Origin of the sequence: Kribbella sp. NPDC000426 (assembly GCF_040300265.1) — a bacterium.
GTDB lineage: Bacteria > Actinomycetota > Actinomycetes > Propionibacteriales > Kribbellaceae > Kribbella.
In genome coordinates this window covers 341573-398978 of sequence record NZ_JBEPDK010000009.1, presented here as the reverse complement: position 1 = coordinate 398978, position 57406 = coordinate 341573, and the positions used below count along the sequence as shown (strand labels likewise).

The 57406-nt window shown below is 69.0% G+C and carries 49 protein-coding genes (2 of these 49 cut by a window edge); 27 read left to right on the top strand and 22 right to left on the bottom strand.

Features of this window, described 5'->3' with window-relative positions; genetic code table 11:
* Together ABT313_RS38880 and ABT313_RS38875 are read right to left on the bottom strand one after the other, a co-directional pair.
* On the bottom strand, window positions 1-1469 hold the 5' portion of the coding sequence (locus ABT313_RS38880; protein WP_350864805.1) for a sulfatase family protein. Its footprint begins 97 nt before the window's first position; the window shows 1469 of its 1566 coding nt (coding positions 1-1469); it begins with the start codon at window positions 1467-1469; its stop codon lies beyond the left edge, outside the window.
* A 40-nt stretch (window positions 1470-1509) separates the two neighbouring features.
* Entirely contained in the window at window positions 1510-2097 is a 588-nt protein-coding gene (locus tag ABT313_RS38875; RefSeq protein WP_350864802.1) for a PadR family transcriptional regulator, read from the bottom strand.
* 140 nt (window positions 2098-2237) lie between these two features.
* Between ABT313_RS38875 and ABT313_RS38870 the strand changes: the two genes are divergently transcribed.
* The 5 genes from ABT313_RS38870 to ABT313_RS38850 all read left to right on the top strand — a co-directional run bounded on the left by ABT313_RS38870 (window position 2238) and on the right by ABT313_RS38850 (window position 7828).
* Complete coding sequence (locus tag ABT313_RS38870) at window positions 2238-3236, top strand: acetylxylan esterase (protein WP_350864799.1); 999 nt, start codon at window positions 2238-2240, stop codon at window positions 3234-3236.
* A gap of 96 nt (window positions 3237-3332) precedes the next feature.
* Window positions 3333-3746 (top strand): glyoxalase superfamily protein, encoded by a 414-nt coding sequence (locus tag ABT313_RS38865; protein ID WP_350864796.1) that lies wholly within the window; start codon window positions 3333-3335, stop codon window positions 3744-3746.
* Window positions 3743-4708, top strand: a complete 966-nt coding sequence (locus ABT313_RS38860) for an RNA polymerase subunit sigma-70 (protein WP_350864794.1) — start codon at window positions 3743-3745, stop codon at window positions 4706-4708. Before ABT313_RS38865 ends, ABT313_RS38860 begins: the two co-directional genes overlap by 4 nt.
* Before the next feature lie 10 nt (window positions 4709-4718).
* Complete coding sequence (locus ABT313_RS38855; RefSeq protein WP_350864791.1) at window positions 4719-5462, top strand: beta-phosphoglucomutase family hydrolase; 744 nt, start codon at window positions 4719-4721, stop codon at window positions 5460-5462.
* Window positions 5459-7828 (top strand): glycoside hydrolase family 65 protein, encoded by a 2370-nt coding sequence (locus ABT313_RS38850; protein WP_350864789.1) that lies wholly within the window; start codon window positions 5459-5461, stop codon window positions 7826-7828. Before ABT313_RS38855 ends, ABT313_RS38850 begins: the two co-directional genes overlap by 4 nt.
* 17 nt (window positions 7829-7845) lie before the next feature.
* Here ABT313_RS38850 and ABT313_RS38845 read toward each other — a convergent pair whose 3' ends face one another.
* Both ABT313_RS38845 and ABT313_RS38840 read right to left on the bottom strand, forming a co-directional pair.
* On the bottom strand, window positions 7846-8115 hold the full coding sequence (locus ABT313_RS38845; protein WP_350864786.1) for a GlsB/YeaQ/YmgE family stress response membrane protein: 270 nt from the start codon (window positions 8113-8115) through the stop codon (window positions 7846-7848).
* A gap of 106 nt (window positions 8116-8221) precedes the next feature.
* Window positions 8222-9040: a hypothetical protein gene (locus tag ABT313_RS38840; protein WP_350864783.1), complete on the bottom strand. Its 819-nt coding sequence runs from the start codon at window positions 9038-9040 to the stop codon at window positions 8222-8224.
* 114 nt (window positions 9041-9154) lie between these two features.
* On the opposite strand from ABT313_RS38840, the gene ABT313_RS38835 reads away from it, so the two are divergent.
* Window positions 9155-10261, top strand: coding sequence for a DNA glycosylase AlkZ-like family protein (locus ABT313_RS38835; protein WP_350864780.1), 1107 nt, complete (start codon window positions 9155-9157; stop codon window positions 10259-10261).
* A gap of 31 nt (window positions 10262-10292) precedes the next feature.
* Window positions 10293-11675, top strand: a complete 1383-nt coding sequence (locus ABT313_RS38830; protein ID WP_350864778.1) for a ricin-type beta-trefoil lectin domain protein — start codon at window positions 10293-10295, stop codon at window positions 11673-11675.
* Here the strand turns inward: ABT313_RS38830 and ABT313_RS38825 are convergent.
* Complete coding sequence (locus ABT313_RS38825; RefSeq protein WP_350864775.1) at window positions 11574-12503, bottom strand: DMT family transporter; 930 nt, start codon at window positions 12501-12503, stop codon at window positions 11574-11576. The genes ABT313_RS38830 and ABT313_RS38825 overlap by 102 nt on opposite strands.
* Before the next feature lie 81 nt (window positions 12504-12584).
* Between ABT313_RS38825 and ABT313_RS38820 the strand changes: the two genes are divergently transcribed.
* Both ABT313_RS38820 and ABT313_RS38815 read left to right on the top strand, forming a co-directional pair.
* On the top strand, window positions 12585-13481 hold the full coding sequence (locus ABT313_RS38820; protein ID WP_350864772.1) for a LysR family transcriptional regulator: 897 nt from the start codon (window positions 12585-12587) through the stop codon (window positions 13479-13481).
* A 56-nt stretch (window positions 13482-13537) separates the two neighbouring features.
* Complete coding sequence (locus tag ABT313_RS38815) at window positions 13538-14116, top strand: superoxide dismutase family protein (protein WP_350864769.1); 579 nt, start codon at window positions 13538-13540, stop codon at window positions 14114-14116.
* 85 nt (window positions 14117-14201) lie between these two features.
* Here ABT313_RS38815 and ABT313_RS38810 read toward each other — a convergent pair whose 3' ends face one another.
* Genes ABT313_RS38810 through ABT313_RS38800 form a run of 3 tightly spaced genes read right to left on the bottom strand, consistent with a single transcriptional unit; the run spans window position 14202 to window position 16562 of the window.
* Window positions 14202-14390, bottom strand: coding sequence for a DUF1918 domain-containing protein (locus ABT313_RS38810; protein ID WP_350864766.1), 189 nt, complete (start codon window positions 14388-14390; stop codon window positions 14202-14204).
* A gap of 53 nt (window positions 14391-14443) precedes the next feature.
* Window positions 14444-15862, bottom strand: coding sequence for a sensor histidine kinase (locus tag ABT313_RS38805; protein WP_350864763.1), 1419 nt, complete (start codon window positions 15860-15862; stop codon window positions 14444-14446).
* A 22-nt stretch (window positions 15863-15884) separates the two neighbouring features.
* Entirely contained in the window at window positions 15885-16562 is a 678-nt protein-coding gene (locus ABT313_RS38800; RefSeq protein ID WP_350864760.1) for a response regulator transcription factor, read from the bottom strand.
* Window positions 16563-16603: 41 nt separating this feature from the next.
* Here ABT313_RS38800 and yicI point away from each other — a divergent pair, with 41 nt between their 5' ends.
* The gene (yicI, locus tag ABT313_RS38795) at window positions 16604-18937 is read left to right on the top strand and encodes an alpha-xylosidase (RefSeq protein ID WP_350864756.1); all 2334 of its coding nucleotides are present in this window, start codon (window positions 16604-16606) and stop codon (window positions 18935-18937) included.
* On the opposite strand, the gene ABT313_RS38790 is transcribed toward yicI, so the two are convergent.
* Together ABT313_RS38790 and ABT313_RS38785 are read right to left on the bottom strand one after the other, a co-directional pair.
* Window positions 18886-21675, bottom strand: a complete 2790-nt coding sequence (locus tag ABT313_RS38790) for a glycoside hydrolase family 3 C-terminal domain-containing protein (protein WP_350864753.1) — start codon at window positions 21673-21675, stop codon at window positions 18886-18888. The genes yicI and ABT313_RS38790 overlap by 52 nt on opposite strands.
* Before the next feature lie 166 nt (window positions 21676-21841).
* Window positions 21842-23029 (bottom strand): ROK family protein, encoded by a 1188-nt coding sequence (locus ABT313_RS38785; protein WP_350864750.1) that lies wholly within the window; start codon window positions 23027-23029, stop codon window positions 21842-21844.
* A gap of 106 nt (window positions 23030-23135) precedes the next feature.
* On the opposite strand from ABT313_RS38785, the gene ABT313_RS38780 reads away from it, so the two are divergent.
* From ABT313_RS38780 to ABT313_RS38765, 4 genes are all read left to right on the top strand, one after another.
* Window positions 23136-24800 carry a type 2 periplasmic-binding domain-containing protein gene (locus tag ABT313_RS38780; RefSeq protein WP_350864748.1) on the top strand — a complete coding sequence of 555 codons (1665 nt, stop codon included), beginning with the start codon at window positions 23136-23138 and terminating at the stop codon, window positions 24798-24800.
* A gap of 163 nt (window positions 24801-24963) precedes the next feature.
* Entirely contained in the window at window positions 24964-25767 is an 804-nt protein-coding gene (locus ABT313_RS38775; protein ID WP_350864746.1) for an ABC transporter permease, read from the top strand.
* Window positions 25764-26669, top strand: coding sequence for a carbohydrate ABC transporter permease (locus tag ABT313_RS38770; protein WP_350864743.1), 906 nt, complete (start codon window positions 25764-25766; stop codon window positions 26667-26669). Before ABT313_RS38775 ends, ABT313_RS38770 begins: the two co-directional genes overlap by 4 nt.
* Window positions 26670-26673: 4 nt before the next feature.
* A complete protein-coding gene (locus ABT313_RS38765) occupies window positions 26674-28563 on the top strand; it encodes a beta-galactosidase (RefSeq protein WP_350864740.1) in 1890 nt (629 codons plus the stop codon).
* Here the strand turns inward: ABT313_RS38765 and ABT313_RS38760 are convergent.
* From ABT313_RS38760 to ABT313_RS38750, 3 genes are read right to left on the bottom strand one after another with little or no spacing between them, the layout of a single operon-like run.
* Window positions 28499-29533 carry a LacI family DNA-binding transcriptional regulator gene (locus tag ABT313_RS38760; protein WP_350864738.1) on the bottom strand — a complete coding sequence of 345 codons (1035 nt, stop codon included), beginning with the start codon at window positions 29531-29533 and terminating at the stop codon, window positions 28499-28501. The genes ABT313_RS38765 and ABT313_RS38760 overlap by 65 nt on opposite strands.
* A gap of 56 nt (window positions 29534-29589) precedes the next feature.
* Window positions 29590-31578 carry a glycoside hydrolase family 36 protein gene (locus ABT313_RS38755; protein ID WP_350864735.1) on the bottom strand — a complete coding sequence of 663 codons (1989 nt, stop codon included), beginning with the start codon at window positions 31576-31578 and terminating at the stop codon, window positions 29590-29592.
* Window positions 31575-32468, bottom strand: coding sequence for a DMT family transporter (locus tag ABT313_RS38750; protein ID WP_350864733.1), 894 nt, complete (start codon window positions 32466-32468; stop codon window positions 31575-31577). Before ABT313_RS38750 ends, ABT313_RS38755 begins: the two co-directional genes overlap by 4 nt.
* A 39-nt stretch (window positions 32469-32507) precedes the next feature.
* Here ABT313_RS38750 and ABT313_RS38745 point away from each other — a divergent pair, with 39 nt between their 5' ends.
* From ABT313_RS38745 to ABT313_RS38735, 3 genes are all read left to right on the top strand, one after another.
* Window positions 32508-33002 (top strand): MarR family winged helix-turn-helix transcriptional regulator, encoded by a 495-nt coding sequence (locus ABT313_RS38745; RefSeq protein ID WP_350864730.1) that lies wholly within the window; start codon window positions 32508-32510, stop codon window positions 33000-33002.
* A 217-nt stretch (window positions 33003-33219) separates the two neighbouring features.
* On the top strand, window positions 33220-35130 hold the full coding sequence (locus ABT313_RS38740; RefSeq protein WP_350864727.1) for a glycosyltransferase family 4 protein: 1911 nt from the start codon (window positions 33220-33222) through the stop codon (window positions 35128-35130).
* Window positions 35131-35225: 95 nt separating this feature from the next.
* The gene (locus ABT313_RS38735; RefSeq protein ID WP_350864973.1) at window positions 35226-36683 is read left to right on the top strand and encodes a glycosyltransferase family 87 protein; all 1458 of its coding nucleotides are present in this window, start codon (window positions 35226-35228) and stop codon (window positions 36681-36683) included.
* Here ABT313_RS38735 and ABT313_RS38730 read toward each other — a convergent pair.
* The 5 genes from ABT313_RS38730 to ABT313_RS38710 are packed head-to-tail and all read right to left on the bottom strand — an operon-like array spanning window position 36680 to window position 41796.
* On the bottom strand, window positions 36680-37609 hold the full coding sequence (locus tag ABT313_RS38730; RefSeq protein ID WP_350864724.1) for a threonine ammonia-lyase: 930 nt from the start codon (window positions 37607-37609) through the stop codon (window positions 36680-36682). The genes ABT313_RS38735 and ABT313_RS38730 overlap by 4 nt on opposite strands.
* Before the next feature lie 36 nt (window positions 37610-37645).
* Window positions 37646-38494: an ATP-grasp domain-containing protein gene (locus ABT313_RS38725; RefSeq protein WP_350864721.1), complete on the bottom strand. Its 849-nt coding sequence runs from the start codon at window positions 38492-38494 to the stop codon at window positions 37646-37648.
* A complete protein-coding gene (locus ABT313_RS38720; RefSeq protein ID WP_350864718.1) occupies window positions 38451-39863 on the bottom strand; it encodes an MptA/MptB family glycosyltransferase in 1413 nt (470 codons plus the stop codon). The genes ABT313_RS38725 and ABT313_RS38720 overlap by 44 nt, the downstream gene beginning before the upstream one ends.
* A complete protein-coding gene (locus tag ABT313_RS38715) occupies window positions 39860-41149 on the bottom strand; it encodes a DUF2064 domain-containing protein (protein ID WP_350864715.1) in 1290 nt (429 codons plus the stop codon). The genes ABT313_RS38720 and ABT313_RS38715 overlap by 4 nt, the downstream gene beginning before the upstream one ends.
* A complete protein-coding gene (locus ABT313_RS38710; RefSeq protein WP_350864712.1) occupies window positions 41146-41796 on the bottom strand; it encodes a glycosyltransferase family 2 protein in 651 nt (216 codons plus the stop codon). Before ABT313_RS38710 ends, ABT313_RS38715 begins: the two co-directional genes overlap by 4 nt.
* A 122-nt stretch (window positions 41797-41918) precedes the next feature.
* Here ABT313_RS38710 and ABT313_RS38705 point away from each other — a divergent pair, with 122 nt between their 5' ends.
* Together ABT313_RS38705 and ABT313_RS38700 are read left to right on the top strand one after the other, a co-directional pair.
* Window positions 41919-42629 (top strand): response regulator transcription factor, encoded by a 711-nt coding sequence (locus tag ABT313_RS38705; protein WP_350864709.1) that lies wholly within the window; start codon window positions 41919-41921, stop codon window positions 42627-42629.
* On the top strand, window positions 42626-43786 hold the full coding sequence (locus ABT313_RS38700; protein WP_350864707.1) for a sensor histidine kinase: 1161 nt from the start codon (window positions 42626-42628) through the stop codon (window positions 43784-43786). Before ABT313_RS38705 ends, ABT313_RS38700 begins: the two co-directional genes overlap by 4 nt.
* Here the strand turns inward: ABT313_RS38700 and ABT313_RS38695 are convergent.
* Both ABT313_RS38695 and ABT313_RS38690 read right to left on the bottom strand, forming a co-directional pair.
* Window positions 43760-44797 (bottom strand): NAD-dependent epimerase/dehydratase family protein, encoded by a 1038-nt coding sequence (locus ABT313_RS38695; RefSeq protein WP_350864704.1) that lies wholly within the window; start codon window positions 44795-44797, stop codon window positions 43760-43762. The two genes, ABT313_RS38700 and ABT313_RS38695, sit on opposite strands and share 27 nt — an antisense overlap.
* Window positions 44794-45570, bottom strand: coding sequence for an S-methyl-5'-thioadenosine phosphorylase (locus ABT313_RS38690; RefSeq protein ID WP_350864701.1), 777 nt, complete (start codon window positions 45568-45570; stop codon window positions 44794-44796). The genes ABT313_RS38695 and ABT313_RS38690 overlap by 4 nt, the downstream gene beginning before the upstream one ends.
* 80 nt (window positions 45571-45650) lie before the next feature.
* On the opposite strand from ABT313_RS38690, the gene ABT313_RS38685 reads away from it, so the two are divergent.
* Together ABT313_RS38685 and ABT313_RS38680 are read left to right on the top strand one after the other, a co-directional pair.
* Window positions 45651-46151 (top strand): hypothetical protein, encoded by a 501-nt coding sequence (locus tag ABT313_RS38685; RefSeq protein ID WP_350864698.1) that lies wholly within the window; start codon window positions 45651-45653, stop codon window positions 46149-46151.
* The gene (locus tag ABT313_RS38680; RefSeq protein ID WP_350864696.1) at window positions 46148-47098 is read left to right on the top strand and encodes an RNA polymerase subunit sigma-70; all 951 of its coding nucleotides are present in this window, start codon (window positions 46148-46150) and stop codon (window positions 47096-47098) included. Before ABT313_RS38685 ends, ABT313_RS38680 begins: the two co-directional genes overlap by 4 nt.
* Here ABT313_RS38680 and ABT313_RS38675 read toward each other — a convergent pair whose 3' ends face one another.
* Both ABT313_RS38675 and ABT313_RS38670 read right to left on the bottom strand, forming a co-directional pair.
* Window positions 47099-47290, bottom strand: a complete 192-nt coding sequence (locus ABT313_RS38675; protein ID WP_350864693.1) for a hypothetical protein — start codon at window positions 47288-47290, stop codon at window positions 47099-47101. It lies immediately after the preceding gene.
* Between the two features lie 82 nt (window positions 47291-47372).
* Window positions 47373-49028: a bifunctional 3'-5' exonuclease/DNA polymerase gene (locus tag ABT313_RS38670; protein WP_350864690.1), complete on the bottom strand. Its 1656-nt coding sequence runs from the start codon at window positions 49026-49028 to the stop codon at window positions 47373-47375.
* Window positions 49029-49152: 124 nt separating this feature from the next.
* Here ABT313_RS38670 and ABT313_RS38665 point away from each other — a divergent pair, with 124 nt between their 5' ends.
* The 6 genes from ABT313_RS38665 to ABT313_RS38640 form a co-directional block, all read left to right on the top strand.
* Window positions 49153-50508, top strand: coding sequence for an aminotransferase-like domain-containing protein (locus ABT313_RS38665; protein WP_350864687.1), 1356 nt, complete (start codon window positions 49153-49155; stop codon window positions 50506-50508).
* Window positions 50509-50580: 72 nt separating this feature from the next.
* Window positions 50581-51480 carry a pyridoxal 5'-phosphate synthase lyase subunit PdxS gene (gene pdxS / locus ABT313_RS38660; protein WP_350864685.1) on the top strand — a complete coding sequence of 300 codons (900 nt, stop codon included), beginning with the start codon at window positions 50581-50583 and terminating at the stop codon, window positions 51478-51480.
* A 266-nt stretch (window positions 51481-51746) separates the two neighbouring features.
* Window positions 51747-54248 carry an ATP-dependent helicase HrpB gene (gene hrpB, locus ABT313_RS38655; RefSeq protein WP_350864682.1) on the top strand — a complete coding sequence of 834 codons (2502 nt, stop codon included), beginning with the start codon at window positions 51747-51749 and terminating at the stop codon, window positions 54246-54248.
* Window positions 54249-54650: 402 nt separating this feature from the next.
* On the top strand, window positions 54651-56063 hold the full coding sequence (ngcE, locus tag ABT313_RS38650) for an N-acetylglucosamine/diacetylchitobiose ABC transporter substrate-binding protein (RefSeq protein WP_350864679.1): 1413 nt from the start codon (window positions 54651-54653) through the stop codon (window positions 56061-56063).
* Window positions 56060-57055, top strand: coding sequence for a carbohydrate ABC transporter permease (locus tag ABT313_RS38645; RefSeq protein WP_350864676.1), 996 nt, complete (start codon window positions 56060-56062; stop codon window positions 57053-57055). Before ngcE ends, ABT313_RS38645 begins: the two co-directional genes overlap by 4 nt.
* Window positions 57052-57406, top strand: the 5' end (the start) of a protein-coding gene (locus tag ABT313_RS38640) for a carbohydrate ABC transporter permease (RefSeq protein WP_350864673.1). 539 nt of this gene lie beyond the right edge of the window; the window shows 355 of its 894 coding nt (coding positions 1-355); its start codon is at window positions 57052-57054; the stop codon falls past the right edge of the window. The genes ABT313_RS38645 and ABT313_RS38640 overlap by 4 nt, the downstream gene beginning before the upstream one ends.

The window sequence follows — 57406 nt, the reverse complement described above, 5'->3', positions numbered from 1 at the left end:
GTGTAGAGCTGCCAACGGCGGCGCTCTGCCGTCGGAGGGTCGGTGGTCCAGCCGATGAGCGAGCCGTCCGTCGGGCACGTGATCGCCACCAGGCCGTCACGAGTCTCGAATTCCGGTTCGGCCGTGTGCGGGCAGTGCCCGTTCGGACGCCACTCGGCAAGCAGGTCCTGCTCGGGTCGTTGCCCGAGGTCGCCGGTCTTCGCCAGCCAGTCGTCGAGCGCGGCGGCGAGGCGCTGCTGTACGTCGGCGTACTCCGGCAGCCCAGCGAGGTTGTGCTCCTCGTGCGGATCGGCCTCGACGTCGTACAGCTCCTCCGGCGCACGTTTGCTGGCGGCAACGATCGAGCGTTGCAGGTCGGTGAGGATCGACGGCGGTTCGCCGAACGCGAGCTGTTGCTGGGCTTCCTGGGCGAACAGCCGCCGCAGTTCCTTCCAGGTCCACAGGTTGTCCGGGTACTCCGTGTGCCCCATCGGCGAGCGATCCGGGTGCAGATGCCGGGTGTAGCGGAATCGCCGGTCGCGGATCGAGCGGGACGTGTCCTCCGCCTCACCCATCCGGTCGCGGGCGCTCACGACGTACTCACTGCGCCGCTCGAACAGCACCTCGCCGTGCATGTGGTCGGGGACCTCGAGACCGCACATCGAGAGCATCGTCGGCGCGAGATCCATCAACGCGACCGGTTCGGCGTACGTCGTCCCCGCGGCGATCTTCCCTGGCCATCGGACGATCAACGGCTCGCGGAACCCGAGCTCCGTGGCCCACCGCTTGCCGCGCGGCATCCCCAGCCCGTGGTCGCTCCAGAACACCACGATCGTGTTGTCCGCGAGACCGTCCTCCTCGAGCTGGTCGAGAATCCCGCCGGCCCAGTGGTCCATCTGGCTGATCAGCTCGAGATACCGCCGCCACGATGTCCGGTACACCTCGGTGTCCGGGTGGTACGGCGGTACCTCGGCCTTCTCGACCCGCTGCGCATCGGGTGTCTTGCGAGCGAACTCGTCGTCGTCCAGGTAGAGCTGCGACTCGTGAGTGATCAGGCTGTGGAAGGCCATGAAGAACGGCTGGTCCGGGTCGTCGCGCAGCCGCCAGTGCGCGTGATCGCCGAGCTCGTCGTACACCGGCTCGGGTACGTCCACCTGGAAGTCGGTGAAGGCTGTGTTGCCGGTCCAGTAGCCCGCGGAGCGGAAGTACTCGGGCAGCAACCGGACCGACGGCGGGGGAGTGGCGCGGGTCCGCATGTGCATGGTGCCGATCGCCGGCGGGAAACAGCCGGTGATGATCGCGCTGCGCGAGGGACCGCAGACCGGGGCCGCGGAGAAGGCACGCTCGAACAGCATCCCCTCGGCGGCAAGGCCGTCCAGTCGCGGCGTGGACGCCTGTTCGGCGCCGGGCCAGATCCCGGCGTAGCACCCGAGGTGCGGATTGATGTCGTGCGTGCTGATCCACACGACGTTCGGTCTGGAAGTGGGCATAGCTGTGCTCCTGAAGGGGCAACTACACGTGGTCCTGCGGTCAGTCGACCGCGCGGATGCGGCGCTGGGAGCTGCGGCTCTGCAGCTCTTCGCGGAGTTCGATGCACCAGGCGACGTGCTGGTCCATCAGCTGCGAACCGAGCTCGTGCGACCGCTCCTCGACGTAGGCCTGGAGGTCGGCGTCGAACGGCAGCTCCGGCTCCTCGGGGACGGTGCGGTCCCGGTCGCGGTAGCGCTTGATCTGCAGCTGCCGGGCGAGGATCTCCCGATCGAGCAGCTCGATCACCTGGTCGGGCTCGAGGAACCCGCAGAACGCGAGCCGCCCGTAGAACCCGGGGTCCCGGGTGTAGATCGTGGTCGGGGAGTACGGCGCCGTGAGCCAGTCCATGAACACGGTGATCCCTTCGTCGGTGACCCGGTAGGTCTTGGCGTCCTGGGCGCCCGGCCGCGGCTCGACCGTGTGCCAGACCCAGCCGCGCTCCTCCATCGACGACAGGCAGCGGTACACCTGGCTCATCTGCGTGTTGGGGCGCAGGAACGTCCCGCGGGCGTCCATGTAGCGCTTCAGGTCGTACCCGGTGCTGGGGCGCATCAGCAGCACGCCGAGAAGGATGTGCTCGAGCTTCATGATCGCCTCCGACCGGTATGACACAAGTGGAATACCCGAGAGGACACCACAAGTGGAATACCCCGTCAATACTTCATGACCTTGTCCGGTATCGGAGATCGTTTACCAAGAAGGCCCGGGTGGGCGTAGGTTTGTCGCTCATGGCCATGTTCGACCTTTCCCTCGACAAGCTCCGCGAGTACCGGCCCGACGTGGCCGCCCCCGCCGACCTGGTCGACTTCTGGCGCCGCTCCATCGAGAAGGCGCGCACCGACGACCTGTCCGCCTCGTTCACGCTGATCGACAACAAGCTCGCGCTGATCGACACCTACGACGTCACCTACGCCGGCTTCGGCGGCACGCCCGTCAAGGGCTGGCTGCACGTACCGGCAGGTGCCACCGGCCCGCTGCCGACCGTTGTGCAGTACCACGGGTACTCCGGCGGCCGGGGCTTCCCGCACGCGACCACGTTGTGGGCGCAGGCCGGCTACGCCCATTTCGTGATGGACACCCGCGGCCAGAGCTACGGCGCCGGCGGTTTCGACGCCACGCCGGACGCCACGCCGTACGCCGGTCTGAACCACACGCCGGGCTTCATGACCGCGGGCATCACCGACCCGGAGACCTACTACTACCGCCGCGTGTTCATCGACGCGGTCCGTGCGCTCGACGCGGTGAAGACGTCTCCGCTGGTCGATCCGGCCAAGGTGATCGTCACCGGCGGCAGCCAGGGCGGTGGCATCTCGATCGCCGCGGCCGGTCTCGCACCGATCGCCGGGATCGAGTTGCTCGGCTGCGCTCCCGACGTACCGTTCCTGTGTCACTTCGAGCGGGCGCTGCAGATCACCGACAAGGACCCGTACGGCGAGATCACGCGGTACCTGAAGGGGTTCCGGCAGGACGTCGACGCGGCACTGCGGACGCTGAGCTACTTCGACGGCGTCAACCTCGGCCGGCTGGCCACGGCGCCTGCGCTGTTCTCCGTCGCGCTGATGGACGCGACCTGTCCGCCGTCGACCGTCTTCGCGGCGTACAACAGCTACGGCAGTGAGCAGAAGGAGATCGAGGTCTACCAGTACAACAACCACGAGGGTGGCCAGACGTACCAGCAGTTGGCCCAGCTCGACTGGTTCGCGCAGATCTTCGAGGCATACGCCTGAGGCTTATCGATTGACCGATGAGTTTTCGGTCCGGGCGTCGTTACACGGTCATTGATGTCGGCCAGACTGGACCGACCGGGACCGTGGGAGGCCGCAATGGACTGGAAACTCGAGCTCGTGATCGTGCCGGTGTCGGACGTGGATCGGGCCAAGAAGTTCTACACCGACCAGCTCGGGTTCGCGGAGGACGTCGACCACCGGGCCGGCGACTCGTTCCGGGTCGTTCAGCTCACCCCGCCCGGGTCGGCGTGCTCGATCACGATCGGGACCGGGGTGACGTCGGCCAAGCCGGGCAGCTACCAGGGCACCCATCTGGTGGTGAAGGACATCGAGGCGGCGCGGGCCGAGCTGGTCGCCCGCGGCGTCGAGGTCAGCGAGCCGTTCCACTTCGGTGACCAGGGCAAACAGGACGGTGTGCATCCCGACCGGTCCGACTACAACTCCTTCCTGTCCTTCGACGACCCGGACGGCAACAACTGGACCGTCCAGGAGGTCGGGCACCTCTCATGACCACGCTGGAAGAGGCGGCGTTCGCGGGCGACGAGGCCGCGTTCGCCGACCTCGCGGGACGCCACCGGCGCGAGCTCCACGTGCATTGCTATCGCATGCTCGCGTCGTACGACGATGCCGAGGACGCCGTGCAGGAGACGCTGCTGCGGGCGTGGCGCAGCCGCGATCAGTACGACGGCCGCACGTACTTCCGTGCGTGGCTGTACCGGATCGCGACCAACGTCTGTCTGGACGTCACCCGACGCCAGACCCGGCGCAGTTCGTCGCCCGGCGACATGGCCTGGCTCCAGCCGTATCCGGACCGGCTGCTCGACGAGATCGCTCCGCCGGCCGACCAGCCCGACGCGGTCGCGGTGGACCGGGAGACGATCGAGCTCACGTTCCTGATCGCTCTCCAGGCACTGCCTGCTCGTCAGCGCGCCGCACTGATCGCCCGGGACGTGCTCGGGTGGTCCGCGTCGGAGACTGCCGGCCTGTTGGAGACCAGCGTGGCCGCGGCCAACAGCGCGCTCCAACGCGCCCGCGTGACGATGCAGCAGCGCCTGCCGGCCCGCCGGTCCGACTGGAGCGCGCCACGCCCGACGGCCGAGGAGCGCGAGGTGCTGGATCGCTTCATCGACGCCCATCAACGGTGTGACGCAGCGGCGGCGATCGCGATCGCGGCCGAGGACCTGCGGATCTCGATGCCGCCCGACCAGTTGACGTTCGACGGCCTGGCCGCGTGCCTGCCGTTGTTCGAGCGGGGCATGGGGCCGAAGCGCGACGGCGAGTGGAAGCTGGTGCCGACCTCGGCGAACCGCCTGCCCGCAGCAGCGTCGTACCTGATGCGTCCAGGGGACACGGTGTGGCGGGCGTTCAAGCTCGACGTGCTGTGGGTCAGCGACCACAAGATCGTCGAGATCACCACCTTCGGCTACTCCCGTTTCCCAGCCTTTGGTCTGCCCGACCGCTTGACCCCCTAATGTGTTCTTCATGCTGGGACTACCTGCGGGGATCCAGGCCTGTCTGTTCGACCTGGATGGTGTGTTGACCGACACCGCTGCCGTCCACGCCGCCGCGTGGAAAGAGATGTTCGACGAGTTCCTCCGCGTCTACTCGGAGCAGCACGGGATCGCGTTCACACCGTTCGACGCCCGGGCGGAGTACGACGCCTATGTGGACGGCAAGCCGCGCGCGAACGGGGTGCGCGACTTCCTGACCGCGCGCGGCATCACGCTGCCCGACGGGAGCAGCGACGATCCGCCGGACGCCCTGACGGTCAACGGCCTCGGCAACCGGAAGAACGAGGCCGTCCAGCGCCGGATTCGGACCGAGGGCGTGCACGTCTTCGACGGCTCGCGGCGGTATCTCGAGGCCGCCGAGCAGGCGGGTCTGCGGCGCGCGGTGGTGTCGTCGAGTGCGAACACCCGCGAGGTGCTGGACGTGACCGGACTCGCGAAGTACGTCGAGCAGATCGTCGACGGTGTGACGATCCGGACCGAGGGCCTGAAGGGCAAACCGGCGCCGGACACGTTCCTTGCCGCGGCCAAGGGGTTCGGCGTCGATCCTTCTGCTGCAGCTGTGTATGAAGATGCTCTCGCTGGCGTGGCGGCCGGCCGGTCGGGCCATTTCGGGCATGTGATCGGAGTGGACCGCGTCGGTCAGGCGGCCGAGCTGAAGGCGCACGGGGCCGACGTGGTGGTTCGTGACCTCGGAGAGTTGCTGGAGGACGCATGATCGACCGTGGCCATCACCCGATCGAGCCGTGGCGGTTGCGGGAGACCAGGCTGGCGCTCGACAAGCTCGCCCAGTCGGAGTCGCTGTTCGCCCAGTCGAACGGCCATATCGGCCTGCGCGGCAACCTCGACGAAGGCGAGCCGTACGCGATCCCCGGCACGTACCTGAACTCGTTCTACGAACAGCGCCCCCTGCCGTACGCCGAAGCCGGTTACGGCTACCCGGAGTCCGGGCAGACGCTCGTCGACGTGACCAACGGCAAGCTGATCCGGCTGATGGTCGACGACTCGCCGTTCGACATCCGCTACGGGTACCTGACCAAGCACGAACGCTCGCTGGACTTCCGCACCGGCATCCTCGAGCGCGACGTCGACTGGACCTCGCCGGGCGGCAAGCGGATCAAGGTCCGCAGCCGCCGTCTGGTGTCGCTGACCCAGCGCGCGGTCGCCGCCATCGAGTACGTCGTCGAGCCGGTCGACCAGCCGGCCCGGTTCGTGATCCAGTCCGAGCTGGTCGCCAACGAGGCCCAGCCGAAGCTGTCCGACGACCCACGTGTCGCCGCAGTGCTCGACAACCCGCTCAAGCCGGTCAGCCACGACGGCGGCGAGCACGGCGTCGTGCTGATCCACCGGACCACGCGTAGCCAGCAGTTGATGGCGGCTGCGATGTCGCACGAGGTGGACACCACCGTTCGGTACGCGATGGACCAGGACGTGCGTGAGGACTGGGCGCGGACCACAGTGATCGCGCATCTGCAGCCCGGCGAGAGTCTGCGCGTCGTGAAGTACCTGGCGTACGGCTGGTCCAGTCTGCGTTCGGAGACAGCGATCCGGGATCAGGTCGCGGCAGCCATCGCGAGCGCGCAGTTCTCCGGCTGGGACGGTCTGACCAAGCAGCAGGTCGATTTCCTCGACGACTTCTGGGACGGCGCCGACGTCGAGGTGCAAGGGCATCCGGAGCTGCAGCAGGCAGTGCGGTTCGCGCTCTTCCATGTCCTGCAGGCCGGTGCGCGCGCCGAGCGTCGCGCGATCCCGTCCAAGGGGCTGACCGGTGCGGGGTACGACGGGCACACGTTCTGGGACACCGAAGGCTTCGTGCTGCCGGTGCTGACCTACACGATGCCCGACGCGGCCGCCGACGCGCTGCGCTGGCGACATTCGATCCTCGAGCTCGCCAAGGAGCGGGCCGAGGTGCTGGGCTTCAAGGGCGCGGCGTTCCCGTGGCGAACGATCCGCGGCCAGGAGTGTTCCGGCTACTGGCCGGCCGGTACGGCGGCGTTCCACCTCAACGCCGACATCGCCGAAGCGGTCATGCGGTACCACACCGCGACCGCCGATGACGGCTTCCTCGAAGAGGTCGGGCTGGAGCTGCTCGCGGAGACGGCCCGGCTGTGGATGTCGCTCGGGCACCACGACCGCGACGGCAAGTGGCATCTCCCCGGCGTGACCGGCCCCGACGAGTACAGCGCCGTTGCCGACGACAACGTTTTCACCAACCTGATGGCGGCGCGCAACCTGCGGTTCGCGGCGGAGGTGTCGGTCAAGCTGCCGGCCAAGGCCCGCGAGCTGGGCATCGATGCCGAGGAGGAGGCCGCGTGGCGTGACGCGGCCGCTGCTGTGTACGTGCCGTACGACAAGGATCTCGGCGTACACCCGCAGTCCGAGGGCTTCACCGGGTACGCCGTGTGGGACTTCGACGCCTACAAGGACAGGTATCCGCTGCTGCTGCACGCGCCGTACTTCCAGCTGTATCGCACGCAGGTGGTGAAGCAGGCCGACCTGATCCTGGCGACGTTCTGGTGCGGTGACGCGTTCACCCCCGAGGAGAAGGCGCGGAACTTCGACTATTACGAGCGGCTGACGGTGCGGGACTCGTCGTTGTCCGCGTGCGTGCAGGCCGTGATGGCGGCCGAGGTCGGGCATCTCGACCTCGCGTACGACTATGCGTACGAGGCCGCGCTGATCGACATGCGCAACCTCCACCACAACACCGGCGACGGGTTGCACATGGCGTCGCTCGGCGGCGCCTGGAGTGCGCTGGTCTGCGGCTTCGGCGGGTTGCGGGACTGCGACGGCAGCCTGTCGTTCGATCCGGCGCTGCCGATCGGACTGGGCGGGCTGAGTTTCTCGATCCGCTGGCGCGGGGTCCGGCTGAAGGTCGAGATCGATCCGGTGGCGGTGAAGTACACCGTGCACAACGGCCCGGACGCCGAGGTCACCTTCCGGCATGCCGGTGAGGAGATCACGGTCCGGGCCGATCAGCCGGTCGTCCGGACGCTGGAGAAGCGGCGCCCGCTGCTGCCCCGGCCGCCGCAACCGCCGGGCCGCGAGCCGCGGCCGGCGATGGCGATCAACGAAGGCGCCTAGCTACTGCCGGCTGGTTGTCAGCGGCTGATGGACGAGTTCTTGTGCCGGGCCGACAGCGACTCGGCTGTGCCGACCAGCAGCACCGACGAGATCACCGCGATGATGAAGCCGAACACGTTCAGCTCGAAGATGCTGCCGGTGCCGAGGATCGCGGCGATCGTGCCGCCGATCACCGAGCCGGCCAGGCCGAGCAGCAACGTGGCGAGCAGGCCGAGCTTCTGCTTGCCGGGTGTGAAGAGCCGGGCCAACGCTCCGATGACGAGTCCGGCGATGATGAAGCCGATCATGGCTGAAGACCTCCGAGGGTCGAACGGTAGGACTCCAGTCTCCGGCCGAGGCGGGGTCTGAGGGCAGTGGAGTTCCCCCTGAGCCGACCCGGATCCGACCCTGGCTTCAGCTCCGTGCCGTGGTGGGGATCAGGTCGCTGTTGGGCTTCAGCCTGGGGGTCGCCTGGAGCTCGCTGAGTACCGCGGTCGCGAGCTCGTCGGCGGCGTCCCGGTTGCTGTGCAGCAGGGCCTGGTAGCTGTTGCGGCAGGGGGACCCGGGCGCGAGGATATCGACGTACTGCTCGATGTCCGACAGCGCCGGCTTGCCCTTGACGACGTCGGCGGTGCTCCTCGCGCACCTGATCAGCGTCGGCTGCGTCCTGGCGATGCTGTTCTCGGCGAGCAGTTGATCCGCGAGCGCCTTCGTCAGGAAGTACTGCGCGGTGGTCCCCTTGTCCTGCAGGTACCGCGCCGTGGCGAACTCCTTGAGGCTGTCGCTGAGCACGCAGACACCCCACTGCGGCGGCACTACGATGACCTGGTTCTTGGGCATGAACACGGGAATGTCCAGGACTCCGGCGAGGCCGCCGCTGTTGTTGACGGCGATCAGTGCGGCTCGCGATGGCAGGTCGGTCGGATTCCCGGAGGGTGCGGCGATCAGCCGGCTGGTGAAGCCCGCGTCCGGCATGATGATGACCGTCAGCCCGCCGATGTTCTTGAGCAGCAACGAGGTGCGGGTCGGATCGGTGGTGGCGGACAGCGCGACGCCGTCTGCCTGGGCCTCGGCCGGGAGCTGCTCGGTGGAATGCGCGCAATCGGCGGCCGGCTTGACCGGACTCGTGGTCCGGGGAAGGACGATCGAGGGGGTTTCGGTCACCGGGCCGGCCCCGCTCGAACCCTCGGCGCTCGTACAGCCGGCGACTGCCAGCAGAAGCGCACCGGACATGAGTGTCCAACTACGTAGCGCCACGATCTGTCCCCCTGACCCCGAGCACCAGGTCCCCACCTCGCTCGGCCTTCCTCCCAGAATACTGTCCGACCAGTCGCTTAGTCTCTCTTTGTGACCGTTCTTCATCAGTTGTCGAAACGAGACGCCCGCCGGCTGGCGGTGCGGGCGCAGCTGTTGACGAGCGAGCGACCGGACGATCTCTTCGACGTCGTCCGCGGGCTGAACGTGATCCAGCTCGACCAGACGGCGTACGTCGCGCCCAACGCGGACCTGGTCGCGTGGAGCCGGCTCGGTTCGTCGTACGACGCTGCCGAGCTCGCGGATGCGCTGGCGACGCAGGAGCTGCTCGAGCTGCGCGGCTTCGTGCGGTTGCCGGAGACGCTGGCGCTGTTCCGGGCTCAGATGGAGGCCTGGCCGTCCGACGGCGAGCCGCTGGATTGGCAGCAGTACCGCGGTGACTGGGTGAAGGCCAACGAGGGCTGCCGGCTCGACATCCTCGAGCGGTTGCGCCAGGACGGCCCGCTGATGATGCGCGAGCTGCCCGACACCTGCGTGCGGCCGTGGAAGTCGAGCGGCTGGACCAACAATCGCAATGTCTCGCAGATGCTCGAGTTCATGATGCAGCGCGGTGAGGTGGCGATCGCGGGCCGTGACGGACGGGACCGGCTGTGGGACCTGGCGTCCCGGATCTACCCCGACGACCCGATCGTCCCGCTGGACAAGGCCGCCCGGCTCCGCGAAGAGCAGCGGCTGCGGTCGATGGGGATCCTGCGGGCCAAGGGTCCTGCCTGCCCGGGCGAGCCGCTCGATGCCGGCGAGGCGGGGGAGCGGGCCGTGGTCGACGGCGTCCGCGGCCAGTGGCGGATCGATCCGGAGCTGCTCGGTCAGCCGTTCACCGGGCGGACGGCGATCCTCTCGCCGCTCGACCGGCTGGTGTACGACCGGAAGCGGCTCGGCGAGATCTTCGACTTCGACTACCAGCTGGAGATGTACAAACCGGTCGCGAAACGCAGATGGGGGTACTTCGCGCTGCCGATCCTGCACAACGACCGCCTGGTCGGGAAGCTCGACGCGATGTCCGACCGCAAGGCCGGGATCTTCCGCGTCGACGCGATCCACGAGGACGAGCCGTTCTCGAAGACGCTGACCGCGGCCGTGCACCGCGAGATCCGCGATCTGGCGAAATGGCTGCGCCTGGAACTCGTACTCACCTCTTGACGAGAGGCGATGTTCACGTAAACATCACCGGGTGAGGTCAACCGCTCGCAGTTTCGCCGCCGCCCTGTTGTCCCTTCTCGTGCTCGTCGCCGGGCTCGCCGCACCGGCGCAGGCCGGTCCGCCGCGGACCGACGATTTCCGCGGCGTGAACTGGGCCGATCCGCGCGACAACTACGCCCATGACGAGGTGGTTCCGTCCGGTCTGAGCACGGCCGACGACTACCGGACGACGTACCGCAAGGCGATCGGGATCGTCGGCGAGTTCCGCAAGGAGCTGAAGGCGAACACGATCCGGCTGCCGATCAACCCGTCGAGCGTGGGCACCGCCTGGTGGAACTCGTACCGCGCGGCGATCGACGCCTCGGTCGCGGGCGGGTTCAAGGTCATCCTCAGCTACTGGGAGGCCGACAACGCCAAGGACGGCCGGGTCGACGACCCCACGGCGTACGCCGCGATGTGGGACACCGTCGTCAAGGCGTACGGGCGGAGCCCACACGTGTACTTCGAGCCGATGAACGAGCCGTTCGGGTACTCGCTGACCGAGTGGGTGTCGCTGACGGCGGCGTGGATTGCCCGGCACCGCGACGTACCGCGGGGGCGGATCGTGATCTCGGGCACCGGCTACAACGACAACGTGACCGGCGTCGGCGCGGCGCCGGAGTTGAAGGGCACGCTGCTGTCGCTGCACTTCTACGGCTTCTGGGCGTCGGACACCACCGAGGCCGCCTGGCTGGCGAACCTGCGGCCGCGGATCGGTTCGTACGGCTGGCGCACGATCATCGACGAGGCCGGCTCGCCGATGACGATCGGCCTGAACTACGGCAACCACGAGGGCAACGTCTACACGGCGTACCTCGGTGCGCTGACGCAGGTCGCCCGCGAGCAGCAGATGGGCATCGTCTACTGGCCGGGTCTGCGCACCGGCGACTCGTACTCGATGACCACGCAGGTCGGCCCGAGCGATCTCCAGGTCAACAGCCAGAGCGGCCGCGACCAGCTGTGGTGGGGCTGGGGTCTGCTGAAGAAGGAGCCGACGAACACGCTGCCGCCGGCCCCGCCGGGTGAGCCCCTGCGTGGTGTCGCGAGCGGCCGGTGCGTCGACGTACCGGGCTTCTCGACCAGCCCGGGTACGGCGCTCGACCTGTGGGACTGCAACAACGGCGGCAACCAGTCCTGGAACCAGACTGCCACCGGCCAGCTGACTGTGTACGCCGACAAGTGCCTGACGGCTGGCGCGTCCGCTGCCACTATCGAGAGCTGTACCGGCGCAGCCGATCAGAGCTGGCAGCTCAACGCGGACCAGACCGTCAGCTCATCTGCCGGCTGTCTCACGGCCAACGGAACCGGCAACGGCGCTGCCGTCATCGTTGCCGCCTGCAACGGATCCGACGACCAGAAGTGGACTCGCTCCTAGCCTGGCGCGGCGTTCGATCGACTGGCCCCAGGTGGTGCCGGCCAGGAGCAGCACTGCGCCGAGCGCGGCGGTGACGGTCAGGTGCTCGGAGCCGAGTCCGATACCGATGGCAACCGCCCAGATCGGCTCGGTGCCGAGAAGCAGGCTGGCCCGGCTCGCTGACGTGCGCTGGACCGCCCACGTCTGCACGAGGAACGCGAAGACGCTGCAGAACAAGGCCAGGTAGGCCATCTGGAGCCAGCCCACGGCCGGGATCGCCGGCAAGTGATGTAGGGCGGGTGCCGCGAACAGTGCGGTGCCGACGAAGGTCTGGACTGTGGTGAGCTGCAACGGCCGCAGGTCGGTGGCCAGGCGGCCGACCAATGCGACGTGTCCGGCTCTGACAACGGCGGCCGCGAGCATCAGGAGGTCACCGACACCGGGGACGTGGAGTCCGTGGCTGGACATCAGGAGGCCGACGGCCCCGACGCAGACCGCCGCCGCCAGGTAGAACCGCGGTGGGAGCCGGCGACGGTCGAGCAGTGGAGTCAGGACGAGCGTGAGGCTGATGATCAGCCCGGCGTTGGCGGCGCTGGTATGCGTGACGCCGTACGTCTCGAGGATCAGTACGGCGGCCTGCGTGAGGCCGAGGAGCCCGCCGATGCGGAGCTCTTTGCGGTTGATGCGTCGTACGAAGAGCAGCAAGGCGACCGCGGAGATCGCGTACCGGACGAAGAGGACGGTCAGCACTGGTGTGGACGCGGTCGCGGTCTTGGCGGCGAGGTAGCTCGAACCCCAGACGATGGCGACCAGCAACAGGAGGAGATCGGTACGGCGGGATGCGGGCACGACTCCAACGGTGACTCGTGGCGACGTTGAAGCCAAGTACCACCTTCTAAAGCGATCTTGTAGCGGTCCTACAGTGTTGGGATGGACGAACGACAGCTGCGAGTGCTCCGGGAAGTCGGCGAGCTGGGAAGCGTGACGGCCGCGGCCGACGCGATGCTGGTGACCCCGTCCGCGATCTCGCAGCAGCTCAGGCTGCTGCAGCGGTCGATCCCGGTCGCGTTGACCGAGCGCGACGGCCGGCGGGTGGTGCTCACGCCGGCCGGGCGTGCGTTGGCAGCGGCGGCGGCCGATGTGGAGTCGGCGTTGGCGCGGGCCCGGCAGGTGGTGGACGACTTCGCCGAGCAGCCGGATGCGGTCGTGTCGGTGTCCGCATTCCACAGCGCGGCTGCGGCGTTCTTCCCATCACTGTTGCGGGCGGGGGACGGTCCACGGGTCAGCTTGCATGACGAGGATGTCGCGCAGGACGAGTTTCCCCCGTTGACCCGGGAGTACGACGTGGTGCTCGCGCATCGGATGGATCATGCCGCCGCTTGGCCGGGCACGGTTGCAGTGACGCCGTTGCTGCACGAGCCGTTGGACGTCGCCGTACCTGTTGGTCATCGGTTGGCGTCGAAGCCCTCGCTGTCGCCGCGGGAGGTGGCGGGCGAGCCGTGGATCACGGTGCACGACGGGTTTCCGTTGATGGCGACGATCGAGGCGATCGGGGCGGCCGCGAACCGGCGGCTGGAGTTGGTCCACCGCGTCAACGAGTTCACCGTGGTCGCGGAGTTGGTTGCCGCGGGCGCCGGTCTGGCGCTGATCCCGCGGTGGACGGCCCGGTCGCATCCGGGGGTGGTGCTCGTGCCGATGCGGGGCGTGCACGTACGGCGGCACATCGATGCCCTGCACCGACCCGAACGCACGGCTCGGCGGGCCGTGCGGACCACCCTCGCGAACCTGCGGGCCGCGGCCGCGACGATCCGGACCGCGAGCGCTTGATAGCCTCTCGACAAGTTCGCTCCCCGCCCGGAGTAATCGTTCCAGGAGAGGGAGATATGACGGGAAGAGTGCGCGGCGTCCTCGCCGTGGTCGGGGTGCTGGGAGTGGTCGGTGTGATCGCCGGGCCGATGGCGGCGGCGCAGAACCGGCCACCCGGCGTACCGCGCGGCGAGATCGCGATCCCGGTCGCGCCGGAGTCGAACGTTGCATCAAGCAACGGACCGCTGCGGCAGCTCCAGCCCGGCGGACCGTTCCGTACTGCCCGCGGGGTCGTCGTGTTGGTGTCCCACGGTGCGCGGACCACCGTCCGCCTTCATGTCACCGGCGTCAAGCCCGCCGGCGGCACCTTCGGTGCCCACCTGCACACAGGCCCTTGCGTTGCAGGCGACGGCGCGGCCGCCGGACCGCATTACAACACCGACGCGATCGCGGGCCGCAAGCCGGTACGCATGGACCGCGAACGTGAGATCTGGCTCGACTTCACCGTCAGCCCGACCGGTGCCGCCACGGCGTCAACCGTCGTCCCCTTCGCCCCGACCCCCGGCAACCGCTCCATCGTCATCCACCAGGAGCCAACCAATTCCCACGGCGCCGCCGGCCCCCGCCTCGCCTGCCTCCCACTCACCTGGAACTAGTCCGAGCCGCCGTTGCTCCTCAGCAGCTGGGCGTTGATCCACTGTCGTTCTTGTTCTTTCTGGTCCTTTCTTTCCTTTCGTTCTGCTAGCTGTTGTGCACGATGTGTGCGTCCGGGCCTGGGAAGAACAGGGACTCGGTGTCGGTGTCGGTCCAGTGGACCAGGTACGGCGGGGCGCCGTCCGGGTCGTGGACTTCGACGATCTTCCCCTCGCGACGGTGTGCCATCAGATGGCTGGTCTCGACCACAACTTGGTCGCCTGCTGCGGCTTTCATCACACCCACCTCCCACCCTCAGCTTCGTCCTGACGGGCGGCGCGCACCACCCCTCATCCGATGTTCGGTAGCGTGACGGTGGCCGTCGTACCTCCGGTGCTCGACGAGGTCAGCGTGATCGTGCCGTCGTGGGCGCGGGTGATCTCGCGGGCGATGGACAGCCCGAGTCCGGATCCGCCGCTGGTCCGGGAGCGGCTGGTGTCGAGGCGGACGAAGCGTTCGAACACCCGTAGCCGGTCCGCCTCGGGGATCCCGTCGCCGTCGTCCTCGACCGTGATGATCGCCGATCCGTCCTTCTCGGCCGTGCTCAGGTGGACGCTGGTGTGCGCGGCGCGGGCGGCGTTGTCGACGAGATTCCGCAGTACCTGACCCAACCGGGCCGGGTCGCCGACCACCCGGACCGGGCGGACGTCGCCGGTCACCTTCAGCTCGGGCATCGAGCTTCGCAACCGCTGGATCTCGGCCGCGACCAGATCGTCGAGGTCCACGTCTGTCTGCTGCATCCGGATCCCGGTGTCGTCGGCCTTGGCGAGCAGCAGCAGGTCCTCGACGAGCTGCCGCATCCGGTCGGTCTCGGTCGCCATCACCGCGCGCAGTTCGTGCCACGCCTGCCCGGTGGTGTCCGCCTCGATCACCTCCAGCGCCGCGGTCAGCGTGGCCAACGGCGACCGCAGTTCGTGACTCGCGTCCGCCACGAACGCCCGCTGCGTCGCCTGACCGGTCTCGAGCCGGTCGAGCATCTCGTTCATCGTCACCGCGAGCCGCGCGATCTCGTCCCGCGTCTCCGGCACCGGGACGCGCTCGGTCAGGTCCCGGGTGCCGATGCCCTGCACGCGGGAGCGGATCCGCTCGACCGGCCGCAGCGCCTGCCCGACCATCAGCCACCCGGCCACGCCGACCACGATCAGCAACGCCGGGAACCCGATCACCAGGTACTTCGCCACCGTGGCGACCGTCTGCCGCTGCGTCTCCACCGACGACGCGACCACGACCGTGTACGTCTGCCCGTCGTACGACGCTCCTTGCGCCACGATCAGGTAGTTGTGGTCGTCGTCGATCAACGGCATCTCGCCGACCTCGGCCCGCATCAGCGCACCGGCCGGCGGACGGAGGTCGGTCAACGGTGTGTTGCCGACCCGGCTCGACGAGGCCGCGATCACGCGACCGGCCGGATCGAGGACCTGGACCAGCTGGGTCGCGCGGGTCGTCTCGACCAGATCGCGCGCGAGGCCCGCCGTACCCTCCGAGCTGACCTGACCGGCCACATCGCCGACCCGGCCCTCAGCGGCGTCGGAGACCTCGGTGATCAGGGCCCGCTGCAGCAGCAGGAGCAACGCGGCGGCGCCGAGCATCATCGCGACGGCGACCACGATCACGGCCGCAGCCGTCGAGCGGCTCCGTACGCTCGCCTGCCGCAGACCACCCGCGGTCCGGTACCACCCGTCGACCCGACGTCGCACGACCGTGCTCACCCCGCCAGTTTCGCAGGTGGCGCTATCCGCCTTCGGGGTTGAGTCGGTATCCCATCCCTCGGATGGTTTCGATGGCGTGCCGGGCGAACGGGGTGTCGATCTTCTTCCGCAGGTACCGCACGTAGACCTCGACCACGTTCGGGTCGCCGTCGAAGGCCGGGTCCCAGACCGAGGCCAGGATCTCGGCCTTGCTGACCGTGTCGCCGCGGTGCTGCATCAGGAACTCGAGCAGGCCGTACTCGCGGGGCGTGAGCGTGATCTCCCGCCCGTCCCGCTCCACCCGCCGCCGGGCCACGTCCAGCGAGAGGTCGCCGGCGGTCAGGACCACGGGCCGCTCCGGTCCGCCGCGCCGGATCAGCGCCCGCAACCGGGCGATCAGGACCAGGAAGCTGAACGGCTTGGTCAGATAGTCGTCCGCGCCGAGGTCGAACGCGTCGGTCTGGTCGTACTCGCCGTCCTTCGCGGTCAGCATCAGCACCGGAGTCCAGATCCCGCGCGCCCGCAGCATCTCGAGCACCCGGTACCCGTTCAGCTTCGGCAGCATGATGTCCAGCACGATCACGTCGTAGCTGTGTTCGGTCGCCGCCCACACCGCGTTCTCGCCGTCGTGCACCATCTCCACGACGAACCCGGAGTCGGTCAGACCGCGGTGGACCGTGTCGGCCAGCCGCAGCTCGTCCTCGACCATCAGCACTCGCATCCACCCAGTGTCACCGAGGCCCGCTGAGAATCCGCTGAGAGGTGGACAAACTTGACGCGATGAAGTCGGCCCGCCTAGCGTTGTCGAAGCGCTTCGACAACCCATTTCGGGAGAGGCTGGCCACGATGAAGTTCAGCGACGGGTACTGGCAGCTCCGCGAGGGACTGACGCGGTTGCGGCCGGCCGAGGTCGAGGGCGTGCAGGCGGGGGAGCGGGAGCTGACCGTGTTCGCGCCGGCCCGGCGGATCGAGCGACGCGGCGACACGCTCAACCAGCCGCTGTTCACGGTGACGTTCTCGTCGCCGGCGCGCGGGGTGATCGGGGTCCGGATCGGGCACCACCTCGGCGGCCGGCCCGCACGGCCGGCGTACCGCTTGAACGTGGACGACGATCATCCGGTGAAGGTGGACGTCGGTGCCGCCGAGGCGCGGTTGACGTCGGGTGAGCTGAGCGTGGTGATCGCGCTCGAGGGGCCGTGGGACGTCCGGTTCGAGCAGGACGGCCGGCCGCTTACCAACTCGGGTGCGCGGAGCGTCGGCCTGATTACCGATGCCGACGGCAAGCACTACGTCCACGAGCAGCTGGCGCTCGGCGTCGGCGAGACGATCTACGGCCTGGGTGAACGCTTCGGTGCGTTCGTGAAGAACGGGCAGGTCGTCGACAGCTGGAACGCCGACGGCGGTACGTCGAGCGAGCAGGCGTACAAGAACGTGCCGTTCTACCTGAGCAGCAAGGGGTACGGCGTACTCGTCGACAGCCCGGCCCGGGTGTCGTTCGAGGTCGGCTCCGAGACCACGTCCCGCAACCAGTTCAGCGTCGAAGGCCAGGAGCTCGGGTACTACGTCTTCGCCGGTCCGGCCCCGAAGGACGTCCTGCGCCGCTACACCGCACTGACCGGCCGGCCCGCCCGCGTGCCGGCGTGGTCGATGGGGCTGTGGCTGTCGACGTCGTTCACCACGGACTACACCGAGGAGACGACGAGCGCGTTCGTCGACGGGATGGCCGAGCGGGATCTCCCGTTGAGCGTGTTCCATTTCGACTGCTTCTGGATGCGGCAGTTCCACTGGTGCGACTTCCTGTGGGACCCGATCGCGTTCCCGGATCCGGCCGGCATGGTCCGTCGGCTGAAGGACCGCGGCCTGCGCGTCAGCCTGTGGATCAACCCGTACATCGCACAGCGGTCCGTCCTGTTCGAGGAGGGTCGAGAGCTTGGCTACCTGCTCAAGCGGCCGGACGGCTCCGTCTGGCAGTGGGACATGTGGCAGGCCGGTATGGCGATCGTCGACTTCACCAACCCGGATGCGGCCGCGTGGTACCGCTCCAAGCTGCAGGCCCTGATCGATCTGGGCGTCGACTGCTTCAAGACCGACTTCGGCGAGCGCATCCCGACCGACGTTGCCTGGTGCGACGGATCCGATCCCGAGCGGATGCACAACTACTACGCCCAGCTCTACAACGCGGCCGTCTTCGGGCTGCTCGAGGAGAACCGGGGCGAGGGCGACGCGGTTCTGTTCGCCCGCTCCGCGACGGCCGGCGGGCAGCAGTTCCCGGTGCACTGGGGTGGCGACTGCGAGTCGACGTTCGAGGCGATGGCGGAGTCGTTGCGCGGCGGGCTCTCGCTGGCGTCGTCGGGGTTCGGGTACTGGAGTCACGACATCGGCGGATTCGAAGGCCTGCCCGACCCCGCGATCTTCAAGCGCTGGGTGGCGTTCGGGCTGCTCTCGTCGCATTCGCGGTTGCACGGCTCGTCGTCGTACCGCGTGCCGTGGGCGTTCGACGACGAGGCGGTCGATGTACTGCGGAAGTTCACGAAGCTGAAGTTGTCGTTGATGCCGTACCTGATGACGGCCGCGGCCGAGGCGCATCAGGACGGGGTGCCGATGATGCGGCCGATGGTGCTGGAGTTCCCCGACGATCCGGCGGTCGCCTACCTGGATCGCCAGTACATGCTCGGTCCCGATCTGCTGGTCGCGCCGGTGATGAGCGTCGACGGAGAGGTCTCGTTCTACCTGCCGCGTGGTCGATGGACGTCGTTGCTGACCGGCGAGGTGCTGTCGGGTCCGGGCTGGGTGCAGCAGACCCATGCCTTCGACAGCGTGCCGCTGTTCGTGCGTGAGGGCGCCGTGATCCCGATCGGGGCAGTCGACGACCGGCCGGAGTACGACTGGGCCGACGGGGTCGAGCTGCGCTGGTTCGCGCCGAGCGACGGGCAGACGACGGTGGTCGAGCTGCCCGACGCCGACGGGGGAGTGGCCGCCGTGATCGAGCTGACCCTGCGCGACGGTGAGGTCGAGTCGCGCGTGATCGAGGGCGTCTGCGAGCGCTACACGGTCAAGCTCTCGAGTACGACGTCCGCCGCGGAGAAGACCGCGTAGACCGTGCGTACTCCGGTCGCCGGCGCCAACCCGCCGGTGATCGGCGTGCGGGGGCCCAGCTCGACCTGGACGGTCGTCAGGACCTCGCCGTGGAGCGGGTCGTCGAGGCGGAGTTCGATCGTCGCCGGCCGGGTTCCGTGGTTGGCGGCGGTGATGGTGACGGCTGTCTCGGAGTCCAGCTGGACGTCGTGAAACGCCAACCAGGCTTGGGGTTCCAGCGAGACAGTCGTCTCGTCGGAGAGCGTGATTCCGCAGTACTCGTCGAAGCTGGTCGCGGCGAGTTCGAGCGTTCGCGACGGGATGCGTTCGCCATGGACGTCGAGGGTCGTGGTCAATCGAAGGTCGCTGCTGGACCGGCCGACCATGACGCTGTGGCGCGCTGACTCGACGCAGTGCCGGTCCCGCGTCACGTCCCAGAACCCGAGGTCGGCCGCGGCGACAGTCAATTCGACGTCGGCGCACTCGCCGGGGGCGAGCGACAACCGGCGGAAGCCGCGGAGCTGTCGCAGCGGTTGCTTGACTCGTGAACGCTGCTGACGGGTGTACAGCTGGGCCACTTCGGTGCCTGGCCGATCGCCGGTGTTGGTGACTGTGAACGTGACTCGGACTTCGCCGTCGGACGCGATCGACGGCGCGCTCAGCTGCAGATCGCCGTACCTGAACGTGGTGTAGCTCAGGCCGTGACCGAAGGGGTAGAGCGGCGTGCCTCGGTAGTACAGGTACGTCGCATCAGTGGTGATGATGTCGTAGTCGAGGAGGTCGGGCAGGTCCGCCGCGGAGTCGTACCAGGTCTGGGTCAGCCGTCCGGCCGGGTCGTGGTCGCCGAACAGTACGTCGGCCAGCGCGCGACCGTACTCCTGCCCGCCGTGCGCGGACCACAGGATCGCCGGCAGGTGCTGCTGGGCCCAGCCGATCGCGAACGGATAGCTGCTGCTGAGCACGAGCACCGTGCACGCGTTCGCGGCGTGGACCCGGCGGATCAGCCGGTCCTGCGCCGCCGGGAGGTCGAGGCTGTCGCGGTCCTCGGTCTCCCGGCCGTTCACCAACGGGTGGTTGCCGGCGACAACGATCGCGACATCGGCGCGGGCAGCCACGGCGGCGGCCTGCGCGGCACCGTCGACGACGACATCGAGCACGAACGGCGTCGCCTGCTCGGCAAGGCTGATCGCACCTTCCGCGTCGACGTGGAGGAAACGGTCACTGTGCAGGTGCTGGATCAGCACGGTGCCGGCCAGCTGCACGAATCTGAACGTCTGCTTGACCTCCCAGCCGTTCGGACCGCACTGATCGGCGGCGAGCTCACCGTCGTCGCTCATGCTCAGGTGTTGCCCGTTCCGCACCGACCGCAGGGCGAACGCATCCCCGCCCCAGTCGAACAGGTCGAACTCACCCGGCTCCCGGCCAGCTCGCAGTACGGCGTCCGCGCCGACCGTCAGGTACGACGAGGAGTCGGCGATGCGGAGCGTGATCCGGTCGACGCCCTCGCAGTACTCGACGCGATCCCGGCCGAGCCGCTCGACGATACCGTCCAGCGCGGTGACCTGATACGGGAGTGTTCCGGCGTACCAGTCCTCCCTGACGGCGCCGGCGAGCGGTCCGACGACGGCGATCCGCTGGACGGCGTCGGTGAGGGGCAGGACCTGGCACTCGTGTTTCAGCAGCACGATCGCTTGGCGTGCGGCGTCCTGGGCCAGCTCGCGGTGGGCGGGACAGTTGACCAGATCAGGCTCGAGCTCGCGGTACGGGTCGAGTTCAGGCGGGTCGAACTCGCCGAGGCGGAGCCGGATCGCCAGCACCCGTCGTACTGCGCTGTCGATGTCTGCCCACGTGAGCAGGCCGCGATCGAGTGCCTCGCGGATCCGGTCGATCGTCGGGGCGGAGTTCGTGTCGTCCTGCGTGAAGCTGTCCACGCCGGCCTTGACTGCGGCGGCGTACGCGGTCGGGCCGTCGGGTGAGTACTGCTGCAGACCGAAGAGGTTGCCGGGCGCGTACGCGTCGCTGACGACCAGCACGTCGTCGCCGGTCCAGGTGCGCAGTACGTCGTTGATCAGCGGGCTCAGGTGGGCAGGCCGTCCGTTCACCAGGTTGTACGACGGCATCACCGCGACCGCCGCACCGGACTCGATCGGCGCGCGGAACGCGGGCAGCTCGTACTCGTGCAGCACCCGCGGCGGCAGGTTGCTAGAGGTCGTGCAGCGGTCGGTTTCGTTGTTGTAGGCAAGGAAGTGCTTCAGCGTCGGAGCGGTCCTGAGGTACGACGGGTCGTCGCCGGCGAGCCCGTGTCCGTACGCGGTCGCGATCACGCCGGTCAGCCACGGATCCTCGGCGTACCCCTCCTCGTTCCGGCCCCAGCGCGGGTCGCGGAGCGGGTTGACCACCGGGGCCCAGACGTTCAGGCCGACGCCGGCCGGGTCCTTCTGGTGGAAGACGCGGACCTCGTCGCCCACCGCGGCGCCGACGGCGCGGACCAGGTCCGGACTCCAGCTCGTGGCGAGGCCGATCGCCTGCGGGAAGACGGTCGCCGGGCCGAGCCAGGCGACGCCGTGCAGCGCCTCGGTGCCGGTGCGGAACGAGTCCAGGCCGAGCCGCGGGACCGGCGGCTGGTACTGGTGCAGCAGCGCGACCTTCTCGTCCGGGGTGAGCCTGGCGAGCAGATCGTCGGCCCGCTCGCCGGTCGGCCGGGCCGGATCGCGGAACGGGGGCGGAGCTGAACGGGGGAGGGGAGCTGGAGTACTCATCGGCGATCGACTCCACGGGCTGTGTGTCGAAGCGCTTCGAACGGTCATCGTGACAATCGATCGAAGCGCTTCGACAGATCGGGCGTGAACAGAGGGTTGCATCCCGAGCGGCGACGGTCAAGACCTCGCGGGCTCGCTCAGGGTAGGCGCTTTCCGTCGGTACGGATCAGCGGGTGGGGAGGTGGCCGCGGGTCAGCGGGGTGAGGGCTTGGGCGGCGGCGCCCAGGGGAGTGGCGGTGTCGGGGAGCGTCGACGCGAGGACCGTGCAGCCGCCGGCGTCGGGGGCGATGGTCGCCTCGCGGAGAGCCTTGTCGAGGGCGGGAGTGAGGTGGTCGGCGAGGAGCGCGTAGGCGCCGCCGAGGAGGACGAGCTCTGGGTTGAGGATGTTGACGAGCGCGGCGATGCCTTGACCGAGGTAGGCGCCGGCTTCGGCGAGGACCTGGGTGACCGCGCTGTCCTGGGCGTCGGCGCGGCGGATCAGCTCCTCCAGTTGGAGCTGCGGGTCGCTGTCGGTCACGTCCGTCCGGGCCAGGATCGACGGCAGGCTCGCCAGCGCCTCGAGACAGCCCCGTCGACCACACCCGCAGCGCGGCCCGTCCGGGACGAGGCGTAGGTGGCCGATCTCCCCGACGTAGCCGAGGTGACCTTCGAGCGGCTTGCCGTCGGCGATGATGCCTGCCCCGACGCCGGTGTCCCCGGTGAGCCGGATCAGGTTGGCCGTCCCGGCGTGCGGACCGTAGAGATGCTCGGCCAGCACGCCCAACGACGCGTCGTTGTCGACCGTGATCGGGATGTCCGGCCGCCCGATCGCCGCCACCAGCTCGGCCCGCATCGGCACATCCCGCCAGCCCAGACCGGCCGCCAGTACGACGGCGCCGTCGCGGTTCACCAGCCCGGGCACGCCGACCGTGATCCCGAGGACCTGTCGACCGGATGACTGCACGGTGGTCACTGCACGGCGGGCCAGGTTGGCCAGTGTCGCGATCGTCTTGGCTGGCCCGGCGTCCACGCCCGGCCCGGCGCGGTGCCAACGCAGTACCTGCTCGCCGGCCGTGTCGCAGCCGAGGGCGGTCAGGCCGCGAGCGCTCACCTCGAGCCCGATCGTCGCGTACGCCGACCCGTCGAGCAGCAGCAGTGTCGCCGGCCGGCCGACATGGTTCTGGGTCTGCTGGGTCTCGCGGACCAGGCGGCGTTCGAGCAGGTCCCCGACGATGCTGGTCACGGTCGCCTTGTTGAGACCGGTCCCGGTGGCGATCGCGGCCCGCGAGCAGGGTGCCTCGCGGCGCAGGTAGCCCAGCACCGCGGCCAGGTTGGTCGCGCGGATGTGGGTGTGGTCCGCGGTCTGTGTGGTCAAGGTCCGTCCCTCGATCGAGTCCTGGGTCAGTTCTACACCTTGTCGCCCGGTCGGCTCTGAGCTAATTTGTTTGGGTATTAGCCCAACTAATTCTAGGGGATGCGACGTGACCGGACCAGAGATCGGCGGCACCAGGCGCCGGACCTTCATCTCCCTGCTCGGCGTCGGCGCCGCGGCCGCCGGCGGTGTCACCCTGACCGGCTGCTCCAACGGCGGTTCGGGAGCCGGTACGAGCGGCCGGGCCGAGACCGAGGACAAGTTGTCCGGCCTGTTGCCGAAGTTCATCGCGTACGAGCCGGTGAAGCCGGACCTGGCCGGCGAGAACGGCGCGTCGCCCGGGTTCTCGCACTATCCGAGCGAGCTGAAGCGGGCCGTGCCCGACAAGATGGTGCCCAGCGGCAAGGAAGTGTCGGCGATGACGCCGCTGTGGAGCCCGATGCCGCCCGGCCTCGGCAAGAACTCCTACTACGACGCGAACAACGAGCGGATCGGGGCGCCGGTCCGGTTCAACATCCTCAACGGCAACGACTACGGCGACAAGCTCGGCCCGATCCTGGCAGCGGGCAACGTGCCCGAGCTGCTCTGCATCCCGGGCTGGAACATCTCCGGGCTGACCCGGTTCGGTCAGGCCGTGGACAAGCTGTTCGAGGACCTCACGCCGTACCTGGCCGGTGACAAGGCGGCGGCGTACCCGATGCTGGCGAACCTGCCGACCCGGGCCTGGGCGTACGGCGTGTGGAACTCGCAGCTGAAGGCGGTGCCGTTCCCGTCCGACGGGTTCCCGTGGGCGCTGTTCTACCGCAAGGACATCTTCGACCAGGTCGGCGCGGAGCCGCCGAAGACCGCCGACGACGTGCTGGCGCTGGGCAAGCAGCTGACCGACGCGAAGGCGGGCCGGTGGGCGTTCGGGTCGGTCGCCGACGAGATGGTGCGGATGTTCGGGGCACCGGGCGGCTGGCGCAAGGACTCCAGCGGCAAGCTGGTGAACAAGATCGAGACCCCGGAGTTCGAGGAGGCGGTCGCGTTCGTCCGCAGGCTGTTCCAGTCGGGGTACGTGCACCCGGAGGTGGTCGCGAACGCCGGCGCGGACGAGAACGCACTCTTCGAGGGCGGCAAGTTCGTGATCCGGCAGAACGGGTTGGGCGGCTGGCACGAGGCGTTGCAGCGGCAGCAGACGATCAACCCGAAGTTCGATCCGCAGCCGGTGCTGCCGTTCGCCCACGACGGCGGTACGCCGATCACCTGGGGCGGCGATCCGGCCGGCATCTTCACGTTCGTGAAGAAGGGGGTCGGCGAGCAGCGGGTGAAGGAGCTGCTCGGCGTCATGAACTACACGTCGGCGCCGTTCGGCACCGAGGAGTACGTGCTCTACAACTACGGGGTCGAGGGCAAGCACTACGTGAAGCAGGCCTCCGGTGCTCCGAAGCTGACCGCGCTCGGGCAGAAGGAGGTCTCGCAGACCTACATCTTCCTGGGTGGGCGGCCGACGGCGATCACCGAGAGCGAGTACCCCGGGTACGTGCAGTCGATGAGCGCCTGGCAGAACGCGGCGGCGAAGGTCCGCGAGAAGAACCTGTTCGACGGGATCCGGGTGGAGCAGCCGGCCAAGATGGCCGCGCTGAACCAGCCGTTCGACGACGCGCTCCAGGACATCTACCGCGGCCGGAAGCCGGTCTCGGAGCTGAAGACGGCGATCAAGCAGTGGCAGACCAACGGCGGAAACGAAGGCCGCGACTTCTACGCCAAGGTCCTCAGTGACAACGGTCGTTAAGCCCCCGGAGCGGGCGGCTCGTCCTCCGGCTCCGGTGAGGTCTGAAAAGCCAACTGGCATGAGGTTCCGGCATCGGCTGCGGCGGGATTGGCCATTGTTGGTGATGGTCTTGCCGGTGGTGGTGTTGCTCGCGGTGTTTCACTATTTCCCGACGTTGGGGAATGTGATTGCTTTCCAGGACTACTCGCCGTACGCCGGGATCCGGGGGAGTGACTTCATCGGGTTCGCCAACTTCAGCCGGATGTTCTCCGAGCCGGCGTTCTGGCGGGCGGTGGCGAACACGCTGTCGATCACCGCGGTGCAGCTGATCTTCTTCTTCCCGATCCCGATCGGACTGGCGCTGCTGCTGAACAGCGTGCTGTCGGCAAGGATCCGGAACGTTGTCCAAGGCATCGTCTACCTGCCGCACTTCTTCTCCTGGGTGCTGGTCGTGTCGCTCTTCCAGCAGATGATCGGCGGCGCCGGACTGCTCGCCCAGACCCTGCGCGACCACGGCCACCAGGCGGTCGACCTGATGACCAAACCGGACACGTTCATCCTGCTGGTCACCGCACAGTCGGTCTGGAAGGACGCCGGCTGGGGCATGATCGTCTTCCTGGCGGCCCTGTCCACCATCAACCCGGCCCTCTACGAAGCCGCTGCGGCCGACGGAGCCAACCGCTGGCGCCGTCTTTGGCACATCACCCTGCCCGGCCTCCGCCCGGTGATCGTCCTGCTGCTGATCCTCCGGCTGGGCGACGCGCTGACGGTCGGCTTCGAGCAGTTCATCCTGCAACGCAGCGCCGTCGGCGGCAGCGCGGCGGAGGTCCTCGACACATACGTCTACTACCAAGGCCTGCTCGTCGGCGACTTCGGGTACGGCGCCGCGGCCGGCCTGTTCAAGGGAGTCGTCGGCCTGGTCCTCGTCCTGGCCGCCAACCGATTCGCGCACCTGGTGGGCGAGCAGGGGGTGTATTCGCGCTCATGACCGCACGAGCTGTCTGGGAAGAAGAACCGACCGCGGTCGGTCGGCTGGGCAAACCGGTCGTGCTGACCCTGATCGCACTCGCCGTGGCGTTCCCGCTGTACGTCGTGGTGGTGACGAGCCTGTCCACCACGGAGGCCGTGACCCGCGCCGGCGGGCTGGTCGTCGTACCGCGGGAGCTGACGGTCGCCGCGTACGTGCAACTGCTGTCCGGTGGCGTGGTCACTCGTGCGTTGCTGATCAGCGTGGTGATCACCGCCGTCGGTACGGCGTTCAGCCTCGGCATCACCGTGCTGGCGGCGTACGGGCTGTCGCGACCGGGTTCGTTGTTCCACCGGCCGCTGCTGTTCGTCGTCCTGCTGACGTTCTTGTTCGGGCCGGGCATCATCCCGAGTTACCTGGTGGTGAACTCGCTCGGGCTGATCGATCACTACGCGTCGTTGATCCTGCCGGCCGCTATCTCGGCGTTCAACCTGATCGTCATGCGTTCGTTCTTCATGGGTATTCCGGGCGAGCTGATCGACAGCGCGCGGATCGACGGCGCGGGCGAGTTCGCGATCCTGCGCCGGATCGTGCTGCCGTTGTCCAAGGCCGTGGTCGCGGTCGTCGGGCTGTTCTACGCGGTCGGCTACTGGAATGCCTTCTTCAATGCGCTGCTCTACATCAACGACAACAACAAGTGGCCTCTGCAGATGGTGTTGCGGACCTACATCGTGCAGCAGCAACCGCTGCCGACCGGTGCCGGTGGCGTGGCGTCCGGAGTCGGTCTCGGCCTGCAGCCGGCGCCCGGTCTGGCGATCAAGATGGCGATCGTGGTGATCGCGATCATCCCGGTGCTCCTGGTGTACCCGTTCGTCCAGCGGCACTTCACCAAGGGCGTCATCATCGGCGCCGTGAAAGGCTGAGCCTGTGACTCTTTGGTACGGCGGCGACTACAACCCCGAGCAGTGGGATCCGGACGTCTGGAAAGAGGACGTCGAGCTGATGCAGCGCGCCGGGGTGAACCTGGTGACCGTCGGCGTGTTCTCGTGGTCCTCGCTCGAGCCCAGCCCCGGGCAGTACGAGTTCGGCTGGCTCGACCAGGTCATGGACCTGTTGCACGCGGGTGGCGTCCAGGTCGACCTGGCCACCCCGACAGCGTCACCGCCGCCGTGGTTCAGCCGGCTCCATCCCGAGGCCTTGCCGGTCACGGCGGACGGCGTACGGCTCACGCATGGCAGCCGGGACACGTACTGCGCGTCCGCGCCCGCCTATCGCGAGGCGGCGAGGGGGATCGCGCGCAAACTGGCGGAGCGGTACCACGATCACCCGGCGCTGGCGATGTGGCACGTGCACAACGAGTACGGGACCACCTGTTATTGCTCGTTGGCGGCTGAGCGGTTCCGCGCGTGGTTGCAGGAGCGGTACGGCATACTCCAGCGGTTGAACGAGGCGTGGACGACGGCGTTCTGGAGTCAGGGGTACGCCGAATGGGCGGACATCGAGCCGGCGCGGAAGACGCAGTACCTCGTCAATCCCGCGCAGTACCTCGACTTCCGGCGATTCTGGTCGGACGAACTGCTGGCGGCGTACCTGGAGCAGAAGACCGAGCTGCGGAAGCTGTCGGCGTTGCCGATCACCACGAACTTCGTGTTCGGCGGCTGGGTTCCGGTGAACCATGCGCAGTGGGCCGACGAGGTCGATATCGTTGCTATCGACAACTACCCTGATCGCTCGGACGTCGGCGCGGAGGAGCAGACGGCCTTCGCTGCGGACCTGGCGCGAGGCTGGTCCGGCGGGAGGCCCTGGCTGTTGATGGAGCAGGCCGCCGGCGCAATCAACGTAGGCGGCCGGCTGCACACGAAGGAGCCGGGGCGGATGGCGCGGCACAGCTTGTCGCATGTCGCGCGCGGCTCGCAGGGCGCGCTGTTCTTCCAGTGGCGGGCGTCACGGGGCGGGTCCGAGATGTTCCACCCGGCGATGGTGCCGCACGCAGGTCCTGACACTCGGATGTTCCGTGAGGTTGCAGCGCTTGGATCGGAGCTGCCAAAGCTGGCTGAGGTTGCCGAGAGCAACATTGAGGCAGACGTCGCGATCCTTTGGGACGTCGAGTGCTGGTGGGGGATGCAAGGCACTCACCTCCCTTCGTCGTCCCTCGACTACCTGGCCGCGGTCCGTGCCGCCCATCGGCACTTCTGGCGAGCGGGGGTGACAGTCGACTTCACGGCTCCGGACGCGGATCTGTCGTCCTACCGGCTGGTGGTCGCGCCGTCGCTCTATCTGATCTCGGACGAGGCTGCGGCCGGGCTCACGGCGTACGTGGAGAACGGCGGACAGCTGGTCGTCGGGTACTTCAGCGGCGTCGTCGATCCTGACCTCCGGGTTCGGTATCCCGGTGCGTTCACGGAGCTGCTCGGCGTGCGGGTCGAGGAGTTCCATCCGCTGCCGGACGACTGCGAGGTCGTCCTGGAGTCCGGTGGCGGCGGGCGCCTGTGGAGTGAGGACGTGCACGCGTTCTCGGCCGAGGTCGTCGATCGGTACGTCGGGGGAGTGCTCGACGGCAAGCCCGCGATCACCCGCCGCCAGGTCGGAGCGGGTACGGCGTGCTACGTGTCGACCGAGCTCGATGATGCGACGGCGGAGCGGCTGTTCAGCCTGCAGCCGTCACCTTTGGAGATCGTCCGACGGCAGCCTTGGACGTTCCTGTTCAACCACGGCGACACCGAGGTCGACGTACCCGAAGAGGGCGAGCTGGTTATCGGTCGGTTGCCGGTGCCGCCGGGTGGTTATGCCGTGCTGCGGTGCTCCCGCGGGCAGTAAGCGTCGGAGGAAGGAGCGTCAGGCCGGGCACCTCGCCGCCCTCGAGTTTGGTGATCAGCGACTCGACCGCCTGATCGCCGATCCGCTCGGCCGGGATCGTCACCGATGACAGCTGCGGGACCTGGCGTTCGGCGACGTCGTCCGCACAGATCGCCATCAACGACATGTCCTCAGGCACCCGGCGGCCGAGCCGGCGCAGTACGTCGAGGAGTGGGCCGATGATCGGCTCGTTCTGGACGACGAGTCCGGTGATGTCCGGGTGGTCGTCGAGCAGCTGCTCGACCGTGTGCAGGATCGCGTCGAACGTGTGCTCACACGGCGTCTCGACCCCCAGGACGCCGCGTCGTTCGGCCGCCTCGGCGAAGCCCGTCAACGTCCGCTGGGCGAACCCTGTCTGGCGCTCGTAGACGGCCGACGGCGTACCGAGGAGAGCGAGCGAGGTGTGGCCCAGGTCGGCCAGGTGGTCGACGCAAAGGGCGCCCGCGGCAACGAAGTCGAGGTCGATGCAGGTCAGCCCGTCGGCCTCGTCCGGGTAGCCGATCAGCACCGACGGCATCGGCAGCTCGCGCAGTACCGGCACGCGTTCGTCGTGCAGCTCGACGTCCATCACGATCAGTGCGTCGACCAGCGAGCTCTGCGCGACCCGCTCCAGCCCGTCGGGTCCTTCGTCGGCCGTCACCAGCAGTACGTCGTGATCGAACCGGCGGGCCGTGGTCACGACCGCGGCTGCGAACTGCATCATCACCGGGACATGCATACCGGTGCGGAGCGGGATGACGAGGGCGAGCACGTTCGATCGCTGGCTGGCCAGCGCGCGGGCACTCGCGTTCGGCCGGTAGCCGAGCGCCTGGACGCTGCGCTGCACCCGCTCGCGGGTATCGGTCGAGATCGTCCGCTTCCCGCTGAGCACATAGGAGACCGTGCTGGCCGCGACCCCGGCATGCCGGGCGACGTCCGCGATCGTGACCATGCTGCTCCCCTTCGAGTAGGTGGAACAGTTCTACCCTAGATCGAAGCGCTTCGACACTAACTCAGGCGGACGACGCGCGCGGACGGCTCGGACACGTCGGTGCTGATCGTGAGCGAGTCGCCGTTCCAGGTGTAGGTCCAGCCGTCGTCGTCGGCAGGGAACAACGGGCTGACCTTCGCGTGGGGGAGTTCGACGGTGATTGCGGCGGGTCCCGGCGTTCGGTGCCACACTGCCAAGTAGGCCGAGTCCGGCCCGGTCAGGCGGAGTGCGACCCATTCGTCCGTCCACGCCGGAAGGCCGAGCGGCCAGGACGGCACCATGGACTCGAGCTCGCCCAGGATTTCTCGGTGGGCGGCCAGCGCCGACCTGACCAGCTCGCGCTCGGCGTCGGTCATCTGGTTGAGGTGGCCGGACAGGTAGAGCCGGCCGGGGATGCCGTTGACCAGGGCGAGCGTGAACTCCTCGCGCGTGGTGCCGGTGATCGGGTACGCCCAATGACCGGCTTGCTCGGGCAGTACGGCGGCCGGCGCCGCCGCAGTGATCGGGGCATAGAGCAACGGATGCTGCTGGTCCGAGGTGGACTGCAGATGCAGCCGGGACAGCATCGCGTAGTCCATCCGCATCGCCCCGGAGGCGCAGTTCTCGATCAGCAGTTCCGGGTGCCGGGCCTGCAGTGCGTCGAGCCAGTCGAGCAGCGCCCGTTGGTGTTCGAGCAGTCCGTGGCCGAGCGACGTACCGCCCTTGTCGGTGCCCGGGCCGGTCATCGTGTTGTTGTCGAACTTGAAGAAGCCGATGCCGAAGTCGGCGACGAGCCGGTCGACCGTGTCGTCGAGGTGCTGTCGCGCCAGCGGGCTACGCAGATCGAGCAGGTACCGGCCGTGCTCGGCGACGCGGATGCCCTGCTGGGTGAGGAACGCGTCGTCGGGCAGCTCGCGGGCGATCGGCGCGTCGACACCGATCACCTCGGGCTCGAGCCAGAGACCGGGGACCATGCCACGGTCGTGGATCCGGTCGATCACCTCGCCCAGCCCGCCGGGGAAGCGGGTGGTGGAGGGTTGCCAGGCGCCGACGGTGCTCCACCAGTCGCCCTCGGCGTACCAGCCTGCGTCGATGCAGAAGTAGTCGGCGCCGACCTCGGCCGCCGCGTCGATCAGCGGGAGCAGTTTGGCGGTCGTTGGGTCGCCCATCAACGTGTTCATGTAGTCGTTGAAGATCACCGGCATCCGGTCGTCGACCGGTCGGCGCTGCCGCACCGCACGCCGCTGACGAGTGAGTGCGGCGAAGACGCTGTCCCGATCGGTTCCGGCGACAAGCGAGACCGGCACCGTCGTGAAGGACTCGTCCGCGGTCAGTCGCACCGTCCACTGGTGCTCCTGCGCGGTCGGGCCGCTGAGCAGGAGGTAGCCGCCGTTCCGGTTCTCGCCGAGCTCGTAATGCCACGGCCCGTTGTGTTCGATCTGCCAGCCCAGCGCGTACGACGTACCGACGAGGACCCCGACCGGCAATCGCTCGCCGGTCGACCACGAGCCAGTGCTGGTGACGGCGTGCCGGCTTTTCGAGACCGGGTAGTGCGGGTCGCGGACGATCTGCGGTACGCCGCCCGCGCGCAGCGACTGCATCGACCAGCGGTTCTCGGCCATCCAGTCGTTGGCGGCGGAGTACAGGTCGGCCTCGACGGACTCCAGGCCGACGACGAGGGACGAGAGGAAGTCCAGCACGAGCTCGCCCGGTCCGGTGAGCGAGGCCTCGGACCAGGCCTGTACGCCGGCTCCCGCCTCGAAGACGCTCGTCACGCGAAGGCCGGTGGTGGCGTCCTCCTGGACGATCCGCAGCGTGGAGCCGGAGTCCTCGTGGGTGACGTAGCGGAGGCGACGGCCGAGGGTCGTGTCGACATGGCGGTTCGTGCCGGGGGAGCGTCCGTGGCCGAGTGCGGAGACCTCGACCAGCGGCTGGCTCCCTGGCTCGGTGCCGGTGGTCAGCCGTACCGGGCCGTCGTCGAGCGCGAAGGTCAGGGTCAGCTCAGGCGTCCGCCACACGAGGTTCATCGATAAACCTTAGAAGGCTCCGCCCTTCCGGCCTCAACTCGCGATCCGCGACGTGGACGGCTCAGCGTGATCCCGAACAGCACCAGCCCCAGGCCCAGCACCTGCTGGAGCGTGAGTACATCGCCGGAGACCAGAACACCCAGCAGTACGCCGGTCACCGGGTTGAGCAGCCCGATCAGCCCGACCGTCGCCGCGCTGAGATGGCGCAGGCCCGTGAACCAGGCCGTGAAGGCGACAGCGGTCGCCACCAACCCGACGTACGCGAAACCGCCGACCGCGGCCAGGTCGAGGTGCGGCGGTGCGCCCTCGAAGATCGCCGCGAACGGGATCAGGACCAGACCGCCCGCGATCAGCTGCCAGGAGGTGGTCGCGATCGGGCCGTCGGCGCGGCCCCACTTCTTGGCCAGGATGTAGCCGAAGGACGACATGGTGAGGGCGGCGACCGACGCGGCGACACCACGCAGGTCGACGGCGGTCGTTCCGGTGCCGAGCAGGAGGCAGACGCCGGCGATTCCGGCAGCGGCACCGGTGAGGACCGGAATGGTCGGCCGCTCGGCGAGCAGTGCCCAGGCGAAGAGCGCCATCGTCAGCGGCGAGGCGGACATGATCGTCGACGCGAGGCTGACCGGCAGCAGCTGCGAGGCGAGGTAGATCAGCGCGAAGAACGCGCCCATGTTGCAAACCCCGAGCAGCAGCGATCGCCACCACCAGACACCGCGGGGGAGACGCCGCGCCAGGCAGAGCAGGAGGAGCCCGGCGGGCAAGGCGCGGAACACCGCGCCGTACAAGGGATGTCCGGTGGGCAGGTACTCGTGGGTGACGAAGTAGTTCGTGCCCCACGCGACCGGTGCGATCGCGGTGACCAGGGTCCAGCGAAATGTAGCTTCCACGGAAAACACTATATCTTCCCAGGAAGATATAGTGGCCGGGTGACCGATCACGTGGCCAGGATCCAGGCGGAGTGGCAGGCGGAGCGACCGGATGTCGACACCAGCCCGCAGGGCGTGATCGGCCGGCTGCACCGGATCGCGAATCAGCTCACCGGCGAGCTGACGCTGCTGTACGCGCAGTACGGACTGTCGGAGGGGGAGTTCGACGTCCTCGCGGCGTTGCGGCGCGCGGGTTCGCCGTACGAGCGGGCGCCGGGGGAGATCGCGCTGCACACGATGGTGACGACCGGCGCGGTGACCAAGCGGGTCGATCGGCTCGAGGCGGCCGGTCTGGTCCGGCGGCGGCGCAGCGACGACGACGGTCGCGGTCGCGTGGTCCGGCTGACCCCGGCCGGACGCCGGCTGATCGACAAGGCGTTCGCCGCTCACATGGCCAACGAGAAGCGTCTGCTCGAGCCGCTCAGCGCGACCCAGCAGGCTCAGCTCGAGAGCATCCTGACCACCTGGCTCGCACACTTGGAGCCAGCGGATTGAATTGAACGCTTGACAGTGGCGATGTAAAGGTAGGTAACGTTATTTTGCTGCCGCTGCGACTTCCTTGAAGCTTTTTGGCATCATGAAAAACGCTAGGGACTGCGCGAAAAGTCCCCGCGGTGCTAACGACAGGCCGTCCCCGTCGTTGAACCGTGCAATCACCGCTGTGAGCTCCAGCACCTCCGCGCCTGCGCTCACGAAGGCTCCAGGAGAGTGTGTGCACGTCCCCCGCATCGTGATGATCGTCGCGAACGACATCACCAACGACACCAGGGTCCTCAAGGAGGCCGTCGCCCTCGGCAAGGCCGGCTACCAGGTCACCTTGCTCGGAGTGTCCGCCTCCGGCCGGCTGGCTATCGACACCATTCAGTCCGGTGTCGTGATGATCCGCGTCCCAGGCCACTTCGTCCTGCGGGACGAGCGCAACCGCAGGCGCCGGCTCCGGCGCGATCGCCGGTTGTTCGACGTCCGGCCCGAGGGCACCGAGGAGGCCCGGGTCGCCGCGCGCCTGGCGGACCTGAAGGCCGAGCGCGGCCGAGCCGCGGCGAAGCTCCGGGCGGGACAGCTCGGCCGGGCTGCCCGGGTGGCGGGCGCGGCAAGCCGATCGCTCAGGCACCGGCGGCTGGGCCTGTCCCAGGCAGCCGTGTCGGTCCGCGGCTGGTTCGGCGAGACCGAGGCCCGGATGGCGACGAACTTCTGGCAGTGGTGGGACACCTGGCTGCCGGCCCGCGGCGGTCTGGTCAGGTGGCGCGCGATCATTCCCGAGGCCGACGACTACGAGGCGATCTTCGCCGACCTGATCGACCAGCTGCGTCCGGACGCTCTGCACGCCCATGACATGCACGTCATCGGAGTCGGATCGCGCGCCGCGGGCCGGGCGGACCTCCGCGGCCGCAGCCTGAAGATCGTGTACGACGCCCACGAGTACGTCCCCGGCCTGTCGCAGTACGGCGGCCGCACCCCGCGGATGATCGCGGCCTGGGCGCAGCACGAGGCGGAGTACATCCGGAGCTTCGACCGCGTGGTCACGGTCAGCCCGGCGATCGCCCGGACGCTGCACAAGCGGCACAAGCTGGACCGCGAGCCGACCGTGGTGATCAACAGCCCGGAGCTGTGCGAGCGCGACAGCGGGATCACCGACATCCGCGCGACGATCGGTCTCGCTGACGACGTGCCGCTGCTGGTCTACAGCGGCGGGGTCACCCGGGCCCGTGGCGTCGAGACCGCGATGGAGGCTCTGCCGCTCCTGCCCGGGGTCCACCTGGCGGTCGTCTGCGTGCCGCACGCGCGGACGCGACCCGTCGACGAGCTGCGGGCGCTCGGCAAGTCGCTGCAGATCGAGGACCGGGTGCACTACCTCGACCCGGTCGCGCCGAACGACGTGATCCACTTCCTCCGGACCGCGGATGTCGGCCTGATCCCGATCCTGCGGTACCCGAGCCACGAGATGGCCCTGCCGAACAAGGTCTTCGAGTACACCTTCGCCGGCCTGCCGGTGGTGACCAGCGACATGCCGACGCTCGAGGAGTTCGTCGGCAAGACCGGGATCGGCGAGGTCTTCCAGGCGGAGAACCCGCAGGCGCTGGCCACCGCGGTGAAGACCGTCCTGCAGGACCCGGAGCCGTACCGCGAGCGCGCCGCGGACCCGGGAGTGCGGGCCGAGATGTCGTGGGAGGCCCAGGCCGGTCACCTCCGCGACCTGTACGCCGAGCTGGTCGGTGTACCGCCTGCCCAGGAGGACGTCGTACCGCGGCTGGTTCTGGGGCCGATGGGGTCCAAGGCAGCGAAGGCGTGGTTCGAGGAGATCGACGGTGCGGAGATCCTTCGGCGTCCGTTGGCCCTGCCGGACCTGGACAGCGTGACGCATGTCCTGATGGAGGACTGGCAGTCGGTTCTGGGCAGCGAAGAGCTGATCGCCGATCTGCCGGTGCTCACCGCGGCCCGGATCAAGCACGCCGTCGTGGTCTACGGCCGGGTCGACCGTCAGGACGTACGGCGCCGGATGCGGGCCTACAACGGGACGGTCTTCGTCACCGACCGCGTGATCGCCGACGCCGTCGAAGGCACCGTCTGGCTGCCGCCGGGCGACGAGGGCGTGAAGGTTCTCCGCGACTTCATGACCCAGTAGGCCAGGCCGCCCGACGGCGCGCGGGGACACCTGTGCAGGTCGCTGGGGACGGGTGGGTAACCTCTGGTGGTCGCAAGGTGAGCCGATAGGAGATGATGCCCACCGTGACCGGACCACAACGCGAGCGAGCGCAGGCGCCGTCGGAGACTGATCCGGCTGTCGCCGGCCTGACCGTTGGGCTCGGTGGGCCGTCCGGGCGGTTCGCCCGGCTCGGATCTTCGTGGTGGACGCCGCTGCGGATCGCGCTCGCGGTGTGCACGATCACCTTCGGGCTCGGCGTCCTGCAGAAGGCGCCGTGTATGGAGGCGGGCTGGGACCGGCAGAGCTGGCGGCCGTTCAAGGCGCTGTGCTACTCCGACATCGGGTTCCTGTACCAGGAGCGCGGTTTCGCCGAGGGCAACCGGCCGTTCCTCGACACCGGCAACTATCCCGTGCTCGAGTACCCGGTGCTGACCGGCGGGTTCATGGAGGTCGCGGCCCGGATCACCTGGCTGTTCACCGGCGACCCGAAGAAGGACATCACCGCCGAGCAGAAGCGCGACACGGCCGGCGTGTTCTTCGTGGTCAACCTGGTGATGCTGTTCATCTGCGCGCTGCTCCTGGTCGGCTTCACCGTCGCCACGGCTCGCGGGGCCGAAACCCGTCCCGGCGCGGCGCGAGGACAGCCGCTGGACGCCCTGTACGTCGCTGCGGCGCCCGTGCTCGCTCTGACGTCGACGATCAACTGGGACTTGTTCGCCGTCGCGCTGACGGCCGGCGCGATGTTCGCGTGGTCGCGTGGAAAACCGGTCTGGTTCGGTATCTTGCTCGGGCTCGGGACGGCGGCGAAGTTCTATCCGTTCCTGCTGCTCGGGCCGTTGCTGATCGTCTGTATCCGCGGCCGCAAGTTGTGGCCGTGGTTCCAGGCCGTCATCGCGGCCGGTGTCGCGTGGGGCCTGGTGAACGCGCCGATCTACCTGCTGGCCAAGAACGAATGGCTGTCGTTCTGGCAGTTCAACGATCAGCGCGAGAGCGACTACGGCTCGATCTGGTACGTGCTCAAGCTCGCCAACCACGAGGTCGCGGACGTCAACCAGCTGAACATCGTGATCTTCGCCGGCCTGTGCCTGTCGATCGCGATCCTCGGGTTGATGGCGCCACGACCGCCCCGGTTCGCGCAGTTGGCGTTCCTGGTCGTCGCCGCGTTCCTGCTGATCAACAAGGTCTACTCGCCGCAGTACGTGCTGTGGCTGCTGCCGCTGGTTGCGCTGGCCCGGCCGCGGCTTCGGGACTGGCTGATCTGGCAGGCCTGCGAGTGCTTCTACTGGATGCTGGTCTGGATGCATCTGGCCCAGTTCCTGGCGCCCGGGGATCCGCAAGTCCCGGACCGGATCTACTGGTTCGCCGTGATCCTGCGGATGGCCGGCACGCTGTGGCTGATGCTGGTGGTCGCCCGCGACATCCTGCTGCCGGAGAAGGATCCGGTACGCCGGGGCGACCTGGTCGACGATCCGAGTGACGGCGTACCGTCGCGGGCCCGGACGAGGCTCACGACCGCCCTGGATCCCGCCTAGAGCATCAGCTTCGAGACGTCGAGGTTGCCGCCGCTGACCACCGCGGCGGTCACCCCGTCGAGCCGGATGCTGCCTTCCAGCAGCGCCGCGAACGGTGCGGCCGCTGCGGGTTCGAGGGCGAGCTTGGTGCGTGACATGACGAGGCGGGTGGCCTCGAGGAGAGCTTCCTCGCTGACGCGGACGACCTGGTCGACGTACTGCTGGATGAGCGGGAAGTTGCGGGTGCCGCAGACGGGAGCGGCAAGACCGTCGGCGATCGACCGGGCGGTGGCGAGCTTCTGCGGCTCGCCGGCTTCGAGGCTGCGGCTGACCACGTCGGCCTGCTGAGGCTCGATCCCGATCACGCGGATCTCCGGCTTCACCAGCTTGAGTGCCGTCGCGACGCCCGAGATCAGCCCGCCGCCGCCCACCGGCACCAGGACGGTGCCTAGGTCGGGCCGGTCCCCCAGCAGTTCCAGCCCCAGGCTCCCGTGTCCGGTGATCACGTCCTCGTCGTCGAACGGATGGACGCCGGTGAGCTGCCGCTCGTCCTTGATCCGCTCGTACTGCGCCATCAGGTCACCCTCGACGAGCTCGACGGTCGCGCCGTACCCGCGGGCCGCGTCGACCTTCGCCTGGACAGCTGTCTTCGCCATCACGACGGTTGCCGGTACGCCGGCGTCCCGCGCGGCCCACGCGAGCGCACCGGCAGCGTTCCCGGCCGAGACCGTGATCACGCCACGCTCCCGCTCGGCGGCGCTGAGCCGGAGCAGCTTGGTCAGCAGCCCGCGGACCTTGAAGCTCCCGGTCTTCTGAAACAGCTCGGCCTTGAGCACCAGCTCGCCGCCAAAGCGCTCGTCCAGCGCCGAGGAGGTCACAATCGGCGTCCGGTGAATCCGCCCCTCGAGCTCCCGGGCGGCCTGGCGGATGTCATCAAGTGTCGGCATACCCCAGACCTTAAAAGTCCAGTAGGCCGATACGAATTAGACGCGGGTGGCGACTGCTGCGGCGAGTTGGGTTGCGGCTTCGGGGTGGTGGGGGAAGAACAGTTCGGGCTCGATGAGTTCGAGTTCCATCAGGAGGAAACGGCCGTTGACGACGACGCCGTCGACGCGGGCGTACGTCGGTGTGCGGCCGGCCGCCTGGAGGGCGGTCAGGGCGCCGTCGAGTACGACGGGAGTCGGCTCGGTCGGTGTCACGGTGCCGCCGAAGTCGTCCTGGACGCGGTAGTCGCCCGCGGCGGCGCGCTTGATCACCGCGTGGGTGAACTCGCCGTCGACGAAGACCAGCGACCACTCGCCGTCGGCGACGATCTCGGGCTGGAACGGCTGCACGAGGTACACGAGCTCGGGCAGCTCGGCCAGCACCTGGTCGAACTCGGCGGAGCCGGCGACACCGCGGACGGTGTGCAGCGCGGTCGCGCCGACGGTCGGCTTGACCACGATCTCCTGCCCGGCGAGCCCGCTCACCACCTCGCGCAGGCACGCGCCGGCCGCGATCTGCGACGGCACGATCGCGACACCGCGCTCGCGGAGCTCGAGCAGGTACCGCTTGTCGCCGTTCCAGCGGACCAGACCGGAGTCGTTGAGCAGCGGTACGCCGGCCTTGTCGAGCAGCGCGAGCCACTCGGTGAACTCGTCGTACCGCAGGTGATAGTCCCAGACGGAGCGGAGCAGGACCGCGTCGTACGCCGACCAGTCGACGGACGGGTCGGACCAGACCTCGGCCACCGGGTCGAGGCCGGCCGTGCGCAGGGCTTCGACGAGCGGGAGGTCGTTCGGGTGCAACTCAGCGTGCTCGGCCGAGGTCGCGAGGGCGATGCGTTTCGTCACGCCCGCCAGTGTTGGCAGGCGACCGGTCCGCAGTCAAACGTGATTCCGCGACCGTCCGGCGACGGATCGTGATCGCGCTGACAACGATGACAGCGGCCACGAGGTAGCTGAGCCCCTGCCGGGTGTCGTGCCCGAAGCTCGCGTAGGCGAGGTACGACGCGATCGGTACGGCGATCCACTCGGGCCGGTGGGCCAGCGCGGCGAGCGCGAGCAGCGGGAGGCCGTACCACGGGTACGTCGGTGTGGCGATCAGCAGCGCGGCGCCGTACAGCCAGCAGCAGGTGAGGGCCAGCGGGTCGCGTTTGGTGCGGTAGAAGGCGAGTACGGCGAGGGCGAGCGCGAGCAGCGCGGCGACGACCTGGCGGGCCTCAGGAGGCAGCAGGAGCGCGAGAATCGCCGATCTCGAGCTGCCGTCCTCGAACCCTTCCTGGTTGAGGTAACCGGGCAGGAATCCGAGCACCAAGGTGCCGACGGCAAGGACGTGCGGCACGTAGGTCGCGATGAAGGTGCTGACGGCAACGACCGGTCGGCGGGTTCGAAAGGCAGGGAGCAGCAGCAGGGGGAGAAGCTTGACGCTGCCGGCCGCGCCGAGGACGACGGCGGCGACCTTCGGGCGTTTGGCGGCGATGATGACGGCGGCAGTGATGAGCAGGGCCGCGAGTACGTCGACATGCGCGGCGTTGCTCGCCTCCAGGGCGACGATCGGTGACCAACCCCACAAGGCCGCCCAGCGTGGGTTTTGTACGGCGAGTAGCCAGGTGAGCGCAATCGCGATCAATGCGGCGGCTATCTGCAGACCGAGTGTGCCTGCCGACCAGGGTGTGAACAGCGCGACCACGGTGAAATAGGCCTGCGCCACCGGCGGATAGATCGTCGGCACGAACGGCCGGTTGATCCGCGTCCGCGGGTCGTCGACGGGATTCTTGGGGGTCTGCGGCGTCACCCCCGACTTCTCGGTCGGCGACAGACCCGGGAACAGGATCGGATCCCGCAGCCGCGCCAGCGAGTCGTCCAACGGCACCCGTGCGTACGGCGAATGCCCCGACAACTGCACCCGCCCGTCCCACACGTACCGATACGCGTCCGTGCTCGTGATCGGCGCATGCAGCAAACCCGGCACCTGACATAAGCCCGCCACGATGACGACGGCGGCAACGCTCAACCCCCGCCCGAACCGCCAGACGACGACGGCGACCAGAACGGTCCCCACCGCGAGCACCGCGTTCGGCCACCACCCGGCCCACGCCGCCGCCACCGCCCCCGCGGCAACCCCAGCCGCGACAACCCCAGCGGCGGCGACCCCGCCCGCGAGAGCGCCGCGCCCGCGCTGACTTTGTGCACCAGCGGCGTACCGCGACGTCGAATTCATGCGGATTCGGTGCACAAAGTGGCCGATCGGGAGGGTGCGGTTCGGCGGAGGGTCAGGAAGGCTCGGTGGCCGGCTCGCCAGTCTTCGGTCGGGTGGAGGTCGGCGTGGCGGGCGTAGCGGAGTACTGCGTGCGTGCCGACTCTTGCCCAGGGCAACGGAGTGGAGCGGCGGCCGGTGGAGCTGCGGAGCACGATCGGCGCGGTGTCGTCCAGGTCGTCGTTCGGGTCGACCTCGACCAGGACCAGGCCGTCGGGGCGGACGAGCTCGGCGCAGCGGCGCAGCAGATCGACGGGATCGCCGCCGATCCCGATGTTGCCGTCCATCAGCAGCACGCTGCCCCAACGGCCCTCGCCCGGCAGCCGGTCCTGCACCGGACGATGCAGCGCGGCCGCCCCGCGGGACGTCGTGAGTGACACCGCACGCGGCGACACATCGACACCCAGTGCAGGGATCCCGCGTTCGGCCAGTGCGGTCACGATCCGTCCCGGGCCGCAGCCGACGTCGAGCACGGGACCTTCGCAGCGGCTCAGCGCGAGCCGGTCGACCTCATCGGCAGGCGCCGTCCAGCGATCGAGCTCGGACAGCGACGGCACGGTCCGGCCATCGATGCCAGTGGCAACGACACGCGCAGTACCGCCCAGGGCCTGCTCGAAGAGCAGTCCCGGATGGGCCGCGTGCTGCAACCGTCGATACAGCCGCGACACCCGCAACGCCGGGAACTCGGCCGCGAGGTACGCCGCGTCGCGCGGCGTGTCCATGTCCCGCAAGGTCGGCAGCATCCGCACCCGCAGGCCGAGGTCCTGCAACCGCTGCAGTTGATCGCGCCCGGTGTGATCGGTCGACATCGGTACGCCGACGACCGCGCGGGGGTCCGGCGTTCGTAGCCCGAGGCACCAGTACCCGCCGTCCTCGGTCAGCCCGAGCACCGCGTCGCATCCGGACCAGTGGAACCCGAGCAGCTCGGGCCTGAGCTGCGGCGTATCCATCCCGACCAGCAGCATCGGTGAGCCGTCGTACGCGTCCTCGAAGGCCGCCGCAATCCGCTCGTCCAGCCCGTCCCCACGCTGCCCGACAACCGTGAACCCGGCCGGCAACCACGGCCCCGGATCACCTTCCAGCGCAAGAACCCGCCGCGACGCCCGCGCCCCCCGTACGGCGCCCAGCGTGTCCACGAGCGACGCCCGGGCCAACGCCGCCGCCTCCTGGGCGGTGAACTCGCTCTGCAGCCGCGTCTTCACCCGCCCCGGCACCGGCTCCTTCGCGATGACGATCAGCGTCCCTCTCACCGGGCGAGGACCTTCGACATGTCGAGTACGGCGCGGGCCGCGCCGAGCGGGGTCCCGGTGACCTTCGAACGACCCGAGCGGGGCAGGTAGTCGACGTCCACCTCGGCGATCCGCCAGCCCGCGTCGGCCGCCCGGACTACCGTCTCCAGCGGGTACCCGGACCGTCGATCGGTCAGCCCGAGCCCGAGCAGCGCCGTACGACGACCTGCGCGCATCGGACCGAGGTCGTGCAGTGCAACGCCCGTACGACGCCTGATCCGCCGGGACAGCTCGACGTTGGCGAGGCGGAGATGCCACGCCCAGGTGCCCCGTGTCACCGGGCGCCGGCGACCGACGACGAGGTCGGCGCGATCGGCAAGGACCGGCGCAGTCACCCGATCCAGCTGCTGGGGGTCGAGCGACGCATCGGCGTCCATCACAGCGACGACGTCGGACTCGGCCGCTTCCAGGCCGGCGTGGCAGGCAGCGCCGTACCCCTTGATCTCGCAGTGCACGACGGTGGCGCCGAGCCGGGCGGCGATCTCGGGGGAGCCGTCGGTGGAGCCGTTGTCGACGACGATGGCGCGGACGCCGGCCGGGAGCCGTTCGAGGATCCAGGGCAGGGCGGCCGCCTCGTTCAGGCACGGCAGGACGAGATCGACGGACATTCTTCGACGGTAGAGACGAACGCGTGCCCGCGGTGGCAGAACGCGGCTACGGATCGCTTACGTCGTACTGCGTTCCGGCACTGATGCGGCGTCGCGCTGACCGGACGATCTACGCTCTGAGCGTGGCTACTCGTGTTCTCGTGGTCGACGACGACCCGACCGTGTCCAACGTCGTCTCCGCCTACCTGACCAAGGCGGGGTACGACGCCCGCGTGGTCGCGGACGGCGTGTCGGCGGTCGAGGTCTGGCAGCAATGGAAACCGTCCGTCGTCGTACTGGACGTGATGCTGCCCGGGCTGTCCGGCCTCGAGGTACTGCGCCGGCTGCGCGCGGCCGACGACGGCGCCGCGGTGATCATGCTGTCGGCGCGCGGCGAGGAGGAGGACCGGCTGGTCGGCCTCGAGGTCGGCGCGGACGACTACGTGGTCAAGCCGTTCAGCCCGCGTGAGCTGACGCTGCGGGTGCAGGCGATGGTGCGGCGCGAGGAGCGGCTGGCCGGGCTCGACCTGACGCCGACCAAGCTCAGCGCCGGACCGGTCATGGTCGACACCGCGGCACGACGTGCGTACCTGAACGGCGACGAGCTCTCGCTGACCCACCGCGAGTTCGACCTGCTCGCGTACCTCGTCTCGCACGCGGGCAAGGCCTACACGAAGGCCGAGCTGCTGCGCCGCGTGTGGGGCTGGGACTTCGGCGACTCGTCGACCGTCACCGTGCATGTACGGCGGCTGCGGGAGAAGATCGAGGCCGATCCGTCGGATCCCAAACTCGTGCTGACCGTGCCGCGGACCGGGTACCTGTTCGCCGGTGACTTCGCGGGCGAGCGCGCATGAACAAGGACATGTTCACGATCCTCGCGCTCACCACGCTGTGGACGCTGGTCGTCGCCGCGGTCGGTGCGGCGATCCTGTGGCAGTTCCGCCGGCGGTCGTTGCGGGTGACGATGATCGTCGCGGGTCTCGCGCCGATGGCGGCGGCGCTGGCCGCAGTACTGCAGAGCGTGCGGGCCATGTTCATCTCCGAGCACGACTCGTGGGTGGTGCTGTGGACGTTGGCGTTCGCCGCGCTGCTCGGGCTGGCGATGACGGTCCTGCTCGGGCACTGGATCACCACGGGTTCGCGGGACGTCGGACGGCGCTTGCGGCAGCTCGGCATGTCGTACGACGCGCCAGAGGCCCGGACCGGAGCAGTGCCCGCGGAGTTGGCGGACCTGGCGAACGAGCTTGAGATGACGCGGAAGAAGCTGGCTGCGTCACACGAGCGGGAGCGGGCGCTGGAGGCGAGCCGGCGCGAGCTGGTGGCGTTCATGTCGCACGACCTGCGGACGCCGCTGGCCGGGTTGAGGGCGGTGTCGGAGGGGCTCGAGGACGGCGTGATCGACGACGTACCGGGTGCGCTGCGGCAGATGCGCTCGACCGTCGATCGGATGACCGGGCTTGTGGACGACCTTTTCGAGCTGTCGCGGCTGTCGGCGGCGCCGTTGCCGACGCGGCGGTCCGCGGTGAGCCTGCGTGAGCTGGCCGAGGATGTCGCGGGGGAGAACAACGAGCATGCGCGGGCGGAGGGCGTTCGGCTGGCGTTGTCGACCCCGGACGACGACGATCGCCTCGCCGTCCAAGGGGATCCGGACGAGCTGACGCGCGCGGTGACGAACCTGGTCGGCAACGCGATCCGGCACACCGCGCCCGGTGGCACGGTGACGGTGGCGGTCGACCGGGAGACGGACGGCCGGGTGCGTCTGGCCGTGACCGACGCGTGCGGCGGGATCCCGGACGACGACCTGGAACGGGTCTTCGACATCGGCTGGCGCGGCGACGAGCAGCGGACGCCCGAGCCGGCCGGCGAGTCGACTCATGCGAGCGGTGGCGGACTCGGTCTCGCAATCGCCCGCGGGGTGGTCGAATCGCATGACGGCAACATTGGCGTCACCAACGTCGACGGCGGGTGTGCCTTCCAGATCGACCTACCGCCCGTTGCCGCTCACAACTAGATCCCGCAGGCCGGTGGCCAGGTCGTAGGCGGGCTTCCACCCGAGGTCGTGTTTCAGCCGGTCCGAGGACGCGGTGATGTGGCGGACGTCGCCCAGCCGGTACTGGCCGGTGACGACCGGGCTCGAGCCGTCGTAGACGTGGGCGAGCTCGGTCGCCAGGTCGCCGATCGTGCGGACGGTGCCGCTACCGACGTTGTACGCCGTGAACGCCGGCTGCTGGGGGAGTGCCGCGGCGGACATGGTGACGGCGGTCGCGATGTCGCGGACGTGCACGAAGTCACGGCGCTGTCGCCCGTCCTCGAAGACCCGCGGAGCTTCACCTCGCTCGAGCGCCGAGCGGAAGATGGCGGCGACTCCGGCGTACGGCGTGTTGCGGGGCATGCCGGGTCCGTAGACGTTGTGGAAGCGCAGCGCGGTGACGCGGCCGTCGGTTTCGCGCGCCCACGTTGCGGCGAGGTGTTCACCGCTGAGCTTGCTGGCCGCGTAGGCGTTCCGCGGATCGAGTACGGCGTCCTCCGTCACGAGACCGGGCTGGAGCGGCGCCCCGCAGTACGGGCAGGGCGGCTCGAAGTTGCCGGCCTCCAGATCCTGCGTACGGCGCGGTCCCGGCGCGACCTGGCCGTGCTCGCTGCAGTCGTAGCGGCCTTCTCCGTACACGACCATCGAGCTGGCGTAGACGAGCCTGCGGATGTTCGCGTGAGCGAGGGCCTTGAGCAGGACCGCCGTACCCAGGCTGTTGGTGGAGACGTAGTCGTCGATGTCGTCGAGGTGGACGCCGAGACCGACCTTGGCGGCGAGGTGGACGACGGTGTCGATGCCGTCCAGGGCGCGGGCGACACAGTCCGCGTCGCGGATGTCGCCGACGATCAGACCGGGACGGGACGCGGGTTGGTGGGCGTGGACGTCGGGGCGGAACGAGTCCAGCACCGTGACCTCGTGGCCCTCGGCAACGAGTTGGTGGTGGACGTGCTGCCCGATGAAGCCGGCGCCGCCGGTGAGCAGGACTCTCATCGGGCCGCCGCCGTACCGTCGAGGGCGTGCCGGCAGCCGCAGTCCGCGTCGGGCTTCGGGAGCTGGCTGATCACGTCCTTGAGCAGGTCCTGGAGTCTTTGGATGCTGTGTTTGAAGGCCTCGAAGACCTCGGCCTGCGTGACGCCGCCGCCGGTCTCGACGCCCGCGTCGTGGTCGGTGACGACGGCGATCGAGGTATAGCAGAGGGCGAGTTCACGCGCGATCGCGGCCTCGGGCGCGCCGGTCATACCGACGACCGACCAGCCTTGGGCCGCGTGCCACTGCGATTCGGCCCGGGTCGAGAACCGCGGGCCGTTGATCACCACCATCGTGCCCTCGGGTACGACGTTGCCGGCGGCAATCACCGTCGCGCGACCGGTCGGGCAGTACGGGTCGGCGGCGGCGGTGTGGACGACCGGTGCCTCGTCGTACACGGTGTGGTCGCGGCCCCAGGTGCGGTCGACGTACTGGTCCGGGACGACGAACGTGCCGGGCGTGAGCTCGGGCTTCAGGGAGCCGACGGCGCACGGGCCGAGCACCTGCCGGACGCCGAGTTCGCGCAGCGCCCAGAGGTTCGCGCGGTAGTTGACGCGGTGCGGCGGGAACCGGTGGTCGGCGCCGTGGCGGGGGATGAACGCGACCTGACGGCCGTCGAGGTCCCCGACCACCGGCGGCTCACTGGGCGCGCCGTACGGGGTGTCGAGCTCGATGGGTTCCGGGTCGGTGAGGAACGAGTAGAACCCGGACCCGCCGATCACGCCGATATCAGCCATGGCTCCGACGCTAACGGCGGTAACGGCCGCGACTACCGGATCCGGCCGGACCGTCAGCGCTCCGTAATCGATGATCGAATATGCGCGTGGAGATCTCCTGGGTGCTGCTCGCAGTCGGCGCGTTGCTGCTGCTGTTCGGCGCCTATGCGAGCTGGACGGCCGGCCGGCTGGACCGGCTGCACCACCGGGTGGAGCTCGCGCGCGCGTCGCTGGAGACGGAGCTGGCGCGCCGGTCCGCGCTGGTGGCTGAACTGGCCGGAAGCGAGATCCTCGATCCGGCTTCGGCGTTGCTGTTGCTCGACGCGGCGCACCGGGCTCGCGCGGCGTCGCTCGACGTACTGGAGGTGCGTGAGCAGGCCGAGTCCGCGCTGACCCGCGCGATCCATGCCACCGGCACCGATATCGAGCCGTGGGCGGGCGAGTTGACGCTCGCGATGCGCCGGGTGCAACTTGCCCGGAGGTTCCACAACGACGTCGTAGTCTCGACGCGGGACCTGCGGCAGCGGCGGTTGGTGACCTGGTTCCGGCTCGCCGGTCATGCCCCGATGCCGGCCACGATCGAGCTCGAGGACGGGAAATGAGCAGCTTCGAGGAGGACGTCGAGCGCTACCGGCACGAGCTGCGCGTGCACTGCTACCGGATGCTCGGGTCGTACGACGAGGCCGAGGACCTGGTGCAGGAGACGTTCCTGCGGGCGTGGCGCGGGCTGGACGACTTCGAGGGCCGGTCGTCGGTCCGGGCCTGGCTGTACCGGATCGCGACCAACGCGTGCATCGACGTACGACGGCCGCGCCGTGTTCTCCCGTACCAGCTCGAGCCGGCCTCGTTCCCGTCGACCGCGCTTCCGGCGCGGGAGGACGTGGCCTGGCTGCAGCCGTTTCCCGACGTACTGCTGGATCGTGCGGAGGAGCCGGATGCGGTCGCGATCCGGCGGGAGACGATCGAGTTGGCGTTCCTGATCGCGATCCAGCAGCTGCCGGCGCGGCAACGCGCCGTACTGATCTTCCGCGACGTGCTGGGCTGGCCGGCGCGGGAGACAGCTGAGGCGGTCGACTTGTCGGTTGCTGCGGTGAACTCGGCGCTGCAACGGGCCCGGCCGGTGTTGCGCGAGCACCTGCCACCGCACCGATCGGAGTGGTCGGCTCCGGATGCGTCGGCGGACGAGCGAGAGTTGCTGCGGAAGTACATGGCTGCGTGGGAGGCCGTCGATCCCGGCGCGCTCGCAGCTCTGATGTACGAGGACATCCGGATCACGATGCCGCCGTACCCGTTCTGGTTCGAAGGCCGCGAGGATGCGGTGCGTTCGTTGATCCCGAACCTCACGCCGCAGTATCGCGGTCGGTGGCGTTTCCTGCCGACCACGGTGAACCGCCAACCCACCCTCGCGGCCTATCTCTTACCCCCGCGGATGACGTCCTATCAGCTGTTCGCCCTCGACATCTTCCGGATCGAGGACCGCCGAATAGCCGAAATTACCGCCTTCGAAACCACGAACCACAAACTTTACGGATTACCCGCGACGGTGTGATCAGACGCCGTTCTGGTTCTCGGTCTTGCGCTGACGGCCGGAGAAGTCGCCGACGACCTTGCCGCGGTGGTACACGCGGTTGTCGTCGCCGAGGTGCCCGGCCTGGGTCGCCTTCCTGGCCTGCTTGCCGCTGGTCTTGCCGCCGTTGGCGACAGCGTCGCGGGCCGCGTCCTTCTTCTTGCTGAATGGCATGAACGTTCTCCCTCTGTCAGTTGGACAGCGAATTGCGCAGACGCTATCGGTCCGGGGGAGTAATAGGTCGTTTGAAAAGTTGCTATTTGGCATCGGCGTAGATCTCGACCATGGCGGTCGTGAACGCGAAGTTGGTCGGCGTCGGGCCGAACGTCAGCGTGCCGGCCAGATTGCTCGCCTGCTGGATCGCGTCGGCGACCTGCTCGGCCTCGTCGGCCGGGCAGTGGACGATGACCTCGTCGTGCTGGAAGAACACCAGCTCGGCCTTCAACGGCGTCAGCGCTTGGCGCAATGCGGCGAGGAGCAGGAGAGCCCAGTCGGCCGCACTGCCTTGGACGACGAAGTTGCGGGTGAAGCGGCCGCGGGCCCTGGCGTGGCGTGGGTCGGTCGTGGGGACGTCCGCGGCCGGGCCTTCGAGAAGGGCGGCGTCGAGCGGATGCCCGGTAGGCGGGCAGGTGCGGCCGAGGTACGTGCGGACCAGGCGGCCCTCTTCGCCGGCGCGGGCGGCGTCGTCGACGTACGCGACTGCTTGGGGGAATCGCTTGCGGAGCATGGCGAGGTTCTTCAGGCCGTCGCCGGAGGTCTGGCCGTAGATGGCGCCGAGCACGGCGAGCTTGGCCTGCGCCCGATCGCCGGAGAACGCCTGGTCCGACACGGCTTTGTAGAGATCACCGGAATCGCTGGAGACCTCCATCAGCGCGCGGTCGCGGGAGATGGCGGCGAGGACGCGCGGCTCGAGCTGGGACGCGTCGGCGACGACGAGACGCCAGCCGGGATCGGCGACGACCGCGCGGCGGATCACCTTCGGGATCTGCAGACCGCCGCCGCCGTTGGTGATCCAGCGACCGGAGACCGTGCCGCCGGGAACGAAGCCGGGACGGAACCGGCCGTCGCGGACCCAGTCGTTCAGCCAGGACCAGCCGTTGGCGGTGTAGATCCGGTAGAGCTTCTTGTACTCGAGCAACGGCGCGACCGCCGGATGATCGATGTGCTCGATCTCCCACTTCCGTGTCGACTTCAGCTGATGGCCCGCCTGTTTGAAGGCCTTGAGCACGTCGGCCGGCAGCTCAGGCCGGACCCGATGTCCGAAGGCGGCTGAGATCTCGTCGGCCAGCTCGGTCAACCGACGGGGCTCGCCCGTGCCGCCGAAGCGCTCGCCGAGCAACTCGCTGAGGACGTCGCGATGGGCCTGCGCGCTCCATGGGAGCCCCGCGCGATCCATCTCGGCGGCGATCAGCATCGCCGACGATTCCGATGCCGTGAGCAACCGCATCCGGTCCGGGTGCTCGGCGAGGTCGTGTCGCCGGAGCTGATCGGCGTACACCCTGAGGAGGGCCTGGAACGCGATCGGCTCGGCGGAGATCTCGAACAGTGACGACTGCTCGCCCGGCACGACGGCGCGCATCGGCGGATCCGGCGGGACCGGCGCGCCGCTAAGTCTCGCCCACGCCGCGGCCGCGGAGCGTGGCTCGCCGAGACGGCCCTCGTGGCCGAGCAGCAGGCCTTCGGTGTTCTCGAGGTCGTAGCACCGCTCGACCCGGACCCCGGCGGCGAGCAGGCGGGGATAGATCTCGGCCGACGACCGCCACACCCACCGGGTGACCTGCGGCCGCGACGCAACGGCCGCGACCAGGTCGGGCTCGTGCCGGATCTCGCCGGCGGGCTGCCCGTCCGGATGCAGCGCGACCAGCGTCGCCCCGCCGCCGTCCTCAGGCGCGATCGCCCACCGTTCGTCCATACCCGAATCCTCACACCCCGCGCCGACAGTCCGGACCTTGAGCACCCACCGACCATCTCGAGCAGCTGGGAACGGTTGATGGGTGCTCAAAGAGCGATGAGGCCAGTGGTGGGATAGTGGACTTATGTGGCGTACGGGGGATCTGGAAGCTGCTGACGGGTCGAAGACCGAGCAGGTCGAGGGGCTGGTACTGCGGCGGATCGAGCGCGGCGACCTGTCGATCGGTTCGCGCCTGCCCTCGGAGCGCGTGCTCGCCGAGCGGCTCGGGGTGAGCCGGGTGACCGTCGTACGTGCCTTGGAGAACCTGCGGCGGGACGGCGTACTGGAGACCAAGCGGGGTTCGGGGACCGTGGTGCGGCCGCTGGACCGGTTGCTGGACCCGGTGGCGCCGGCGTCGACTGTGACGGCGGGGGACCAGCCCGTACTGGACCTGCGGTTCGCGACTACCGCAGCGCCCCATGACGTGGCCGAGGCAGCTGCCCAGATCGTCGAGGACGGGTTGCCGCAGGCGATGGGTGGAGATGGACCGCCGCCAGGTGGCTCGATCGAGCTCAGAGCAGCACTGGCGGAACGGCTGACCATCGAGGGTGTGCCGACAGAGCCGGAACAGCTCACGCTGACTGTGGGCGCAGCGGCCGGACTGAACGCCGCGTTGGCTGGACTGGACCTGGGACCGGGTGTCGCGATCACCGAGACCCCGACGTACCCGGCTGCCTTTGATCTGCTCCGGAAACACCGCCTGGATGTGGCCGGCTGGCCCGCCGGTGTCTGGGATACCGACCAGCTCGCTCACCTCTGCAGACGCCACCGTCCGAAGGTCATCTACCTGCAGGCTGACAACCACAACCCGACCGGGCTGAGCCTTCCGGCGGACCGCCGCCAGGCCGTGGTGGAGATAGCACGCCGGTACGGCGCTGCGCTGATCAGTGACGAGACCATGCGGCCGCTGTGGCTGGCCAGTGGGAAGCAGGCCGAGCCGCTGAGCCGCTACCCCCGGACTGTGAGCGTCGGGTCGTTGTCGAAGACGGTGTGGGGCGGACTGCGGGTCGGGTGGGTCCGGACCGGGAAGCAGCTCCGACGGCGCATCAACACGGCCGCCCAGCTCAGCGTGGCCTCGCCGAGTGCGCTGGACGACCTCCTGGCGCGGGCGCTCGTCCAGAAGCTCGACAAGGTGATCGGCCGACGGCGTACCCGTCTCCGCGCCAACCTGGCCGCACTGGAAACTGGACTGAAGACGCTGAACGGTGTGGCGTGGCCCACGCCGACCGGCGGTATGACGTTGTGGCTGGAGCTGACTGAGACCAGAGCACGCAGAGTGCTCGACGCAGCACGCGAACAGAACCTCCTGCTCGGCTCCGGCGACCTGTTCACGCCGGATGGCACCGACCGGCGCCACATCCGGATCCCGTTCACCGCGCCGCCCGCGACGCTGAGGCTGGTCGTCGCCCGGCTCGGCGATGCGCTGGCTCAGTCCACTTGATCTGAGGTGGACTGAAGATCGCTGCCGGAAACCTCCTAACCTGAAGACGAGCCCCACGACCAGGAGGAAGCAGTGAGCGAGAACGTGACCCCGCAGACCGGTACCGCGAAGGTGAAGCGCGGGATGGCCGAGATGCTCAAGGGCGGCGTGATCATGGACGTCGTCACCGCCGAGCAGGCCAAGATCGCCGAGGACGCCGGCGCGGTCGCGGTGATGGCGCTCGAGCGGGTCCCGGCCGACATCCGCGCCCAGGGCGGCGTGTCCCGGATGAGCGACCCGGACATGATCGACTCGATCATCGGCGCGGTCTCGATCCCGGTGATGGCCAAGGCCCGGATCGGTCACTTCGTCGAGGCGCAGGTACTGCAGAGCCTCGGTGTGGACTACATCGACGAGTCCGAGGTGCTCACCCCGGCCGACTACGCGAACCACATCGACAAGTGGCAGTTCACGGTGCCGTTCGTCTGCGGCGCGACCAACCTCGGCGAGGCGCTGCGCCGGATCACCGAGGGCGCGGCGATGATCCGCTCCAAGGGCGAGGCCGGCACCGGTGACGTGTCCAACGCGACCACCCACATGCGCCAGATCCGCCAGGAGATCCGCAAGCTGACCAGCCTCCCCGAGGACGAGCTGTACGTCGCCGCCAAGGAGCTGCAGGCGCCGTACGAGCTGGTGCGCGAGGTCGCCGCCGCGGGCAAGCTCCCGGTCGTGCTGTTCACCGCCGGCGGGATCGCCACCCCGGCTGACGCCGCGATGATGATGCAGCTCGGCGCCGAGGGCGTGTTCGTCGGCTCCGGCATCTTCAAGTCCGGCAACCCGGCCCAGCGCGCCGAGGCGATCGTCAAGGCCACCACGTTCCACGACGACCCCGACGTGATCGCCAAGGTCTCCCGCGGCCTGGGCGAGGCCATGGTCGGCATCAACGTCGACGAAATCCCCCAGCCCCACCGCCTCGCCGACCGCGGCTGGTAACACCCACCGGCTGGCTCCGGCCTCGGGCTCGTCGAGTCGTGGAGAGTGGTTCAAGAAATCTGCCGTGATCCACGACTCGGCGGACGGGGTCGGAACCGTTCGCCACGACTCGGGCGGGTTGTGGATGCTTCGCGCAGCCGAATCTCCGGCCGGCCGCCGAGGGCAGCCACCGCTCTGGATCTCTTCTTTTCTCTGTTCTTTATCTTCCTTGCTTCCTTCTTCGCCCTGGCACGGCGAGGCCTGGGGCGGTCGGTTAGCGTCGGGGTGTGTTGCTGCCTGAACTGTCCGTGCCGGGAGCGGATCTGCCGGTGCGGGCGGTTCTGCCCGCCGTGGTTGATGCGGTGGGTTCGCGCGGTACGGCGGTGCTGGTCGCGCCGCCGGGATCGGGGAAGACCTCGCTGTTGCCGCTCGCGCTGGCCGATGCGCTCGATGGCACGGTCATCGTCGCCGAGCCGCGCAGGATGGCGACCCGCGCGGCCGCGACCCGGCTGGCGACGCTCGTCGGCGAACCGCTCGGGCAGCGGATCGGGTACGCGATGCGCGGTGAGCGCAGCGGCGGCAAGGGGCTTCGCGTCGAGGTGGTGACGACCGGGCTGCTGGTACGGCGTCTGCAGCAGGACCCGGAGCTGCCGGGGGTCGCCGCGATCGTGATCGACGAGTGCCACGAGCGGCACCTCGATGCCGATCTGCTGCTCGCGTTCTGCCTCGATATCCGGGCGAATCTCCGGGAGGACCTGGCGCTCGTCGCGACCTCCGCGACAGCCGACACGAACAGGCTGAGTCGGGTCCTGAGCGCTGACGTTCCGGCACCGGTGATCACGGCGTCTGCTGCGCTGTTCGACGTCGCGGTCGAGTGGGTTCCGCCGCCGGTTGCGGTGCCGATGCTTCCCGGCGGGCGGGTCGACCCGCGGCTCCTGGATCACGTTGCGGATGTCGTACGGCGTGCGCTGGCCGAGGACGACGGCGACATTCTCGTGTTCGTTCCGGGTGAGGCTGAGATCAACGGGGTGGCACGGCGGTTGGCCGGGCTGAATGTGCTGCCGTTGTTCGGTCGCCAGTCGAGGGCTGAGCAGGATCGTGCGCTGGCGTTGTCCGGGACTCGCCGGATCGTTGTCACGACGTCGGTCGCGGAGAGTTCGCTGACGGTGCCCGGGGTCAGGGTCGTGGTGGACTCGGGGCTTGCCCGGGAGCCGCGGACCGATCAGTCCCGTGGCCTTGGTGCGTTGGTCACCTGTCGGGTTTCGAAGTCGTCGGCGGACCAGCGCGCGGGTCGGGCTGGGCGGGAGGCGCCTGGTCGGGTCTATCGGTGCTGGTCTGCCACCGATCACTCGCATCTCGACGATCATCCGGCGCCGGAGATCGCGATCGCTGATCTGGCCTCCTTCGCCCTCGACCTGGCGGCGTGGGGTGCGCCTGGCGGTGACGGACTGACGTTGCTCGATGCGCCGCCGGTGCCGGCGATGAGTGCTGCGACCGAATTGCTGCGCCGCCTCGAGGCCGTCGACGACGGCGGCCGGATCACCGAGCGCGGACGGCGGATGGTTGCGATCGGGGCGCATCCCCGGCTGGCTCGCGCGCTGCTGGACGGTACCCCGCGGGTCGGCGCCGACCGGGCCCGTGAGGTCGTCGCGATGCTGTCCGACGACTCCGGTCGAGACTTCGGCGACGACTTACCGGCCCGCTGGCGCTCCCTCCGCCGCGGCCAGGACCGCAGCGCAACAGCCCGCTGGCGAGAAGAAACAAAGCGCCTCGGCCGGACCACGCCCGCCGGCTCAGAAACAGATGGGGTGCCGGATGATCTGGCGGTTGGGGTTGTGGTGGGGCTGGCTTATCCGGATCGGATTGCGCGGGTTCGGGCGGCCGACTCCGCGACGTACCAGATGTCTGGTGGTACGGGTGCTGCGCTGGATCCGCAGTCGCCGTTGCGGACCACGCCCTGGCTGGCGATTGCGGTCGCCGACCGGGCGCCGGGTCGCGCCGACGCCAGGATTCGGTCCGCGGCGCCGATCGACGAGCAGACCGCGCGGGACATCGCCGGCGACCTCGTCTCGACGACCGACCAGATCCGCTGGGACGACGGCCGGATCGTGACGCGGCGCGTCGAGGCGTTCGGTGCGATCGTGCTCAACGACGTACCGCTGGCGAAGCCCGACCCGCTGCTCATCCAGGCGGCCGTCCGCGACGGCATCCGCCGCAGCGGTCTGTCCGTACTGCGCTGGTCGGAGTCGGCACGCGCCCTCCGGGAACGGCTCGCGTTCTGCCACGCCCACCTCGGGGCTCCGTGGCCCGCGGTCGACGACGCGGCGCTGCTGGCCGACCTCGACGAATGGCTCGGCAGCGAGCTCGCCGCAGTACGCAGTTCGCGCGATCTTGCCCACATCGAAGTGACCTCGGCCCTTAGGCGACTACTGCCATGGCCGGCCGCAACCCGCTTCGGCGAACTCGCACCGGAACGGCTCCAGGTCCCGTCAGGCTCCGAAGTACGACTCGTGTACGACGGAGCCGAGCCGCCGGTCCTCGCCGTGAAGCTCCAGGAGGTCTTCGGCTGGACCGACACGCCGGCTGTGGCGGACGGCCGGGTCCCGGTCGTCCTCCATCTGCTGTCGCCCGCCCGCCGCCCGGTCGCGATCACGAGCGACCTCGCGTCCTTCTGGAAACAGGGATATCCGCAGGTCCGGGCCGACCTGCGAGCCCGCTACCCGCGCCATCCGTGGCCGGAGGACCCCCTCACCGCGATCCCCACCAAGCGCGTGAAACCTCGCAACTGAACCGGATAACCCGGGGTTCAGTTGCCCGCGGCCCACAATGTAAGGACAAGTTCCGAGGTCACGAAATGGGATCGGATCCGGCGCGTCGGTCGCGGTCCCGGAGCAGGACGGCAAGCGTGGGGACGTGTGCTGTACAAGGGGTTCTGGGGTGGCGGGCCGCCGGTTGCGGGGTCTGGGACTCGCCGTCGTGAGGCTTGACGCCGCACGACTTTGGCAAAGACAATGCGTAATCACTTCGGGCGGTAGCACGTCGGAGTGCGCCCTGCCGCCATTATCGTGCGGCTGGACCGTGGGCAGCGAGCAGCGACGAGCGCTGGCCGGCCACGGGACGGGGGGATGTTCACCACAAGGGGCAGGTGTGATCAGCACCGTCGGGAATCTAGCGAGAAGAGGCAGGACCAAATGAGCGAGACCAGCAAGATCGGGCGACGGAGTCTCCTGCGGGGGAGCCTGGCGGCCGCCGCGGTGCTTCCCCTCAGTGGCGTGCTCGCCAGCTGCGCCGGCAGTGGCAGTGACAACAACAGCTCCCAGCAGGGCGGGACCAAGAGCTCGGACAACCCGTTCGGGATGGCGGACAAGTCCAGCGTCGACGCCGTGATCTTCAACGGCGGCTACGGCTACGACTACGTCCAGTTCGCGGCCGACATCGCGCAGAAGAAGCAGGCCGGCTCGACGTTCAAGGTCTCGCCGTCCACCCAGATCGCCCAGCAGCTGCAGCCGCGCTTCGTCGGCGGCAACCCGCCGGACCTGATCGACAACTCCGGCGCGAACCAGATCGGCTTCAACACGATCCTGGACCAGCTGTCGACGCTCGACGACGTCTTCGAGGCCAACAACTACGAGGGCACGAAGATCGCCGACACCCTGTACCCGGGCGCCAAGAACCCCGGTACGTTCGACGGCAAGTTCGTCGCGATGAACTACGTGCTGACCCTGTACGGCATCTGGTACTCCGACAGCCTGTTCAAGGCGAACGGCTGGGAGCCGCCGAAGACGTACGACGGCCTGCTCGACCTCGGCGCCAAGGCCAAGGCCAAGGGCAAGTACCTGTTCGTCTGGGGCAAGGAAGCCGCCACCTACTACCACACGATGGCCGTCGACGGCGCCATCAAGGAGGGTGGCGACGAGGTCCGGCTGGCGCTGGAGAACCTCAAGGAGAACTGCTGGTCGATGCCGCAGTTCCAGGGCATCTTCAAGGCCCTGGAGACCATGGTCAAGAACGGGTACTTCGTGCCCGGCGGCGCCGGTACCCAGTTCACCGCCGCGCAGGCGAAGTGGAGCAACGACCAGCAGGCCATCCTCTACCCCTCGGGCTCGTGGATCGAGAACGAGATGAAGAAGGCCACCAAGGCGGGCTTCGACATGAAGGGCGTCCCGGAGCCGACCCTGACCGAGAGCCCGAAGCTCCCGTACGAGTCGCTGCGTTCCGCGGCTGGTGAGCCGTTCATCGTCCCGGCCAAGGGCAAGAACGTTGCCGGCGGCAAGGAGCTGCTGCGGGCCATGCTGTCCAAGGACGCGGCGACCAACTTCGCCAAGACCCGGCTCGCGCCGACGATCGTCAAGGGCCTGGTGCCCGCCGACGGCTTCGGCTCGACCGCGCTGCAGTCGCAGACCGCGATGCTGGATGCCGCCGGCACCAACGTCTTCGACTACCAGGTGTTCGGCCTGTACGGCATGAACACCGACCAGCTGGTGGTCTGGAACTCGTTCCTGTCCGGCCAGCTGGACGCGGCCGGCCTGACCAAGGGCCTGCAGCAGATCACCGACAAGGTGCGCAACGACAGCTCCGTCAAGAAGATCCCGGTCACCAAGTGACCACGACGCAAGAGGCTGTGCCGGGAGGCGGACCCAAGCGGTCCGTCACCCGGCGCCGCCGGCCACTCACTTTCGACCGCGTCAGCTTCATGGTCGTGTTCCTCGGCGTGCCGCTGGTGGTGTTCGTGGTCTTCGTGGTCTCGCCGTTCGTACAGGCGCTGTACTACTCGCTGACCGACTGGTCCGGCTTCAGCGCGGGGCAGAACTTCATCGGCTTCGACAACTACGTGAAGCTGTTCCACGACGACATCTTCCTGAAGGCCGTCCGCAACAACATCGAGCTCGCGATCGTCGTGCCGATCGTGACGATCGTGCTGGCGCTGACGCTGGCCACGCTGGTGACGATCGGCGGCTCGGGCACCGGGACCGTCCGCGGGCTGCGCAACTCCGGCTACTACCGGATCGTCTCGTTCTTCCCGTACGTGATCCCCGCGATCGTGATCGGCCTGATCTGGGCCCAGGTGTTCACGCCGGGCTCGGGCATCCTGGACGCCGTACTGTCGAAGATCGGTTTGCACCAGTTCGAGAACTACGCCTGGCTCGGTGACGCGCGGACCGCGATGCCGGCCTCGATGTTCGTGATGATCTGGGGCTTCGTCGGCTTCTACATGGTGCTGTTCATCGCCGCCATCCGGGGGATCGACCCCGAGGTGTTCGAGGCGGCCCGGATCGACGGCGCCGGCCGGTTCCGTACGGCGGTGTCCATCACCGTGCCGCTGATCCGCGACAACGTGCAGACGGCCTACATCTACCTCGGGATCGCCGCCCTCGACGCCTTCGTCTACATGCAGGCGCTGAACCCCGGCGGCGGGCCGCAGAACTCGACCCTGGTCATGCCCCAGCAGCTGTTCACCACTGCCTTCACCAAGGGGCAGTTCGGGTACTCGACCGCGATGGGCGTGGTCCTGGCCGCGGTGACGATGCTGTTCGCGCTCCTGGTCTTCGTCGTGAACGCCCTGACCGGCGGACGTGAGCGGAAGGTACGCCGATGACAACCACCACCGCCGACCGGGCCGACCTGGTCGACGATTCCCGCGCACCCGGCCATGGGACCCGGGAGGGCAAGGGCGTCGCCGCGACCGCCCACATCGCGCTGATCCTGTGGTCGCTGCTGGTGATCCTCCCGCTGCTGTGGACGCTGCTGTCCTCGTTCAAGTCGACGCAGGAGGTCCTGGGCAACCCGCTGACGCTGCCGCACAAGCTGCGGTTCGAGAACTACGCCAACGCCTGGACGACGGCCGGCATCGGTCGCTACTTCGCGAACACCGTGATCGTCGTGGGCTGCGCACTGGTGCTGGTGATGATCCTCGGCGCGATGTGTGCGTACGTGCTGGCCAGGTTCA

What these genes read in the sequence shown, in the direction of transcription:
- ABT313_RS38875 (WP_350864802.1), bottom strand. Translation starts at nt 2,097, where the DNA reads ATGAAGCTCGAGCACATCCTTCTCGGCGTGCTGCTGATGCGCCCCAGC.
- ABT313_RS38870 (WP_350864799.1), top strand. Translation starts at nt 2,238, where the DNA reads ATGGCCATGTTCGACCTTTCCCTCGACAAGCTCCGCGAGTACCGGCCC.
- ABT313_RS38865 (WP_350864796.1), top strand. Translation starts at nt 3,333, where the DNA reads ATGGACTGGAAACTCGAGCTCGTGATCGTGCCGGTGTCGGACGTGGAT.
- ABT313_RS38860 (WP_350864794.1), top strand. Translation starts at nt 3,743, where the DNA reads ATGACCACGCTGGAAGAGGCGGCGTTCGCGGGCGACGAGGCCGCGTTC.
- ABT313_RS38855 (WP_350864791.1), top strand. Translation starts at nt 4,719, where the DNA reads ATGCTGGGACTACCTGCGGGGATCCAGGCCTGTCTGTTCGACCTGGAT.
- ABT313_RS38850 (WP_350864789.1), top strand. Translation starts at nt 5,459, where the DNA reads ATGATCGACCGTGGCCATCACCCGATCGAGCCGTGGCGGTTGCGGGAG.
- ABT313_RS38845 (WP_350864786.1), bottom strand. Translation starts at nt 8,115, where the DNA reads ATGATCGGCTTCATCATCGCCGGACTCGTCATCGGAGCGTTGGCCCGG.
- ABT313_RS38840 (WP_350864783.1), bottom strand. Translation starts at nt 9,040, where the DNA reads ATGTCCGGTGCGCTTCTGCTGGCAGTCGCCGGCTGTACGAGCGCCGAG.
- ABT313_RS38820 (WP_350864772.1), top strand. Translation starts at nt 12,585, where the DNA reads ATGGACGAACGACAGCTGCGAGTGCTCCGGGAAGTCGGCGAGCTGGGA.
- ABT313_RS38815 (WP_350864769.1), top strand. Translation starts at nt 13,538, where the DNA reads ATGACGGGAAGAGTGCGCGGCGTCCTCGCCGTGGTCGGGGTGCTGGGA.
- ABT313_RS38810 (WP_350864766.1), bottom strand. Translation starts at nt 14,390, where the DNA reads ATGAAAGCCGCAGCAGGCGACCAAGTTGTGGTCGAGACCAGCCATCTG.
- ABT313_RS38800 (WP_350864760.1), bottom strand. Translation starts at nt 16,562, where the DNA reads ATGCGAGTGCTGATGGTCGAGGACGAGCTGCGGCTGGCCGACACGGTC.
- ABT313_RS38790 (WP_350864753.1), bottom strand. Translation starts at nt 21,675, where the DNA reads ATGAGTACTCCAGCTCCCCTCCCCCGTTCAGCTCCGCCCCCGTTCCGC.
- ABT313_RS38770 (WP_350864743.1), top strand. Translation starts at nt 25,764, where the DNA reads ATGACCGCACGAGCTGTCTGGGAAGAAGAACCGACCGCGGTCGGTCGG.
- ABT313_RS38760 (WP_350864738.1), bottom strand. Translation starts at nt 29,533, where the DNA reads ATGGTCACGATCGCGGACGTCGCCCGGCATGCCGGGGTCGCGGCCAGC.
- ABT313_RS38755 (WP_350864735.1), bottom strand. Translation starts at nt 31,578, where the DNA reads ATGAACCTCGTGTGGCGGACGCCTGAGCTGACCCTGACCTTCGCGCTC.
- ABT313_RS38735 (WP_350864973.1), top strand. Translation starts at nt 35,226, where the DNA reads ATGCCCACCGTGACCGGACCACAACGCGAGCGAGCGCAGGCGCCGTCG.
- ABT313_RS38730 (WP_350864724.1), bottom strand. Translation starts at nt 37,609, where the DNA reads ATGCCGACACTTGATGACATCCGCCAGGCCGCCCGGGAGCTCGAGGGG.
- ABT313_RS38720 (WP_350864718.1), bottom strand. Translation starts at nt 39,863, where the DNA reads ATGAATTCGACGTCGCGGTACGCCGCTGGTGCACAAAGTCAGCGCGGG.
- ABT313_RS38710 (WP_350864712.1), bottom strand. Translation starts at nt 41,796, where the DNA reads ATGTCCGTCGATCTCGTCCTGCCGTGCCTGAACGAGGCGGCCGCCCTG.
- ABT313_RS38700 (WP_350864707.1), top strand. Translation starts at nt 42,626, where the DNA reads ATGAACAAGGACATGTTCACGATCCTCGCGCTCACCACGCTGTGGACG.
- ABT313_RS38695 (WP_350864704.1), bottom strand. Translation starts at nt 44,797, where the DNA reads ATGAGAGTCCTGCTCACCGGCGGCGCCGGCTTCATCGGGCAGCACGTC.
- ABT313_RS38690 (WP_350864701.1), bottom strand. Translation starts at nt 45,570, where the DNA reads ATGGCTGATATCGGCGTGATCGGCGGGTCCGGGTTCTACTCGTTCCTC.
- ABT313_RS38685 (WP_350864698.1), top strand. Translation starts at nt 45,651, where the DNA reads ATGCGCGTGGAGATCTCCTGGGTGCTGCTCGCAGTCGGCGCGTTGCTG.
- ABT313_RS38680 (WP_350864696.1), top strand. Translation starts at nt 46,148, where the DNA reads ATGAGCAGCTTCGAGGAGGACGTCGAGCGCTACCGGCACGAGCTGCGC.
- ABT313_RS38675 (WP_350864693.1), bottom strand. Translation starts at nt 47,290, where the DNA reads ATGCCATTCAGCAAGAAGAAGGACGCGGCCCGCGACGCTGTCGCCAAC.
- ABT313_RS38670 (WP_350864690.1), bottom strand. Translation starts at nt 49,028, where the DNA reads ATGGACGAACGGTGGGCGATCGCGCCTGAGGACGGCGGCGGGGCGACG.
- ABT313_RS38665 (WP_350864687.1), top strand. Translation starts at nt 49,153, where the DNA reads ATGTGGCGTACGGGGGATCTGGAAGCTGCTGACGGGTCGAAGACCGAG.
- ngcE (WP_350864679.1), top strand. Translation starts at nt 54,651, where the DNA reads ATGAGCGAGACCAGCAAGATCGGGCGACGGAGTCTCCTGCGGGGGAGC.